Source organism: Cupriavidus numazuensis (assembly GCF_905397435.1).
Taxonomy (GTDB): Bacteria; Pseudomonadota; Gammaproteobacteria; order Burkholderiales; family Burkholderiaceae; genus Cupriavidus; species Cupriavidus numazuensis.
Genome location: NZ_CAJPVI010000015.1, coordinates 115,343 through 156,741 on the forward strand (window position 1 = coordinate 115,343; position 41,399 = coordinate 156,741).

At 65.6% G+C, this 41,399-nt stretch carries 37 protein-coding genes and 1 pseudogene; 15 read left to right on the forward strand and 23 right to left on the reverse strand.

Annotated elements, in window-relative coordinates; translation table 11 throughout:
- Positions 1-69: 69 nt before the first annotated feature.
- Positions 70-543, reverse strand: coding sequence for an Lrp/AsnC family transcriptional regulator (locus KHO41_RS14050; RefSeq protein ID WP_211953888.1), 474 nt, complete (start codon positions 541-543; stop codon positions 70-72).
- Positions 544-953: 410 nt separating this feature from the next.
- Between KHO41_RS14050 and hppD the strand changes: the two genes are divergently transcribed.
- From hppD to KHO41_RS14090, 8 genes are all read left to right on the forward strand, one after another.
- Positions 954-2,033: a 4-hydroxyphenylpyruvate dioxygenase gene (gene hppD, locus KHO41_RS14055; protein ID WP_211953889.1), complete on the forward strand. Its 1,080-nt coding sequence runs from the start codon at positions 954-956 to the stop codon at positions 2,031-2,033.
- Positions 2,034-2,173: 140 nt separating this feature from the next.
- Positions 2,174-3,559: an amino acid permease gene (locus KHO41_RS14060; RefSeq protein ID WP_211953890.1), complete on the forward strand. Its 1,386-nt coding sequence runs from the start codon at positions 2,174-2,176 to the stop codon at positions 3,557-3,559.
- 111 nt (positions 3,560-3,670) lie between these two features.
- On the forward strand, positions 3,671-4,870 hold the full coding sequence (locus tag KHO41_RS14065) for an amino acid aminotransferase (protein WP_211953891.1): 1,200 nt from the start codon (positions 3,671-3,673) through the stop codon (positions 4,868-4,870).
- A gap of 231 nt (positions 4,871-5,101) precedes the next feature.
- The gene (locus tag KHO41_RS14070) at positions 5,102-5,896 is read left to right on the forward strand and encodes an SDR family NAD(P)-dependent oxidoreductase (protein ID WP_211953892.1); all 795 of its coding nucleotides are present in this window, start codon (positions 5,102-5,104) and stop codon (positions 5,894-5,896) included.
- A gap of 163 nt (positions 5,897-6,059) precedes the next feature.
- Entirely contained in the window at positions 6,060-6,734 is a 675-nt protein-coding gene (locus KHO41_RS14075; protein ID WP_244873840.1) for a (2Fe-2S)-binding protein, read from the forward strand.
- Positions 6,735-6,743: 9 nt separating this feature from the next.
- Positions 6,744-7,733 (forward strand): FAD binding domain-containing protein, encoded by a 990-nt coding sequence (locus KHO41_RS14080; RefSeq protein ID WP_211953893.1) that lies wholly within the window; start codon positions 6,744-6,746, stop codon positions 7,731-7,733.
- Positions 7,730-9,943: a xanthine dehydrogenase family protein molybdopterin-binding subunit gene (locus tag KHO41_RS14085; protein WP_211953894.1), complete on the forward strand. Its 2,214-nt coding sequence runs from the start codon at positions 7,730-7,732 to the stop codon at positions 9,941-9,943. The genes KHO41_RS14080 and KHO41_RS14085 overlap by 4 nt, the downstream gene beginning before the upstream one ends.
- Before the next feature lie 89 nt (positions 9,944-10,032).
- Positions 10,033-10,872, forward strand: a complete 840-nt coding sequence (locus tag KHO41_RS14090; RefSeq protein WP_376989439.1) for a MipA/OmpV family protein — start codon at positions 10,033-10,035, stop codon at positions 10,870-10,872.
- 1,002 nt (positions 10,873-11,874) lie between these two features.
- Here the strand turns inward: KHO41_RS14090 and KHO41_RS14095 are convergent.
- The gene (locus KHO41_RS14095; RefSeq protein WP_211953896.1) at positions 11,875-12,057 is read right to left on the reverse strand and encodes a hypothetical protein; all 183 of its coding nucleotides are present in this window, start codon (positions 12,055-12,057) and stop codon (positions 11,875-11,877) included.
- Positions 12,058-12,328: 271 nt separating this feature from the next.
- Between KHO41_RS14095 and KHO41_RS14100 the strand changes: the two genes are divergently transcribed.
- On the forward strand, positions 12,329-12,829 hold the full coding sequence (locus KHO41_RS14100) for a hypothetical protein (protein ID WP_211953897.1): 501 nt from the start codon (positions 12,329-12,331) through the stop codon (positions 12,827-12,829).
- 8 nt (positions 12,830-12,837) lie between these two features.
- Here KHO41_RS14100 and KHO41_RS14105 read toward each other — a convergent pair whose 3' ends face one another.
- From KHO41_RS14105 to KHO41_RS14115, 3 genes are all read right to left on the reverse strand, one after another.
- Positions 12,838-13,812 (reverse strand): Bug family tripartite tricarboxylate transporter substrate binding protein, encoded by a 975-nt coding sequence (locus KHO41_RS14105; RefSeq protein ID WP_211953898.1) that lies wholly within the window; start codon positions 13,810-13,812, stop codon positions 12,838-12,840.
- A 108-nt stretch (positions 13,813-13,920) separates the two neighbouring features.
- Positions 13,921-15,015 carry a hypothetical protein gene (locus tag KHO41_RS14110; protein WP_211953899.1) on the reverse strand — a complete coding sequence of 365 codons (1,095 nt, stop codon included), beginning with the start codon at positions 15,013-15,015 and terminating at the stop codon, positions 13,921-13,923.
- 91 nt (positions 15,016-15,106) lie between these two features.
- Complete coding sequence (locus tag KHO41_RS14115) at positions 15,107-15,769, reverse strand: TetR/AcrR family transcriptional regulator (RefSeq protein ID WP_211953900.1); 663 nt, start codon at positions 15,767-15,769, stop codon at positions 15,107-15,109.
- Positions 15,770-15,956: 187 nt separating this feature from the next.
- On the opposite strand from KHO41_RS14115, the gene KHO41_RS14120 reads away from it, so the two are divergent.
- Positions 15,957-17,165 (forward strand): acyl-CoA dehydrogenase family protein, encoded by a 1,209-nt coding sequence (locus KHO41_RS14120; RefSeq protein ID WP_211953901.1) that lies wholly within the window; start codon positions 15,957-15,959, stop codon positions 17,163-17,165.
- A 42-nt stretch (positions 17,166-17,207) separates the two neighbouring features.
- On the opposite strand, the gene KHO41_RS14125 is transcribed toward KHO41_RS14120, so the two are convergent.
- The 3 genes from KHO41_RS14125 to KHO41_RS14135 form a co-directional block, all read right to left on the reverse strand.
- Positions 17,208-18,338, reverse strand: a complete 1,131-nt coding sequence (locus KHO41_RS14125) for an acyl-CoA dehydrogenase family protein (protein WP_211953902.1) — start codon at positions 18,336-18,338, stop codon at positions 17,208-17,210.
- A 45-nt stretch (positions 18,339-18,383) separates the two neighbouring features.
- Positions 18,384-19,937: an AMP-binding protein gene (locus KHO41_RS14130; RefSeq protein WP_211953903.1), complete on the reverse strand. Its 1,554-nt coding sequence runs from the start codon at positions 19,935-19,937 to the stop codon at positions 18,384-18,386.
- Positions 19,938-20,042: 105 nt separating this feature from the next.
- The gene (locus KHO41_RS14135) at positions 20,043-20,861 is read right to left on the reverse strand and encodes an IclR family transcriptional regulator (protein WP_244873841.1); all 819 of its coding nucleotides are present in this window, start codon (positions 20,859-20,861) and stop codon (positions 20,043-20,045) included.
- Positions 20,862-20,951: 90 nt separating this feature from the next.
- Here KHO41_RS14135 and KHO41_RS14140 point away from each other — a divergent pair, with 90 nt between their 5' ends.
- The 5 genes from KHO41_RS14140 (at position 20,952) to KHO41_RS14160 (ending at position 27,112) form a co-directional block, all read left to right on the forward strand.
- Positions 20,952-22,163, forward strand: coding sequence for an acetyl-CoA C-acetyltransferase (locus tag KHO41_RS14140; protein WP_211953904.1), 1,212 nt, complete (start codon positions 20,952-20,954; stop codon positions 22,161-22,163).
- Positions 22,164-22,188: 25 nt separating this feature from the next.
- Positions 22,189-24,333 (forward strand): 3-hydroxyacyl-CoA dehydrogenase NAD-binding domain-containing protein, encoded by a 2,145-nt coding sequence (locus KHO41_RS14145; protein ID WP_211953905.1) that lies wholly within the window; start codon positions 22,189-22,191, stop codon positions 24,331-24,333.
- A 288-nt stretch (positions 24,334-24,621) separates the two neighbouring features.
- Positions 24,622-25,590, forward strand: a complete 969-nt coding sequence (locus KHO41_RS14150; protein WP_211953906.1) for a Bug family tripartite tricarboxylate transporter substrate binding protein — start codon at positions 24,622-24,624, stop codon at positions 25,588-25,590.
- A 141-nt stretch (positions 25,591-25,731) separates the two neighbouring features.
- On the forward strand, positions 25,732-26,061 hold the full coding sequence (locus KHO41_RS14155) for a DUF3175 domain-containing protein (RefSeq protein WP_211953907.1): 330 nt from the start codon (positions 25,732-25,734) through the stop codon (positions 26,059-26,061).
- Positions 26,062-26,080: 19 nt separating this feature from the next.
- The gene (locus KHO41_RS14160) at positions 26,081-27,112 is read left to right on the forward strand and encodes a class I fructose-bisphosphate aldolase (protein ID WP_211953908.1); all 1,032 of its coding nucleotides are present in this window, start codon (positions 26,081-26,083) and stop codon (positions 27,110-27,112) included.
- 19 nt (positions 27,113-27,131) lie between these two features.
- On the opposite strand, the gene KHO41_RS14165 is transcribed toward KHO41_RS14160, so the two are convergent.
- From KHO41_RS14165 to KHO41_RS14235, 15 genes and pseudogenes are all read right to left on the reverse strand, one after another.
- The gene (locus KHO41_RS14165) at positions 27,132-27,665 is read right to left on the reverse strand and encodes a cytochrome b/b6 domain-containing protein (RefSeq protein WP_211953909.1); all 534 of its coding nucleotides are present in this window, start codon (positions 27,663-27,665) and stop codon (positions 27,132-27,134) included.
- A 31-nt stretch (positions 27,666-27,696) separates the two neighbouring features.
- On the reverse strand, positions 27,697-27,972 hold the full coding sequence (locus KHO41_RS14170; RefSeq protein WP_211953910.1) for a PepSY domain-containing protein: 276 nt from the start codon (positions 27,970-27,972) through the stop codon (positions 27,697-27,699).
- A 149-nt stretch (positions 27,973-28,121) separates the two neighbouring features.
- Positions 28,122-28,601, reverse strand: a complete 480-nt coding sequence (locus KHO41_RS14175) for a nuclear transport factor 2 family protein (protein ID WP_211953911.1) — start codon at positions 28,599-28,601, stop codon at positions 28,122-28,124.
- Between the two features lie 9 nt (positions 28,602-28,610).
- Positions 28,611-29,204, reverse strand: a complete 594-nt coding sequence (locus tag KHO41_RS14180) for a TetR/AcrR family transcriptional regulator (protein WP_211953912.1) — start codon at positions 29,202-29,204, stop codon at positions 28,611-28,613.
- A gap of 143 nt (positions 29,205-29,347) precedes the next feature.
- Positions 29,348-30,115 (reverse strand): IclR family transcriptional regulator, encoded by a 768-nt coding sequence (locus KHO41_RS14185; protein WP_211953913.1) that lies wholly within the window; start codon positions 30,113-30,115, stop codon positions 29,348-29,350.
- Between the two features lie 44 nt (positions 30,116-30,159).
- Entirely contained in the window at positions 30,160-31,317 is a 1,158-nt protein-coding gene (locus tag KHO41_RS14190) for a CaiB/BaiF CoA transferase family protein (protein ID WP_211953914.1), read from the reverse strand.
- Between the two features lie 12 nt (positions 31,318-31,329).
- The gene (locus tag KHO41_RS14195) at positions 31,330-32,496 is read right to left on the reverse strand and encodes an acyl-CoA dehydrogenase family protein (RefSeq protein ID WP_211953915.1); all 1,167 of its coding nucleotides are present in this window, start codon (positions 32,494-32,496) and stop codon (positions 31,330-31,332) included.
- 31 nt (positions 32,497-32,527) lie between these two features.
- Positions 32,528-33,508: a Bug family tripartite tricarboxylate transporter substrate binding protein gene (locus KHO41_RS14200; RefSeq protein WP_211953916.1), complete on the reverse strand. Its 981-nt coding sequence runs from the start codon at positions 33,506-33,508 to the stop codon at positions 32,528-32,530.
- 82 nt (positions 33,509-33,590) lie between these two features.
- Entirely contained in the window at positions 33,591-33,980 is a 390-nt protein-coding gene (locus KHO41_RS14205) for a cupin domain-containing protein (protein WP_211949677.1), read from the reverse strand.
- 121 nt (positions 33,981-34,101) lie between these two features.
- On the reverse strand, positions 34,102-34,695 hold the full coding sequence (locus KHO41_RS14210) for a uracil-DNA glycosylase family protein (protein WP_211953917.1): 594 nt from the start codon (positions 34,693-34,695) through the stop codon (positions 34,102-34,104).
- Between the two features lie 84 nt (positions 34,696-34,779).
- Positions 34,780-36,126 (reverse strand): type II toxin-antitoxin system HipA family toxin, encoded by a 1,347-nt coding sequence (locus KHO41_RS14215; RefSeq protein WP_211953918.1) that lies wholly within the window; start codon positions 36,124-36,126, stop codon positions 34,780-34,782.
- Between the two features lie 2 nt (positions 36,127-36,128).
- Positions 36,129-36,389 carry a helix-turn-helix domain-containing protein gene (locus tag KHO41_RS14220; RefSeq protein WP_211953919.1) on the reverse strand — a complete coding sequence of 87 codons (261 nt, stop codon included), beginning with the start codon at positions 36,387-36,389 and terminating at the stop codon, positions 36,129-36,131.
- Between the two features lie 137 nt (positions 36,390-36,526).
- Positions 36,527-37,021: a DUF3016 domain-containing protein gene (locus KHO41_RS14225; RefSeq protein ID WP_211953920.1), complete on the reverse strand. Its 495-nt coding sequence runs from the start codon at positions 37,019-37,021 to the stop codon at positions 36,527-36,529.
- A 145-nt stretch (positions 37,022-37,166) separates the two neighbouring features.
- On the reverse strand, positions 37,167-40,502 hold the full coding sequence (locus tag KHO41_RS14230) for an error-prone DNA polymerase (RefSeq protein WP_211953921.1): 3,336 nt from the start codon (positions 40,500-40,502) through the stop codon (positions 37,167-37,169).
- Positions 40,499-41,399, reverse strand: a pseudogene (locus KHO41_RS14235) (Y-family DNA polymerase); the annotation flags it as partial. The gene KHO41_RS14230 and the pseudogene KHO41_RS14235, both read right to left, overlap by 4 nt.

A 41,399-nucleotide genomic window follows, 5' to 3' on the forward strand; every position in this document is an offset into this window, starting at 1 on the left:
CTTCAATGGCGGCCGCCGGGGCCGCGTGGGGGCTTTGCTTCCGAGTGTATTCCAGTACCGGCGATTGCCTTACATATCGAGCGGCACGGCGCTGGTGCACTTGATCTCGTCCAGGCACACGCTCGACTTCACGCCGCTCACGCCTGGAATGCGCATCAGCGTGTCGAGCAGGAAATCCGACAGCGACTTCAGGTCCTTGGCCACGACCTTGAGCACATAGTCGATATCGCCGGTCACCGAGAAGCACTCCTGGATCTGTGCGAGTTCCGCCACCAGGCTCTTGAAGTTCGACAGGTCACGGATATGGCCGCGCTCCATGGTCACGTGGATGAACGCCACGACGCCAAGGCCGAGCGCAGCGGCATCCAGCCGCGCCTCGTAGCGCTTGATGATGCCGTTCTCCTCCAGGCGGCGGTGACGCCGCAAAGTCTGTGCCGGTGACAGCGCAATCGCCTCGGCCAGTTCCAGGTTGGAAGCCCTGCCTTGCTCCTGCAAAACGCCCAGCAGGCGGCGATCTGTACGGTCCAGCTCGATGGCTTGCACTTTTGTTTCCCCTATCCGCGATTTCGCACAATCAGATTTCGTAATTCAGGGTTTCCCTGCGTCATTAATGAAATCCAATTTTGTCGGCCAGAATATACACTGCATCCCAGATTGGCAATGCCGATGAGGAGCCGCAGAGACTTCCACGCACTGCCAAGGCGCGTCGCAGGTCAGGATCGCGGCGCAACGTTCGCAATATTATTTCCCGGCCACCCGGCCGGTACTGCAAGCGCCCCATGCCCTTCTGCCTGCCGTCCCCGCTGCCTGCCGTTCGCCAAAGCGACGTCCGCCGACATGACGCCCGGCCGCTGATTCCGGCGCTTGCCCGCCTTCCCTGATTCCACGCCGCCACGCGGCACTCCGCGCGGCGCGTGAGATCGAAATACTTACCTTCCCCTGTGAGACACACCATGGCCGACCTCTTTGACAACCCGATGCAACTGATGGGCTTCGAATTCGTCGAATTCGCCTCGCCCACCCCCAATGTGCTCGAGCCGCTGTTCGAACGGATGGGCTTCACGCTGGTGGCCCGCCACCGTTCCAAGGACGTGCTGCTGTATCGCCAGGGCGAGGTCAACTTCATCGTCAACCGCGAGCCGCACAGCCACGCCGCCTACTTCGCCGCCGAGCACGGCCCGAGCGCCTGCGGCATGGCGTTCCGCGTGAAGGATTCGCACAAGGCCTATGCCCGCGCGCTGGAACTGGGCGCGCAGCCGGTGGAAATCCCGACCGGCCCGATGGAACTGCGCTTGCCCGCGATCAAGGGCATCGGCGGCGCGCCGCTGTACCTGATCGACCGCTTCGAGGAAGGCAAGTCGATCTATGACATCGACTTCGAGTTCATCGAAGGCGTGGACCGCCACCCCGTGGGCCACGGCCTGAAGCTGGTCGACCACCTGACGCACAATGTCTACCGTGGCCGCATGGCCTACTGGGCCAACTTCTACGAGAAGCTGTTCAACTTCCGCGAAATCCGCTACTTCGACATCAAGGGCGAATACACCGGCCTGACCTCCAAGGCCATGACCGCGCCGGACGGCAAGATCCGCATTCCACTGAACGAAGAGTCGTCGAAGGGCGCTGGCCAGATCGAGGAATTCCTGATGGCCTTCAACGGCGAGGGCATCCAGCACATCGCCTTCCTGACGGACAACCTGCTCGAAGTCATCGACAACCTGCAGCTCGCCGGCGTCGAACTGATGACCGCGCCGAACGACTACTACTACCAGGCGCTGGAAAACCGCTTGCCGGGCCATGGCCAGCCGGTGGACCAGCTCAAGGCGCGCGGCATCCTGCTCGACGGCACCACCGAAGGCGGCAAGCCGCGCCTGCTGCTGCAGATCTTCTCGAAGACCGTGCTTGGCCCGGTGTTCTTCGAATACATCCAGCGCAGCGGCGACGACGGCTTCGGCGAAGGCAACTTCAAGGCGCTGTTCGAATCGCTGGAACGCGACCAGATCGCGCGCGGCACCCTCAAGGTCGAAGCCTGATCAGGCTCTGACTGTCACTGTCGCCGGGCGCGGTACCCCGTTCCCGGCGGCCTTCAAGGCCCAGGCGTCCCACCCTCCTCACAGCAAGAGACGCCAGGCCCCGCATGCCATTCCATAAGAGTGGGTAGAGGAAACAATTCATGGTTGAAAGCAACAATGACGGCACGCTAAAGCGTGGCCTCAAGAACCGGCACATCCAGCTGATCGCGCTCGGCGGCGCCATTGGCACCGGACTGTTCCTGGGCATCGCCCAGACCATCAAGATGGCCGGCCCCTCGGTCCTGCTTGGCTATGCCGTCGCTGGCATCGTGGCCTTCTTCATCATGCGCCAGCTTGGCGAGATGGTGGTGGACGAACCCGTGGCGGGCTCCTTCAGCTACTTCGCCAACAAGTATTGCGGCCATTTCGCCGGCTTCATGTCGGGCTGGAACTACTGGGTGCTGTACATCCTGGTCAGCATGGCCGAGCTGTCGGCGGTCGGCATCTACGTGCAGTACTGGTGGCCCGGCATCCCGACCTGGATCTCGGCGCTGGCGTTCTTCCTGATCATCAACGCGATCAACCTGTCGAGCGTGAAGTCCTTCGGCGAGATGGAGTTCTGGTTCTCGATCGTCAAGGTCGCGGCCATCATCGGCATGATCGGCTTCGGCGGCTACCTGCTGGTGTCGGGCAATGCCGGTCCGCAGGCCAGCATCACGAACCTGTGGCAGCACGGCGGCTTCTTCCCGAACGGCCTGGGCGGACTCGTCATGGCAATGGCCGTGATCATGTTCTCGTTCGGCGGGCTGGAACTGGTCGGCATCACGGCGGCGGAAGCGGATCAGCCGGAAAAGAGCATCCCGAAGGCAACCAACCAGGTCATCTACCGAATCCTGATCTTCTACGTTGGCGCGCTGGCTGTGCTGCTGTCGCTGTACCCGTGGGAAAACGTCGTGACCGGCGGCAGCCCGTTCGTGCTGATCTTCCATGCGCTGAACAGCAACTGGGTCGCCAATGTGCTGAACGTCGTCGTGCTGACGGCCGCGCTGTCGGTCTACAACAGCGGTGTGTACTGCAACAGCCGCATGCTGTTCGGTCTGGCCCAGCAGGGCAATGCGCCGAAGTCGCTGGCCAAGGTCAGCAAGCGCGGCATTCCGCTGACGGCGCTGGGCGTGTCGGCCGCGGCCACCGGCCTGTGCGTGCTGATCAACTACTTCATGCCCGGCAAGGCGTTTGAACTGCTGATGGGCCTGGTGGTCTCGGCCCTGATCATCAACTGGGCCATGATCAGCATCATCCACCTGAAGTTCCGCGCCGATAAGCGCAAGGCCCGCCAGGAAACGCGCTTCAAGAGCTTCGGCTACCCGCTCACGAACTACCTGTGCCTGGTGTTCCTGGCCGGCATCCTGTACGTGATGTACCTGACCGACGGCCTGCGCATCTCGGTGTACCTGATCCCGGTGTGGCTGGTCGTGCTGGGCATCGCCTACCGCCTGCGCCAGAAGAACGCGGCGCCGGCCCTGCAAGGCAGCGTCTCGGCCCAGTAAGCCCCCCCCGGCGGCGCGTCACAGCGCCGCCGGTTACACTTCAGCCTGTGCGCCCGATGCAAGCCCTGCGGCGCACACTCCCAGCCCCGACTCCAGAATCCTGAGAATCCCATGTTTGCACATATCGAGGCCTTTCCCGGCGACCCGATCCTTTCGCTCAACGAGGACTTCCAGCAAGACCCGCGCACCGAAAAGGTCAACCTGAGCATCGGCATCTACTTCGACGACGACGGCCGCCTGCCGGTCATGGAAGCCGTCGAAAAGGCCGAGGCCGCATTGCTGGCCGACATGGGCCCGCGCCCCTACCTGCCGATGTCGGGCCTGCTGGCCTACCGCAACGCCGTGCAGGCGCTGGTGTTCGGCGAAGACAGCGCGGCCCGCGCGACCGGCCGCGTCGCCACGCTGCAGACGCTGGGCGGCTCGGGCGCGCTGCGCGTCGGTGCCGATTTCCTGAAGCGCTACTTCCCGCAGTCGCAAGTGTGGATCAGCGACCCGAGCTGGGAAAACCACCGCGTGGTGTTCGAGCGCGCGGGCTTCACCGTCAACACGTATCCGTACTACGACGATGCCACCGGCGGCCTGAAGTTCGACGCCATGGTGGACGCGATCAGCAAGCTGCCCAAGCAGAGCATCGTCCTGCTGCACGCGTGCTGCCACAACCCCACCGGCGTGGACCTGAACCAGGACCAGTGGCGCCAGCTGATCGGCGTGCTGAAGGCCAAGGAACTGCTGCCGTTCGTCGACATGGCCTACCAGGGCTTTGGCGAGGGCCTGGACGAAGACGCCTTCGCGATCCGCGAACTGGACCGCCAGGGCGTGCCGTGCCTCGTCGCGAACTCGTTCTCGAAGAACTTCTCGCTGTATGGCGAGCGTTGCGGCGGCCTGAGCGTGGTGTGCAACAGCGCGGCCGAAGCGGCCAACGTGCTGGGCCAGCTGACCGGTGCCGTGCGCGCCAACTACAGCAACCCGCCGACGCACGGCGCGCGCGTCGTGGCCAAGGTGCTGACCACGCCCGAGCTGCGCACGCTGTGGCAGCAGGAACTGGCCGCGATGTGCAACCGCATCGCGCGCATGCGCGAGACCATCCACCACAACCTGCGCGACCACGTCAGCGGTGAAGCGCTGTCGCGCTACCTGACCCAGCGCGGCATGTTCACGTACACCGGCCTGACCGCCGACCAGGCCGACCGCCTGCGCGAAGACCACGGCGTGTACCTGCTGCGTTCGGGCCGCATGTGCGTGGCCGGTCTCAATGAACGCAATGTGACGGTGGTGGCCAAGGCCATCGCCGCAGTGCTCGGCGGCAAGTAAGCCAGGCGCCACAACGCAGTCCGGGCACTGCCCTGGACTGCGCTTTCCCACGCCCCTCCTTTCCCCTCCCCTGCGCAGTTCCGCGCATTCCCTTCGCCTCCGCTTCTGCACACGTCGCCCGTTCGTAGTACAAACGCAGGGTCGGCGGGCAGTGGCACGTCGCGTGCCGGCTACGCCATTCCGTGAAGTTCCTGCCCCTGATGCGGGCAAACCATCCTGAAGGGTATCGCCATGAACATTGATCTGTCGGGCAAAACCGCCCTGGTTTCGGGCTCCACTGCAGGTATCGGCTTCGCCACGGCGCGCGGCCTCGCGCAGGCCGGCGCGCGTGTCGTCCTCAACGGCCGCAAGGCGGATGCGCTGGCGAAGGCAGCGGACACGCTGCGCGCAGAGGCGCTGGACGCGGACCTGATCCCCTTCGCGGGCGATCTGGCCACACAGCAAGGCGTGGAGGCGCTGCTCGCGCAGGTACCGGCAGTCGATATCCTGGTCAACAACCTCGGCATCTTCAATCCGCAGGACTTCTTCGAAACGCCCGACAGCGAATGGACGCGGTTCTTCGAGACCAATGTGATGTCCGGTGTGCGTTTGTCGCGCGCCTATGCGCCCGGCATGGTGCAGCGCAAGTGGGGACGCATCGTGTTTATCTCGTCCGAGTCGGGGGTCAATATCCCGGTCGAGATGATCCACTATGGCTTCTCGAAGACCGCTCAACTCGCCGTGTCGCGCGGCCTGGCAAAACGGCTGGCCGGCACGGGCGTGACGGTGAACGCCGTCCTCCCCGGGCCGACGCTGTCCGAAGGCGTCGAGGAAATGCTTGCCGAAGAAGTCAGGCGCACCGGCAAGCCCGTGGAGGAAGTGGCCGCCGATTTCGTCAAGACGCATCGCAGCACCTCCATCATCCAGCGTGCGGCGACTGTCGATGAGGTGGCCAATATGGTCGTCTACGTCTGCTCGAAGCAGGCTTCCGCGACCACGGGTGCCGCGCTGCTTGTCGATGGCGGCGTGGTCGACACCATCGTGTGAACGAAGCTGCCGTAATTTCTACACGTGTGCTGAAAATTTGAAGCACTTAACGTAGCATGCGCGTGGCCTGGGGGCTCCCGGGCCACCGGCACCGATCTTGCTGGCTCTGGCGCAACAGCGCAGGCGCAAGCCGTCGTGGCAGCGCGCCGCGAAAGGACCGCGCATGCCCCACAGCCATCCAGACGGCCCGGACCGCCCGACCCGGCGCCGCTTCCTCCAATCCGCCGCGCTGACAGCGTCGGCGGCGGCGCTGCCGACCGCCTATGCAGCCGGGCAGCCCGCGTCGCCGGCGCCGACCCAGGCGCCGCCGTCCGTGCCCGCCCGGCCAGTACGGTTGCATATCAATGGCAAGGAATACGCACTGTCGCTGGAACCGCGCGTCACGCTGCTCGACGCGCTGCGCGAGGTGATCGGGCTCACCGGCGCCAAGAAGGGTTGTGACCGCGGCCAGTGCGGCGCTTGCACAGTGCTCAGCGACGGGCGGCGCATCAACGCCTGCCTGACGCTTGCGGTCATGCAGGAAGGCCGCCGCATCACCACGATCGAAGGCCTGGCCGATGGCGAGACCCTGCATCCGATGCAGGCCGCCTTTGTCGCGCGCGATGCGCTGCAGTGCGGATTCTGCACGCCGGGCCAGATCTGCTCGGCGGTGGGCATGCTCGCGGAAGCGCGGGCCGGCGCGGCCAGCACCGTGCAGCCGCCGCCCGCCGCATTGCCCCAGTCGCTCAGCGACGCGGAGATCCGCGAGCGCATGAGCGGCAATATCTGCCGCTGCGGCGCCTACCAGAACATCGTGGCCGCCGTGCGCGATGCCACTGGCGCCACGCGCCGCTCATGAGGCGCAACCATGACCCCGTTCACCTACCACCGCGCGACTACCGTGGATGAAGCGCTGCAGCTGGGCCGCCAGCCCGGCACGCGCTACATCGGCGGCGGCACCAACCTGCTCGACCTCGCCAAGGCGGGCGTAGAGCAGCCCATCCATCTCGTCGATGTCGGATGGCTGCCGCTCGGCACGATCGAATCGCTTCCCGACGGCGGTGCGCGCATCGGCGCCACGGCGAGCAATGCCGACACTGCCAACCACGCGCTGATCCGCGAGCGCTACCCGCTGTTGTCGCAGGCGCTGCTTGCCGGTGCTTCCGGCCAGCTGCGCAATATGGCCACCGTGGGCGGCAACCTGATGCAGCGCACGCGCTGCCACTATTTCTACGACACCGGCTTCAGCGCGTGCAACAAGCGTGCGCCGGGGTCCGGGTGCGGGGCGCTGCAGGGCGTGCATCGCATGCATGCCATCCTTGGCGCTAGCGAGCATTGCATCGCCGTCAACCCGTCCGACATGAGCGTGGCACTGGCCGCGCTGGAAGCCGTGGTCGTGGTGCGCGGCGATGGCGGCGAACGCCGCATCGCGATCGCCGACTTCCACCGCTTGCCGGGCAACACGCCGCAGTTCGACACGGTGCTGCGGCCCGGCGAAATGATTGTCGCGGTAGACCTGCCGCCGTCGCGGCTGGCCGGGCATTGCCATTACCTCAAGGTCCGTGACCGCGCGAGCTATGCGTTCGCACTGGTGTCCGTGGCGGCGGCCCTGGAACTCGATGGCAGGAACGTACGCAGCGCAAGACTGGCGCTGGGCGGTGTCGCGCACAAACCATGGCGCGTGCCGGCGGCCGAGCAGGTCCTGGTGGGACGCCCGCTCAGCACCCCTGCCGCCAGCGAAGCGGCACGCCTGCTGCTGGACGGCGCGCGGCCGCTTCCCAATAACGCCTACAAGCTCGCCCTGGCGCAACACGCCGTAGTGCGCGCGCTGGGCATCGCAGCAGGAGGCATGGCATGAACGTGATCGGCGCCCCGCTAGACCGCACCGACGGTGCCCTCAAGGTCACCGGCCGCGCACGCTATGCCGCGGACAATCCGCTGCCAGGACTGCTGCACGCGGTACTGGTGACGAGCACCGTTGCCAGCGGTGACATCGCGTCCATGGATATCGCCGTTGCCGAGCGCATGCCCGGTGTACGCAAGGTAATGACGCCGTTCAACGCGCCGCGGCTGCCACAGGCCGGCAAGGCCGCGGCGGGCACGCCACCGGCCGGGCGCGTACTGAACCTGCTGCAGGACACTGAAGTGCACTACAACAACCAGCCGTTGGCCGTTGTCGTTGCCGACACGCTGGAGCAGGCGCGCGACGCCGCCGCGCATATCGTCATCCGCTACAGGACGAAGACGCCGGTGCTCGACTTCGCCGCGGCCCGCGCGAGCGCGTACAAGCCCAAGGAAGCCAAGGACGAGCCGGCCGACAGCTCGCGCGGCGACATGTCGTCCACCGACGGCGCGGCAGCGCGCATCGACACCACCTACTCCACGCCGCTTGAAACCCACAACCCCATGGAGCCGCACGCCACGGTGGCGGCCTGGCAGGGCGACATGCTCACGCTGTACGATGCCACGCAGTACGTGAGCGGCGTGCGCAAGACCGTCGCGCAAACCCTGGGCCTGCAGCCGTCGCAAGTGCGCGTGGTCTGCCCGTTCGTGGGCGGCGGCTTCGGTTGCAAGGGATCGACGTGGTCGCACGTGGTGCTCGCCGCCATGGCCGCGCGCGAAGCCGGGCATCCGGTCAAGCTGGTGCTGGAGCGCCCGCAGATGTTCGGTCCCGTGGGCGGACGGCCCCGCACCGAGCAGCACGTCGTGCTGGCCGCGCGCGCCGACGGCACGCTCACCAGCATGCGCCACGAGGTGACGGCCTGCACCTCGTTCATGGAAGACTGGCTCGAACCGTGTGCGCTGCTCACGCGCATGCTGTATGCCGTACCGAACCAGCAGACCAGCCACCGCCTGCTCAAGCTGAACATCGGTACGCCGACCTTCATGCGCGCGCCAGGCGAGGCATCGGGCAGCTTTGCGCTCGAATGCGCGCTCGATGAACTGGCGTACAAGCTTGGCATGGACCCCGTTGCGCTGCGGCTGCGCAACTATGCCGACACGGATCCCGGCAAGGGATTGCCGTTCTCGAGCAAGTCGTTGCGCGAGTGTTATCGCGACGCTGCAGCGCGCTTTGGCTGGGCGCAGCGCAATCCGGCACCGCGCTCCATGCGGACCAGCGACGGGCGGCTCGTCGGCATGGGCATGGCTACCACGACCTACCCGGCCAATCGCTCGGCCGCCAGCGCACTGGCGCGCATCCTGCCTGACGGCACGGCGCTGGTGCAATCGGGTTCGCAAGACCTCGGAACCGGTACGTTCACCGTCATGACGCAGGTCGCTGCCGATGCCCTGGGCCTGCCGCCAGACAAGGTCCGATTCGAACTTGGCGACACGAACTTCCCCGAAGCCCCGGTATCGGGTGGATCGCAATCGGTCACCAGCGTCGCCCCCGCGGTGCAGGCCGCTTCCATGGCGGCGCGGCTGGCACTGGTAAAGCTGGCCGTTACGGATGCGGCCTCACCGTTGTCCGGTGCGCCGCCCGAAGATGTCGATGTCGTCGATGGCTGGCTGCAGCGGCGGTCCGACCCATCGCGCCGCGAACCCGTGGCGGCGCCCATTGCCCGGCGCGGCGGCCAGCCTGTCGAAGCGCGCATGAGCGCGCGGCCTGGCGACGAGCGCAAGAAATTCTCGATGCACAGCTTTGGCGCCGTATTCGCGGAAGTCCATGTCGATCCGGACCTCGGCGAGATCCGCATGCAGCGCATCGTGGCCAGCTACGGCGTGGGGCGGCTGCTGAACCGCAAGACGGCCCACAGCCAGCTCATGGGAGGGATCGTGTGGGGCCTGAGCATGGCGCTGCACGAGCAGGCCGAACTGGATCTGGTCAGCGGCCGTATCGCCAATGGCAACCTGGCCGAATATCATGTGCCGGTCAATGCCGACGTCGGCGCTATCGACATTGTGGTGCTGGACGAGGATGATCCGCATATCAACGCGCTTGGGACCAAGGGCATCGGCGAGATCGGCATTGTCGGCGTGGCCGCGGCGCTGGCCAACGCGGTGTATCACGCGACGGGAAAGCGCATCCGCGATTTGCCCCTGACGGTTGACAAGCTGCTCGCCTGAAGCGCAGTAGCCCGCAGTCGTCGAGACGAACAACGAAGAAACGGGAGAACCCATTGTCAGAGCCGGAAACCTTCAGTCCCACGGGCCGCTTGCGCGCGCACCGCGCAAAGCCATGGCTGTTCGGGCTATGCGCGCTCGCCGCAGCACCGGCCTGGGCGCAAACGCCGGCGCCGCTGGCCGAATGGCAGTTTTCGGCCGGCATACCGCTCGAAAAGCTGTTCGAGGACACCATTCCGGACTGGGAAGTCAGACTCGGCGGCGCGGCCATGGTGCGCCCGCGCTACGACGGCTCGTCGGACTACATCGTGGTCGGCGGCCCCAGCATCGATATCCGCTATCGCGACATCGCGTTTGCCTCGATCGGCGAAGGCCTCGGCGTCAATGTGCTGCGCGGCAAGAACTGGCGCGCAGGCATTGCGCTTTCCTACAACCTGGGCCGCCGCGCCAAGGAGACCTCGCCGCTGCTGGATGGCATGGAGAACATCAATCCGGCCCCCGAAGCAAAGCTGTTCGCCGAATATGCGGTGTCGAAGGAATTCCCGCTGGTGATGCGTGTGGACGCGCGCCGCAGCCTGGGCGGCTCCGACGGCTGGATCGGCGACATCGGCGCCTACATGCCCTTGCCGGGCAGTTCCGAGAAATTCTTCTGGTTCGCGGGCCCGACCATGACGCTCGCCGACTCGCGGTACATGAATACCTGGTACGGCGTGAGCGCGTCACAGGCGCGGCCTGGACGCCCGCAATTCAGCCCGTCCGGCGGCATACGCTCATACGGCTTCGGCGTCAGCGCGGTCTGGTTCTTCGACAAGCACTGGTTTGCCACGACCGACGTGGCCGTCATGCAACTGGTTGGTGACGCGAAGCGCAGCCCGCTCACGCAGAGCGCGACAAACGGCGTGTTCGACCTGTCGATCAACTACCAGTTCTGAGCTATGGGGTTAGAGGAGAGATGTTCTTTGCCGATTTGCGGGGGGGCGCTCTTGGCAGGCGCTGCTGTTTCGCCGGCGTAGCCGGCGGGGGCTTTTCGGTTCGGGGTAGAGCTATCGTTCTTGGCATGCGCCGCTGTTTCGCCGGCGTAGCCGGCGAGTCACTTTTGTCCGAGCGACAAAAGTAACCAAAAACGCGTTTTGGTTGCCCCAAAGGGGCGAATTTTTATCGTAGTGGGCCAAGAGTGTTGTACGGGTATGGGCTTCAGAGGGGATTTCCGCTGCCTACCGCGTGGTGCACGACCGAGAGAGGAATTACCGCGCTGATTGAACGAGCCCTGCAAGCGTTCGTGGCCCCTGCTACCACCCATATCGTATGAACGCCTTCGGCTGCGCTACGCGCAGAGCTCTAGTCTGAACACGCAGGCCCAGGGCAAACCACGCCTCGGTGACGAGGCCCGCGCATTGCATGCGCGAAGTAGAGAAAGGATCTCGGACGAACCTAGGCGCCAGCGACGTTGATGAGCTCGCATCCCGACGACGACGTGCGCGCAGCGCAGCCGAAGGCGTCCCACCACTGACCTGGTTGAAACGCTGTACCCGAGTCCGTCTTGGGGATCGTCCAAAAGTCGTGCCGCGCGAGGCACAGGTTCTGACTCACATGGCGTAGCAGGGTGGAACGGCCGACCACCATCGCAGGCGTCCAAAGCCGTTTGAACCCCTGCCGCCGTGGAATTGATGGCCAGCGGCAACGACGCGCTTTTCTGCCTACTCTTTTGTCGCTCGGACAAAAGAGTAGGTCGCCGGCTACGCCGGCGAAACAGCAGCGCATGCCAAGAGCGATAACCGGGCCTTAACCGCAATCTACCCGCCGGCTACGCCGGCGAAACAGCGGCGCCCGCCAAGAACGATAACCCTTCCAGTTCGTCGGAGGGAACCCACCAAAAAAACGCAGCACAACCTCCCTTCGAAGCCGCGCTGCGCGATAGCCCATCCAAGCGACGCTTACTGTGCTGCAGCCTTGTCAGGCGTTGCCTTCTTGGTGTGCTTCTGGGCGTGCGTCTTGTCCTTGTGGGCGCTCTTCTGTACCTTGGCGGGTTCCTTCGACTCTGGCGCGGCGGCAGGCGCTTGCGCATACGCTCCAGCGGCGAACAGGCCCAGGGTCAGGATGGCAAGTACTTTCTTCATTGTCGGTCTCCGGCAGGACGCGCGATATTGCGCGTTGCCTGTAAAAACGTCGGGCGCACGCGCGCTGTTGACGTGTCCGGCATCGGACTGTGTAACCGATTATTTCCGCGAAACCGCAACGATTGCGATGCCGCAAGACCTCGTCGATGTGATTTAACGTTCGCAGCATCCTGCCGATAAAGAAGGCACCCCTAATATTCATGAATCGTACGAACGTGGCCCCCCGTGACGTGCGGCAATCCGCAATGAATCCGTCAACTGGAGAACCACCATGAGTACGATTGAAGCCACCGCGGCAAGCCCGCTTGTCCCACTCACCCAGGATGCCGCCCTCCCGGCGAGCGCCGACGACGTGGCCGCAGCCACCAGCAGCGATGCCACCGATATGCCGGGCATCGTCGTCGCGCGGCCAAGCACCGACGTCCATATCTCGATGTCGGGCAGCGCGCTGTCTGCCACGCGCAGCACCAAAGAGGCAGCCTCCAAGGACAGCGATATCGACAACAGCAACCTGCCCGACAACGTCAAGAAGCTGATCAAGCGCATGCGCGAGTTGCGCGAGAAGCTGGAGCAGAAAGCCCAGGAACTGCAGGAACTCAGCCACAGCACGGCCGGCAGTCCCGAGCAGCGCCGCATGCGGATCGAAGCGCTGCGCGCTGAAGTCGGCGCACTGACTGCCGCCATGAGCAAGGTCGGCGCCGACCTTGCTCAGGCCACGCGCCAGTTCACCAGCGACGAGCAGAAGCTGGTGGGCAGCCTGGTGATGGGCTGAAGCCTGTCCTAGTTGGGCTCTACGCGGGCCCGTTTCATGACATCGAGCCACTTGGCGCTTTCGGTCGCACTGAAGCGCGCGAATTCTTCCGCCGTCAGGTGGCTCGGCACCACGCCGTAGGACTGCATGCGCTGTTGCACCGCCGGCAAGGCGGAGGCATCGCGCATTGCCTGGTTGAGGCGGCTGACCGTCGCGGCCGGCGTGCCCTTTGGCGCCCACAGCGCGTACCACGACGACACATCGAAATCCGGGATCGCAGTCTCGGCAATGGTCGGCACTTCCGGCAACAACTCGAGACGCTTCTTCGATGTCACGGCCAGGGCACGCAGCTTGCCCGCCTTGATCAGCGGCAACGCGCTGGCGACCGACGCATAGAGGATGTCGACGTGACCACCGGCCACATCGGTCATGGCCTGCCCGGTGCCGTTGTACGGCACATGCGCGATATTGACGTTGGTGCGCAGGTTGACCAGTTCGCCCACAAGATGCGGCAGTGACCCCAGCCCGCCCGATGCGAACGACAGCTTGCCGGGCTTCTCGCGCGCCTGCTCGAGCATGCCCTTGAAGCTCGTGATGCCCGATTCCGGCGACACGACCACCACCATCGGCGCAAAGCCGAACACACCGACCGGCGCAAAGTCCTTGAGCGGATCGAACGGCAGCGTGCGGAACATGCCCGGGTACATCACCTGGATCGACGCGTTCATCAGGCCCGTATAGCCGTCCGGCTTGCTGCGCGCCACTTCGCGCGCACCGGTCGTGCCCGCCGCGCCGGGCTTGGATTCGATCACCAGCGGCTGCCCGAGCAGCTCGCCCATCTCGGTCGACAGCATGCGGCCGAAGGTCTCGGTCGAAGACCCAGCGTTGTACGGCGAGATGATGCGGATGGGCCGGCTTGGAAACGCGTCGGCGGCATGGACGAGCTGCGGGCCGAGCATGGCAAGCGCCGCGGCGGAAATCAGGCGGAAGGACTTCAGGGTCATGCGTGTCTCCTTGGTGATCTGCGGCGCCGTCTTGCGCGGGCCGTGCTGTCTTTCACGGAATACCCTGCCCCCGGATTCAGGGGCGCTTCGATCAGGCTGTACTACGCGTCATTGCGCTTCCTCCGCACGCGTGCCGCGCAGCCGTGGCGCGATACGCCATTCGAAGCAGTCGTCGCCAAGGTCGAAGCGGCGCGTGACGGTCAGCGCAAGGCGCCGGTTGTGTGTGGACAACGCGCCTTCCAGCAACTCGTTCCACGCTTCGAAGGCTGCATGGTGCAGCGACGGCACGCCTGCCATCAGCTTCCAGCCGAACTGGCGTACCGCGATGGCGCCGTCTTCTTCCGCCAGCACAGCCTCGTCACCCTGCGCGCGCGCCAGCGCCACCATGAAGCGGCCGAAATCGCGCGCATCGCCCTGGTCAGGCATGCCCAGCGCGGCGGCCGTTTCGCTATAGAACTGCATGCCGATCAGTCGTCCGGTCATGCCGCCGAGGTAGATCGCGTCCTGCGGACCGAACAGCGCGATCAGCTCGGGCAGCGCGGTGCGCATGTATTCCATCGCGTAGTTGCGGCGGGCCTTCTGCACGCGTTCCTCGGGCCAGTCGGCGGTCAGCAGGCGTGGCGCGAGCGCCGGATCAAAGTCCGGTGCCTCCTCTCCGCGCGCAAAGCGCAGACGTTCTTCGGGTTCGAGCGCGTGGTCGTATTCGCAGTAGTAGCCTTCCAGCCCTGGCTGCCCGTCCATGGTCTGCTTGGTGCAGACAAAGCCGAGCTTCGGCTCACCGAGCGACACGCCGTTATGCGCATGCCAGCCGCGCAGCACCGCGCGCGACACTTCGCCGGGGATCGCGCAGATCGCCGTGCCGTGCCACGCCCAGCGCGGGGGCGGATAGCGGACCCATACCTTGCGCGGCGATTCCTCGATGTACTCCACGCGCACGCCGCCGATCGCATTCGACAGGTAGTGGTAACGCGCGGCCGCCACGGCCGGCGGCAACCCGGTCAGCCCAAGCTTTTCGAGCCCCGGCAGGAAGCGCTCGTGATGCTGGCGGCGGAAGATATTGAAGACCAGATCCGCCGCCTCGCGCGTGCTGCGTCGGGTCACGGTAGTCATGACAAGCCCGGTGAAATACGCGTGGTACCAGTTGGCCACGGCGGACCAGCGCGCGGCGTCGGTGACGGGGACAGCTTGGACTTGCTCGGACATGAACACTCCCGGTAGGAAGGGGGATGGACGCGCGGTGCAGCAGCCTCCGCGCGCAAGACTAAAACGGAAAGGGATTGCAGGCGCTTGCGGATCAGCCGGCTGGATCCGGATGGAATGGCTGGCGCAGGCCGCCCACCACGAACGACGCGAGATGCGTGGCAATGCGCTCGCGGTCCTCGGCAGTTTCGCCGGGGCGCGGCTGGTACCACATGGTGGTCCAGTTGATCGCGCCGAACAGCGGCTTGACCGCTAGCCGCGGGTTCTGCTGCGGCAGGTCGCCTGCTTCGACCGCCTGCGTGATCATGCGCACGAACAGCTTTTCGTAGCGGTCGCGCAACTGGATCACATCGTTGAGGCGCGCGCGCTGTTCTTCGTTGACGCGGCCCATCAACTGCGCTTCCAGCCCCTGCACCGCCACGCGCTGGTAGGACAGATGCTTCATCACCTGCAGCGAGTGCGCATGCGCCATGCGGTAGAGGCGTTCCACTGCCGGCACGTTCTTCTGCGCGGCAATCGGCTCGACCGTCTCGATGTTCATTTCCATCACGCGGCGGTACACGGCGACGAACAGGTCGGCCTTGCTGCGGTAGTGATAGTAGATGCTGCCCTTGGTGACACCGAGCACATCGCCGATGTAGTCGAGCGAGGTGGCGTCGTACCCCTGCTGGTTGAAGGCGTCGGCGGCGGCGTCGAGGATCTCGGAGACCCGGCTCGGGGCTTCGCGCGACGGCGCGGCGGTCGATGGTTTGGACATCGGCAAATGCGTTCCTGGCTCGTTGTTCAGATCAACATACTACCCAGTAGGTTATGGATCGAAGGCATACCAGTCAAGGTATTCAGGGTATCCACCTAGCTATCAACAGGCATCGTCCCGGCTTTACATACTACCCAGTAGGTTGTAGCCTTTCTTCGCAGAATTCCAACATCAGGAGGAGGCACACATGCGACATAGCTTCACCCCGCTCGGCCAGCGAGACAGTCTCGACTGGCCGTTCTTCGACGCGGAGCACGGCGCGTTCATGCAGACCGTGGATGCCTTTGCAGACTCCGGCGTGCTCGACAACGTCGATCACCGCGACGTCGATGCATCGTGCCGAAAGCTGGTAGCCGAGCTGGGCCGGGCCGGTCTGTTGCGTGCCTGCGTCGAGGGTGGATACGGCGGCTTCGGGCCATCGATCGAATCGCGTCGGCTTACGCTGGCGCGCGAAGGCCTCGCCTATCGCGATGGCCTCGCGGATTTCGCGCTCGCCATGCAGGGGCTCGGCAGTGGGCCGATTGCGCTTGCGGGTAGCCCTGAACTGAAGCGCGAGGTGTTGCCACGCGTGGTGCGCGGCGAACTCATTCCTGCCTTTGCGTTGTCGGAAGCCGGCGCCGGCTCGGATGCCGGCGCGATGACCTGCGCTGCCGTGCGTGACGGCGACAGCTTCGTGGTCAATGGCGAAAAGACGTGGATCTCCAACGGTGGCATTGCCGACCTGTACGTGCTGTTCGCGCGCACCGGCGAGGCACCGGGCACGCGCGGCATCTCGGCCTTTGTCGTGTATCCGGATGACCCCGGTTTTTCGATTTCCGAGCGCATCGACGTGATGGCGCCTCACCCACTCGCCACGCTGCGCTTCACGGATATGCGCATTCCCGCGTCCCGACTGCTCGGCGCGCCGGGCGAAGGCTTCAAGCTGGCAATGCGCACGCTAGACATCTTCCGCGTGTCGGTCGCCGGCGCGGCGCTCGGCTTTGCGCGACGCGCGATGGACGAGGCCGTGGCCCACTCGCAGTCGCGGGAGATGTTCGGCGCGCCACTGGCCGACAAGCAGCTCACGCAGGCGCGGCTGGGCGAAATGGCTACGCTGATCGATGCGGCCGCGCTGCTGACCTATCGCGCGGCATGGCGCCGCGACGTGCAAGGGCTGTCCACCACGCGCGAAGCCGCCATGGCGAAGATGGCTGCCACGGAGAACGCGCAGGCTGTGGTCGACAGCGCGGTGCAGCTGTTCGGCGCGCGCGGCGTGAAGGTGGGCGGCATCATGGAAAGCCTGTACCGCGAGATCCGCGCGCTGCGTATCTATGAAGGTGCGACCGAGGTGCAGAAACTGATCATCGCGCGCGAGACGTTGAAGGCCGGTGCAGCCCTGGGCGTGCGCCACGCATGACAGGAAGCTGACGCCCGCACGCTGCCGTGCGGGCGTTGTGTATTACAGGCTGCGCGAAATGATCTCCTTCATGATCTCCGACGTGCCGCCGTAGATGCGTTGCACCCGGCTGTCGACGAACGCACGCGCGACAGGATACTCGCGCATGAAGCCGTAGCCGCCATGCAGCTGCAGCAGTTCATCGACCGCCTGCCCTTGCGCTTCGGTCGCATAGAGCTTCGCCATGGCCGCCATGTCCGGCGACAGCTTCTTCTCGAAATGCAAGGCGATGCAGTGATCCACGAACACGCGGCACGCCACGGTCTTGGCCTTGATCTCGGCAAGCTTGAAACGCGTGTTCTGCAGGTCGAACACCGGCTGTCCGAACGCCTTGCGGCTCTTGGTATAGGCGATAGTTTCTTCGAGCATCGCTTCCATGACCGTCGGGCTACGCACAGCGATCATCAGCCGTTCCTGCGCGAGCTGGTGCATCAGGTAGCCGAAGCCCTTGCCCTCCTCGCCAAGCAGATTTGCCGCAGGTACGCGCACGTCGTCGAAGAACAGTTCGCAGGTGTCCTGCGCCTTCAGGCCGATCTTCTCCAGCAACGGCCCCTTCGTAAATCCCGGCGTGCCGGCTTCGACCACGATCAGGCTGATGCCGCGCGTGCCGGCCGACGGATCGGTCTTGCACACCACGATCACCACGTCCGAGTTGGCGCCGTTGGTGATGAAGGTCTTCTGTCCGCTCAGAACGTAGCTGTCGCCGTCGCGGCGCGCGGTGGTGCGCACGGATTTCAGGTCCGAACCGATGCCGGGCTCGGTCATCGCAATCGCGCCGATCTTCTCGCCGCGCGCCATCGCGGGCAGCCAGCGCTGCCTCTGTTCCTCGGTGCCGTAAGCGAGGATGTACGGGGCGACGATATCCGAATGCAGCGGGAAGCCAGGGCCGGAGGCCAGCACGCGCATCAGCTCCTCGATCACGACGATGGAATGGCCGAAGTCGCCGCCACCGCCGCCGTACTCTTCGGGAATCGCGCACAGCAGCAGCCCTTCGCGGCCGGCCTTGAGCCAGGTCTCGCGCGGGACTTGGCCGGTCTTCTCCCAGGCGTGGTGATGGGGCGCGATTTCGCGCTGGACGAACTTGCGAACCTGGTCGCGGAATTGTTCATGGTCTTCGCGGAGTGCGGTGCGCATGGGTCTTGTCTCTTGGTGTCTGGTTGATGTCTGGGTTCGAAAGGATCAGCGGGCGGCGCGCGCGTATTGCTCCAGCAGCACGCGCTTGTAGAGCTTGCCGTTCTCGAGCCGCGGCAGCGCCCGCACGAAATCGACGCTGCGCGGGCACTTGACGTGCGACAGACGCTGGCGGCAGAAATCGAGCAGCGCAGCACCGAACTCTGGCGAACCCTGCTGCGCAGGCTGCAGTTCGATCACGGCCTTGACCTCTTCGCCGAACTCGGGATGCGGCACGCCGATCACGGCGACGTCCGCCACGCCCGGATAGGTCGCGAGCAGGTTCTCGATTTCCTGCGGATAGATGTTCACGCCACCGGACAAGATCAGGTCGGTGCGGCGGCCCGACATGAACAGCCAGCCGTCTTCGTCGACGTGGCCGATGTCACCAAAGGTCGCGCAGCCCTCGGCGTCATACGCCGCCGCGGTCTTGGCCACGTCGTTGTGATAGGCGAAGCGCGGCGTGCCCGAGAACCAGATGCGGCCCTGCTCGCCCGGCGGCAGTTCGCGGCCTTTGTCGTCCTTGATATGGATGCGGCCAAGCAACGCGGGGCCAACCGTGCCGGGCTTGCTCAGCCATGCCTTGCTGTCGGCAGCGGTCAGGCCGATGCCTTCGGAGCCACCGTAGTACTCGTACCAGACCGGTCCCCACCAGTCGATCATGCGTTGCTTGACGTCCGGCGGGCACGGCGCTGCGGCGTGGATGGCCACGCGCATGCTCGACAGGTCGGCGCCTGCGCGCACATCGTCGGGCAGCGCGAGCATGCGGATCATCATGGTCGGCACCCACTGGCTGTGGGTCACGCGGTATTGCGCGACGAGTTCCAGTGCGCGCGCCGCGTCGAAGCGGCTCGATACGATGTTCTCGCCGCCCCAGTCGATATTGCGCATCACGCTGCGCAGCGGCGCGGCGTGGTACAGCGGCGCCATGGTCAGGTAAACGGTATCGCGGCCGAACAGGAAGAACTCGCGCCAGATCGATGCATCGTAGGCATCGCGGAAACGGTCGGCATACGGCACCAGCGCACGGCGGATGCCCTTGGGCTTGCCCGTCGTCCCCGATGAGTACAGGAAATCTCGCCCCACCACGCGCTCGGGCAGCGTGGCCCCAGCGTTGTAGCCGGCAATGGCCTGTTCGAAGCAAAGAAAACCGGCGGTCTCTCCATCGAGCAGGTACTTCGCGCCTGACCAGTCGGCCACAGCACCGGCCAGCGCCGCAGTCTTGCGCGTCGCCACCAGCAGGCGCGCGCCGCAGTCACGCAGGATGTAATCGACTTCGGCGGGGTTCAGGTGCGTGCTGACGGGCGTGTAGTACAGCCCCGCGCGGCGCGCGCCCCAGGCCAGCGCGAACAGGTCGGGATGGTTTTCCATCAGCAGCGCAATGCCGTCGCCAGGCTGCAGCCCGGTGTCGACGAGCCATTGCGCCACGATGTTCGCGCGCGCATCGAGTTCGGCATAGGTCAGCGTCGTGGCGCTATCGCCATCGACGAGGCGCACGGCGGCCTTGCCGGGCTGGACGTCGGCCCAATGGGCGAGCCGGTCCACGGTGTGCAGTGTCTCCATGTCTGCGTTGTCTCTCTCTACTTGTGTACTCGGTGGAATGCGGACCGCGCTGCGTTGGCGCGGATCTCGGCGGAATGGGTGAGTCAGTGACGGGTGCCGCGCTCCTCAGGCGTAGGTGGCGCCGGGGCGGCCGAGGCCCGCTTCGATGCTGCGCGCGAGCGCGAGCAGCCGTGGGCCAACCTCGTCCAGCAACTGGCCCGGCCGCAACTCGAAGCTGGGCACCGTGCAGGCAAACACGTAGATCTCGTCCGGCGCAGGCGAGCGCACCGGCACCGCGACTGTCTCGAGCTGTCGGTGCAGATCGCCATGGCTTACGCAGAAGCCGCGCTCGGCCAGGTCATGCTGCGCCTCCGCCAGGCGGTCGGACAACCATGCACCGTGCTCGGCATCGTCGGCACGCGTCGCTTCCAGGAAGCGCTGGCACGGCTCGGGCGGCAGCATGGCCAGGTAGGCGCGGCCCGATGCCGTGCGCGACAGCGAGATATGGCTGCCCATTGGCGGGCGCACGGTTTCGCATTCTTTGGCTTGCGCGAGCTCGATGAACACGAGATCCATCCCCGCCCCCAGTCCCAGCGTCACCTGCGCGCGCATGCGGTCGGCCAGCGCCTGCATGGGCGCAAACGCGAGCTGGCGGATATGCGCCCGCGCAAGCAGCGGCGACGCCAGGCGCGCCAGGCCCGGCGCCGGCTGGAACCGGCTTGTCATCTCGTCATAGCGCAGCAAGCCCGCCTCGCACAGCGTCGTCGCCAGGCGGAACAGCGTGGGCTTGGGCAGGCCAGTGATGGCCATCAGCTCCCGCGCGCTCAGTTCCGGCGACGCGGCACTGAAGGCCTGCAGGATGAGAATGCCCCGGGCCAGCGCGCTACCGCTGCCGGACATGCCGGCATCCGGCGCATCATCCACATTTTGAGATACGAGTTTCATTTTTGGCTCCATGAAGTCGATTATGCGTAAATCGTTTGACGATCTCAACCATTTTCGAGACACTTGTCTCAATTATTACGAGGAGACACGATGACGGAAGCGTTCATCTATGACGCCGTGCGCACCCCGCGCGGCAAGGGCAAGCCCGGCGCGGGCGCGTTGTACGAGGTCAAGCCGATCGACCTGGTGGTCACGCTGCTGGAAGCCCTGCGCGAACGGCTGCAGCTTGATCCGGCCCGCGTCGACGACCTGATCATGGGCATCAGTTCCGCCGTCGGCGACCAGGGCTCGTGCCTGCCGCGCATTGCCGCCTTGTGTGGCCCGGACGGCTGGGCTCAGGTGCCGGGCATGGCGTTGCAGCGCTTCTGCGGCGCCGGACTGGAGGCCGTGAACATGGCGGCCGAAAAAGTGCGCTCGGGCTGGTATGACCTGATCGCCGCTGGCGGCGTGGAATCGATGTCGCGCCTGGGCCTTGGCGCGTCGGGCGGCGCGTGGATCTATGACCCCGCCACCAGCCTGAAGATCGCCTATGTCCCGCAGGGATTCAGCGCCGACATGGTGGCCGCGCTCAGCGGCTTCACGCGCGACGAGCTCGACGGTTACGCGCTGCGTTCGCAGGAACTGGCGTCGCGCGCCCGGCGCGAGGGCTGGTTCGCGCGCTCGCTGGTGCCGGTACGCGATGGCAGCGGCCTGACCGTGCTCGACCACGACGAGTACATCCGCGAAGAGACCACGGCAGCCTCGCTGGCCGCGCTCAAGCCGGCATTCGGCGGCGCGTCGGCCGTGGCCAATGCGGCCGTGGCGCGCCAGCGCTATCCGGAACTCGACCGCATCGATGCCGTGCACACCGCAGGCAATTCGTCGGGCATCGTCGATGGCGCGGCGCTGGTACTCGTGGGCAGTCAACGCATGGGACAGGAACTGGGCCTGCGTCCGCGCGCGCGCATTCTCGGCACCGGACTGGCGACCGTCGATTCGACGCTGATGCTCACTGGACCCGTCCCTGCCGCGCAGAAAGCGCTGGCCAAGGCCGGGCTCTCTGCCAGCCAGATCGACCTGTTCGAGGTCAACGAAGCCTTTGCCGCGGTGCCGCTGCATTTCTCGAAGACCCTTGGCGTGCCGCTCGAAAAGATCAACGTCAACGGCGGCTCCATCGCCATGGGCCATCCGATCGGCGCGACCGGCGCCATCATCCTCGGCACCCTGCTTGATGAACTGGAACGCCGCCAGCAGCGCTATGGCGTGGCCACGCTGTGCGTGGCCGGTGGCATGGGCGTGGCCACGGTCATCGAACGCCTGTAACCGACTGCCGGAGAGAACCAGAAAGATGCAAGCCCCGATTCAGTACCAGAAGTCCGCCGACGGCATTGTCACCCTGACCTTCGATGCGCCGGACCAGAGCGTCAACACCATGACCGACGCCATGCGCCAATGCCTGGCCGAGGTGTCGGACCGACTTGTCGCCGAGAAAGACAGCATTGCCGGCGTCATCCTGACTTCGGCGAAGGACACCTTCTTCGCCGGCGGCAACCTGAACCGCATCTACGGCATGCAGCCGAAAGATGCCGACACGCTGTTTGCCGCCACCGAGGCCGGCAAACGCGCGCTGCGCCAGATCGAAACGCTGGGCAAGCCCGTGGTGGCCGCGCTCAATGGCACCGCGCTCGGCGGCGGCTTCGAGATTGCGCTGGCCTGCCACCACCGCATCGCGCTGGACAAACCCAAGGCGCAGTTCGGCCTGCCTGAAGCCACGCTCGGCCTGATGCCCGGCGCCGGCGGCGTGGTGCGCATGACGCGCCTGCTCGGCCTGGCCGCGAGCCAGCCGTACCTGCAGGACAGCAAGCTGATGTCGCCTGCGCAGGCCGTCGAAGTCGGGCTGATCCATGCGCTCGCCCCTACGCAGGAAGCCCTGCTCGAACAGGCCCGCGCCTGGATCGCGGCGCATCCCGCCAGTGCGCAGCCTTGGGACGCGAAGGGCTACGTACCGCCCGGCGGATGGAACGACAGCGACGGTGCCAAGCGCTGGATCTCGACCGCCGCCGCGCAGGTGCGCGCCAAGACCAAGGGCTGCTACCCGGCGCCCGAAGCGATCCTGTGCGCATCCGTCGAAGGCATGCAGGTCGATTTCGATACCGCGAGCCGCATCGAGACGCGCTACTTCGTGCAGATCGTCACGGGCAAGGTGTCGAAGAACATTCTCGGCACGTTCTGGTTCCGCGCCAACGAGATCAAGTCCGGGGCGCAGCGCCCGGCTGGTGTGGAGAAAGGCAAAGTCGGCAAGCTCGCCGTGCTCGGCGCCGGCATGATGGGCAAGGGCATCGCGTATGTGGCGGCGACGCGCGGCATCGATGTGTGGGTCAAGGATGCAACCGTGGAGCAGGCAGCAGGTGCACGCGACAACGCGGACAAGCTGCTCGCCAAGCGCGAGGAGAAAGGCGAGATCGACGCCGCGCAGCGCCGACAGGTCGTGGATCGCATCCATCCGGTCGCCAGCTATGACGAACTCGCGCAGGTCGATCTCGTGATCGAGGCCGTGCCGGAGAACCCGGCGCTGAAGGCCGAGATCACAGGTACCGCCGAGCCGCTGCTGTCCGACCGCGCGATCTGGGCGTCGAACACATCCACGCTGCCGATCACCGGGCTGGCGAAGGCATCGGGCCGCCCCGCCCACTTTATCGGTCTGCACTTCTTCTCGCCGGTGCACCGCATGCAGCTCGTGGAAGTCATCAAGGGCAAGGAGACCTCGAAGGAAACGCTCGCGCATGCGCTGGACTTTGTCATGCAGCTTGGCAAGACGCCGATCGTCGTCAACGACAGCCGCGGCTTCTTCACCAGCCGCGTGTTCAGCACGTTCACGCGCGAAGGCGTGGCCATGCTCGGCGAGGGCCAGGACCCCGCGGCCATCGAAGCGGCAGCGGCCTTTGCCGGCTTCCCGGTGGGGCCGCTCGCCGTGCTCGACGAAGTCAGCCTGAGCCTGTCGTACAACAACCGCCTCGAAACGCTCAAGGCGCACGCTGCCGAAGGCAATCCGCTGCCCGCGCATCCGGCTGACGCGGTCATGGAACGCATGCTCGATGAGTTCGGCCGCAAGGGCCGCGCTGCGGGCGGTGGCTTCTATGACTATCCCGCCGATGGCGCCAAGACGTTCTGGAGCGGACTCGCCCGTCATTTCGTACGGCCGGACGAACAGATGCCGCAGCAGGACAAGATGGACCGGCTGCTGTTCTGCATGGCGCTGGAATCGGTGCGCATCCTGCAGGAAGGCGTGCTGGACAGCGCGGGCGACGGCAACATCGGTTCGGTGCTCGGCATCGGCTTCCCGCGCTGGACCGGCGGCGTGTTCCAGTACCTGAACCAGTACGGCCTGAAGGAAGCCGTGGCGCGCGCCGAATACCTGGCGGAGCACTACGGCGAGCGCTTCGCGCCGCCGCGACTGCTGAAGGAGAAGGCGGCCAGCGGCGAACTGTTCTGATGAAACGGGCCGGGTTTCCGGCTCCTGACTGCTGACACCTCCCCTCCGAATACCAACTGTTTGCTCCCCTCCCCCGCCTGCGGGAGAGGGGCTGGGGGAGAGGGCAGGCGCATGCCAAGTACGATAGCGCCTCACTTCGTGGTGACTCCTGCCCTCTCCCCCGCCCCTCTCCCATTTATGGGAGAGGGGAGCAAACACATGAAGCTCTTTCTTCATTAGCAGTCAGACCGGCGTTCCCGGCCCAGCGAAATCGAACATAGACAACCGGACATACCGGAGGAGACATCGATGAAGCCATTCAAGACCTGGGGCCTCGCCCTGGCCACGCTCGCTTTCACCGCTTCGGCCAGCGCGGCAGACTACCCTTCCCGCCCGATCCGGCTCGTGGTGCCGTACGCCGCTGGCGGCACCATCGACCTGATGGCGCGCATGATCGGTCCCAAGCTCCATGCCGCGCTGGGCCAGCCCGTCGTGGTGGAAAACCGCCCGGGCGCGGGCACCATGATCGGCGCCGATGCCGTCGCGCGCGCGGAACCCGACGGCTACACGCTGTTCCTGGGTTCCAATGCGGCGTTCACCATCAGCCCGCAGGTGATGCCCAATGTTCCGTATGACCCGCTGCGCAGCTTTGCGGCAATCGGCACGCTCGCTTCGTTCCCCAACCTGATCCTCGTGCCGCCGCAGTCGCCGTACAAGACCATCGCGGACGTGGTGCAGGCCGCGCAGAAGGCACCGGGCAAGATCAGCTATGCCTCGTTCGGCGTGGGCAGCACCGCGCAATTGTCGGGCGAGGCGATCAAGGTGGCATCGGGTGCCGATATCGTCGAAGTGCCGTACAAGAGCGGCGCGCAGTGCGTGCAGGCGGTGCTGTCCGGCGAGGTCACCTTTGCCTTTGACACCGCGATCGGATCAGTGCAGCGCGTGAAGTCCGGCCAGTTGCGCGCGCTGGCCGCAACCTCAAATGGACGCCTGCCTGACCTGCCGCAGGTGCCGGGCATCACGGAAGCCGGCTATCCCGGCGCGGAAGTGATTGCATGGGTCGGCATGTTCGCGCCAGCCGCGACGCCGCCGGCCACGCGCACAGTGTTGAGCAATGCCGTGCGCAAGCTGATGAATGATCCCGACGTGAAGCGCCAGTTCGCCAATCTCGGCGTACAGGCCAGCTTTGTCGACAGCGACACGACCATGCAGATGATGCGCAGCGAGTATGTGCGATTCGGCAAGCTGGTCGAACAGGCAAAGATCCGCGTGAACTGAAGGCGCCACGTGCGGGCACCAACCCGGGGCCCGCCGCGCAGTTCCCGGATGTGACCGCCGCTTGGCAAAGGGGCGCCTCTCTCCGCCACGGCTCCGGAAATCGCCTAGTCTGGAAATTGGGCATCATCCCGGGGACATACCGTGGCAGCAGCCAGATCCACCCGACAAACCAGCAAGCACCGCCGCCACGGCCGCCATGCGCGCCGCTGGTCCAAACAGGTGAGCGAACGCAGTGACGCGCTCGACCTCGAACCCGACATCTTCAAGCACACCGACCCGAAAGAGATTGCCGCTTCGCTGAAGCGCTCGGCCGAACACAGCCGCCGGCGCAAGGGCACGGCGTACCAGTCGGCGATGTCGATGCTCAATTTCTACATCAACCGCGCAGGCCGCAATCTGACCAAGACGCAGCGCGCCACGTTGCAACGTGCCAAGGGCAAGCTGCGCGAGGCCTTCGGCCGCACGGCGTGACCGCAGAGCAGGAGAATCCATGGATACCGCAAGCGAATTGCAGGCCACGGTGAAGGCGATGGTGCAGCCGGGCAAGGGACTGCTCGCGGCCGATGAAAGCGGCCCGACCATTGCCAAGCGCTTCACCACGATCGGCGTGGAATCGAACGAAGAGAACCGCCGCGCGTGGCGCAGTTTGCTGCTGTCCACGCCGGGACTTGGCGCACATATCAGCGGCGTGATCCTGTACGAGGAAACGCTCGGCCAGCGCGCCGACGACGGCACGCCGCTGCCCGAGCTTTGCGCGCGCCAGGGCATCGTGCCCGGCATCAAGGTAGACAAGGGCAAGGTGCCACTCGTGAACGCGCCCGGCGACGAGATCACCGAAGGGCTGGATGGACTGCCAAAGCGACTGGAGGCCTACCGCCAGCAAGGCGCGCGCTTTGCAAAGTGGCGCGCAGTGTTCAACGTGTCGGACACCCTGCCGAGCGCGCTGGCAGTACAGGCCAATGCGCAGGTGCTCGCCGCGTATGCGGCAATCTGCCAGGCGTCGGGTATCGTGCCGATCGTGGAACCCGAGGTGCTGATGGATGGCGATCATGGGATGGCGCGCTCCGCAGCGGTGACGGAGCGCGTGCTCCATGCGGTGTTCCACGCGTTGCATCGCTATGGGGTCGTGCTCGAACACATGGTGCTCAAGCCGAGCATGGTCATCGCGGGCAAGAAATGCGCGCAGCAGTCATCCGTGCAAGACGTGGCAACCGAAACGGTGCGTGTGCTGAAGCGCACGGTCCCCGGTGCAGTAGCTGGCATCTTCTTTCTGTCTGGCGGACAGACACCAGAACAGGCGACGGCGAACCTGGACGCCATGAACCGGCTCGGTCCGCTGCCGTGGCCGCTGAGCTTCTCCTACGGCCGCGCGCTGCAGGAGCCGCCGCTGGCGGCATGGCGCGGACAGGCGTCGAACGTCGGCCAGGCACAGCAGGCGCTGCTGCGCAGGTCGCTGCTGAACGGCAAGGCTTGTCAGGGACAGTACGAGGCAGCGCAGGAGACGATGGAAAAAGTGGGGTAAAGCCACGGGGCGGCCAGGGCTAGGCGCCAGGCCCCCGCCGCTTGCGCCCGGTCACCATGGCCAGCACCAGATTCTCTTTCCCGGCCACGCTGAACACGATGGCGGCCACCACGTGCAGGAAGATCAGCGCCATCAGCATATCGGCAAGCACCGCGTGGATATCGACTGGCCAGTCTTCGCCCCAGAGCGCATCGAGCCGCGACATCCAGCCCGTGACGGCCAGCGCGAGGATCAGTGCCCACATCAGCAGCATCATGACGGCGCCGAGCGGTGTGTGGCTCAGGAAGCGTGGTGCGCGGCGCCGCACCAGCGCCCTCGTGTAGGCGAGCACGCCGGCCGGGCGCGGCACCCACGCGCGGAAGCGCGCATGTTCGCTGCCGACAAACCCCCACAGGATGCGCAACAGCACGAGACCGGCAGCCACATAACCGAGCACGCGGTGCAGGCGGCCGCCGGAATCGTCGATCAGGTCCCAGAACACGATAGCCGCCACGCTCCAGTGCGTGACGCGCACGACCACGTCCCAGACGCGGACCGGTTCGTGGTCCTGCATGGCGGTACTGGAAACGATGAAGCCGCTACTGTTACTTCTCGATCTCCGACTTCACGATCTCCAGGCTCTTGGTATCGAAGTAGATCTCTGCCTTCTTGCCTTCCTTGGTGGTGCCGTAGATCTCGTAGCAGTTGCCATCCACCTTGAACTTCTTGATGACATAGCCCTGCGCCTCGATCTTGGCGCGCGCGTCAGCTTCCTTCATCCATTCGGCCTTGGGGTGGGCCACGCATTTGGCGCTGGCGAGCGCACCGGTGGAGACCGTGGAGACCGCGGCGGCCACGGCGAAGGCGAGGATCTTGAGCATGGAAATCTCCGGCAGAGCACCCGGCATGGGCGACGGAATGATCGTAGGCTTAAACAGGAACTATTCTCAATACCGGGTTTCCCTATGTTGCCTTCAACCGATTTCTTTCCGCCGCACCCTGCCCGCCTGGTGACCTGGTCGATACCGCCTCAGAGCCCCAGATCCGACAGCCCCGGATGATCATCCGGACGGCGGCCGAGCGGCCAGCGGAACTTGCGCTCCGACTCCTTGATCGGCATGTCGTTGATGCTGGCGTAACGGTTGACCATCAGGCCGTCCTCCCCGAATTCCCAGTTCTCGTTGCCGTACGAACGGAACCAGTTGCCCGAGTCATCGTGCCATTCATAGGCATAGCGCACGGCGATACGGTTGCCGCCGAAGGCCCACAACTCCTTGATGAGCCGGTAGTCGAGTTCCTTTTTCCACTTGCGCTCCAGGAAGCCACGCGCCTCGTCGCGGCCGTTGGCGAATTCGGCGCGGTTGCGCCAGCGCGTGTCGAGGCTGTAGGCGAGAGACACCTTCGCGGCATCGCGCGTGTTCCAGCCATCTTCGGCAAGACGGACTTTCTCGATGGCGGTTTCGCGCGTGAACGGCGGAAGTGGCGGACGGGTTTCGGCGTTGGAAGACATGGGAGCACCTCAGTGGTGGGAGGAAGATGGCCCGTTGGCGGACCGGGAAGCTTCAAGCAGCAGGGCCGCAGCCCTGCCCGCACTGTCGGCGGCGTCGGCATCGCCGCTGACCAGCGCGACGGCGGTGGCGCCGTCGATCAGGACAAGCAGTTGCCGTGCGGCTTCCTTCGGATCGGGCAGGCCGCACGCCTGTGTGAGTTCGTTCAGGTAGTCGAGCAGTCGCTGCTTGTGGAAGCGCGACACCGCGCGGATCTCGCTGTCCGGGTCTTCCGTCTCGCCTGCCGCGTTGATGAAGGCGCAGCCGTGGAAGCCCTCCGACTCGAACCATTGGCGCAGTGTCGGGAAGATCGACATCACGCGATCAAACGGATCGTCCGTTGGCGGCGTCGAACGGATGAACCACGCCATCCAGCGCCCATCGCGATTCAGCAACGCTGCCGCGACCAGCGCTTCCTTGGTGGGATAGAGCCGGTAGATGCTCTTGCGGGCCACGCCGGATGCTTTGACGATGGCGTCCATACCGGTGGCGTGGATGCCGCCGGAATAGACGAGTTGCTCGGTGGCTTCGAGCAGTCGGGTTTCGATGGAGGAGTCGTCGGACATGGTGTAATCCCCGGGGAGAATGATCGTTCTCCGATAGGATCCATGGTAGAACGATCATTCTCCGGAGTCAACGGGAAATTACCGACAAACCAAGCGCGGCGGCGTCACCGCCTCTCAGCAGGAATATTCAGGAATACGGTGAGCTATGTCCGCAAGGCGTCTTGCCCGCGCAGCAAGGCCGCGACAATGGGGTCCACACTGGACTCCACCCGGTGAATCGGCCCGGCCACCGACATCCCGTACACAGCGCCCCCGATTTCAACAGGCACCGCAATCGCCCCCAGGTCCGGGAATGATTCACCGAAGTTCGGATACCAGCCCTGCTGCTGCCACTGAGCGATCTCGCGCTCCAGCGCCTCGCGTGAGGTCACGGTACGTTCGGTGCGGGGCTGGAACGAGACCTTCGCCAACGCGGCGTCGCGCACCGCGTCCGGCATGGCGCCCAGGATCGCGCGGCCGATCGAATTGATATGCACGTCGCGCAGTTCACCCGGCGTGGCGGTATAGCGCACAGGATTCTGTGACTCGCGCACTTCCAGGTACAGTACACGCCCGTCATCCTGCAGCTTGCCGAAGATGACGGTTTCGCCAGTTGCGTCGCGCAGCGTTTCGAGCACGGGCTGCACGCGCTCGAGCAACGGGTCGTTGCGCGAGATACGCTGCGCGATATTGAGCAACCGGCTGGTCGGATAGTAGCCCTGCCGGCGCCCGGTTTCGTAGAGATAGCCGAGCGATGCAAGCGTGCGGATGAGCCCGAGGCAGCTCGACATCGGCGCGCCGAGCAGCTTCGCGAGTTCCGTCAGCGTGAGCGAACGCCCTTCGCGCGCGTAGATCTCCATGATCTCGATCACGCGCAGCGCCGTCTTCACGCTGGCCTGCCCTGCCTTTTCGCCCGTCTCGGATTCCGCCATCTCCTGTTCCTGTCAGCCTTGCCGTGCGCGGATTGTACGCGTCTTCAGGCCTCGTCCGACGTCGGCAGTCCTTGTGCCCAAGATCGGATATTGCCCGGCGTGCGCGAGAAACGCGTCGGGATGCCGATGCCGCGCAGTTGTCCTTCGGTCGGATGCTCGTACTCGAACACCATGCCGGTCGCGCGCAGGTGCGGGTCCTGCACCACGTCTTCGAAGGCCGGCACCTCGCTGTGCGGGATATCGGCGTCGGCCAGCAGCGCGAGCCATTCCGCGGTGGTCTTGCGGCTGACAATGTCGGCCAGCGTTGCGTACAGCTCGTTGATATTGGCGCTGCGCGCGGCCGGGTCGATGTAGCGTGGATCCTCCGCGAGTTCCGGGTGGCCGGACAGTGCGAAGAAACGCGCCCACTGCGGTGTGGTGTACGGCAGCAGCGCGATATGGCCGTCCAGCGTGCGATAGGGCTTGCGGTGCGGCGACATTACGCGCGGATACCCGCATGAACCTTGCTCCGGCACGAACGTGTGCCCGGCAAGCTGTTCCGCGGCGAGGAACGACACCAGCGTCTCGAACATCGGCACCTCGATGGCCTGCCCTTGTCCCGACCGCTCGCGTTCATACAGCGCCATCGGAATCGCATAGGCCACGGTCAGGCCGGCGACCTTGTCGGCCAGGATCGTGTTGACGTATTGCGGGCCTTCAGCGCTGTTCGCGCCCTGGAACTGCGCCAGACCACTGCGTGCCTGGATGATGTCGTCGAACGCGGGCATGCCGGCGTAAGGACCCGTTTCCGAGTAGCCGTACGCACCGCAATAGATCAACCGCGGATTCGATGCGCGCAGCGATTCATAATTCAGCCCGAGCTTGCGCAGCGATTGCGGCCGCACGTTCGAGATGAACACGTCCGCGCCAGCAATCAGGTCCTTGAGCCGGGCCAGGTCCTCGGCACGCTTCACGTCGAGTACCACGAACTGCTTGTTGCGGTTCAGGTTCAGGAACGTGGCGCCCATGCCGGGATGCAGCGCAGGTTCGGCGTGACGGAAGACATCACCGGCCGGCGCCTCCACCTTGATGACCTCGGCACCCATATCGCCAAGGATCTGCGTCGCGTACGGCCCCATGCCTACCGAGGTCATGTCGACCACGCGCACCCCTGCGAGCGGTCCGGTGGCCTTGGGCGTAGCGCCTGCGTTCTGCATCGTCATGGCTGTCTCCGCTCAGTACGACTTCGGCAAGCCCAGCACGCGCTCGGCGATGAAGCACATGATGAGTTGCGGACTCACCGGCGCGATGCGCGGGATGTACGACTCGCGCAGCAGGCGCTCCACGCGGTACTCGCGCGAATAGCCCATGCCGCCGAGCGTCAGGATGGCGGTCTGGCAGGCGTTGTGGCCGGCTTCGGCCGCGAGGTACTTGGCGGTGTTGGCCTCGGCCCCGCAGGACTCGCCCGCGTCGTAGCGCGCGGCAGCCTTCAGCATCATCAGGTTGGCCGCTTCAAGCTGCATCCAGGCCTGTGCGAGCGGATGCTGCACGCCCTGGTTCATGCCGATCGGCCGACCGAACACCACGCGCTCCTTCGCATACTGCGTGGCAATGGCCAGCGCCGCGCGGCCCAGGCCGATGGCCTCGGCCGCGATCAGGATGCGCTCGGGGTTCAGGCCGTGCAGGATGTACTCGAAGCCGCGCCCTTCCTCGCCGATACGATCTTCCTCGGGAATGAACAGGTCGTCGATGAACAGCATATTGGTATCGACGGCCGAACGGCCCATCTTGTCGATCTCGCGGATCTCGATCTTGCTGCGGTCGACCCTGGTGTAGAACAGCGACAGGCCATCAGTGGGCTTCTTCGCCGATTCGAGCGGCGTGGTGCGCGCCAGCAGCAGCATGCGGTCGGCCACCTGAGCGGTGGAGATCCAGATCTTGCGGCCGGTCACCGAATAGCCGCCCTCCACCTTGCGCGCGAAGGTCTTGAGCTTGGTGGTGTCGAGGCCCGCGTCGGGCTCGGTCACGCCAAAGCAGGCCTTCTCCTTGCCGGCAATCAGGGGCGGCAGGAAGCGCGCCTTCTGCTCGTCGGTGCCGAACACCACGACCGGGTTCAGGCCGAACACGTTCATATGCACCGCCGATGCGCCGCTCATGCCAGCGCCGGACTCGGAGATAGTCTGCATGACCAGCGCCGCTTCCAGGATGCCCAGACCCGCACCGCCGAATTTCTCGGGCATGGCAACGCCGAGCCAGCCGCCTTCACACAGCGTCTTGTAGAACTCGTGCGGATAGGTGCCGGAGACATCCAGCTTGTTCCAGTATTCCATGTCGAACTGGCCGCAGACCTGCTGCACGGCTTCGACGATCGACTGCTGTTCGGCGGAGAGATCGAAATTCATGTCGGTGTTCCTTGTCCTGTCTTGTACTGTCTTATTCAGCCTGGATGCCGGCATCTTTCACCAGCCGCGACCACTTCTGCAGTTCTGCGACAACGAACTGGCCCAGCTCGGCCGGCGTGCTGCCGAACGGCTCGAAGCCGAACGCGTGGAACTGCGGCGCGTATTGCTTGTTGGAGGCAATGGCAACCAGCTCATGGTTCAAGCGCTCGACCACCGGCGCCGGGGTGCCTGCGGGCGCGAACACGCCGTTCCAGGACGTGATATCGAAGCCCTTGAATTCAGGCTCGCTCGCCAGCGGCGGCAGGTCCGGCAACAGCGCGCTGCGCTGGGCGGTGGTCACGGCGAGCGCGCGCAGCTTGCCGGCCTTGACGTTGGCGATGCCGGCCGCGAAGTCGACGAACATCACCTGCACCTGGCCGCCGATCACGTCGGTCATCGCCGGCGGCGTGCTCTTGTACGGCACGTGCAGCATCTTGAGGCCCGCCATTTTCGACATCGTCGCGCCAGCCACGATGCCGGTGCTGTTGCCGCTCGCATAGGACATGCCCGGGTGCGCCTTGGCGTAGGCGACGAATTCCGACAGCGTCTTGACCGGCAGCGTCGGGCTGACCACCAGCATGAACGGCAGGTTGCCCATGCGCGAGACCGGCGTGAAGTCCTTCACCGGGTCATAGCGCAGTTGCTTCATCAGCGAGGGATTGGCCGAATGCGTGGTGTTGGTGGTCATGAAAATCGTGTAGCCATCGGCCGGCGCCTTGGCGACGAACTCGGCGGCAATGGTGCCGTTGGCGCCGGGGCGGTTGTCGACCACCACCGTCTGCTTGAGCCCTTCCCCGAGATACCGGGCGGTCAACCGTGCCACGGCGTCGGTGCCGCTGCCCGCGGCGAACGGCACCACAAGGCGGATCGGCTTGGACGGATACGGATCCGCTGCGCCTGCCGGGGAAATCATGGCCATCACGGCACCACAGCCCACCGCCACGGTGAGCAAAGCCTGTTTTGCGAACTTCACGATGCTGGTCTCCAGTTTCAGCGTGTCATTGCCGGTCTGCGGCGCCGGCTGTCTTGACGGGGTCGGAAGCGGTACGGCCGCGTTATGCGGGCCGCACGACACGTTCCGGCGATTCTTCGTAAGGCGGGGAATAGATGACGAGGATCTTGGCCGGCTCGTCGCTCACGACGGTGAACACGTGCATGGTGTCCGGCGGGAAAAAGCAGCAATCGCCCGGGCCGAGTTCCTTGCTCTGCCCACCTACCTCGGCGATCGCACGGCCTTCGAGCACGTAGCAGACCTGCTCGATGCCCGGATGCGCGTGCGGCAGCGCGCCCTTGCCCTTCTCGATCGTGCCGTGCAGCACTTCCAGGTGGCGCGCGCCGACGGTTTCGGGGGAAATCAGTCGGCGGTTCAGCGTGCCGGTGTGGTTGGCCGGGTGATAGCCCGGCGTGTCTTCGGTGGAAACGAAATAGACAGGGGATTGGGGCATGTCTGGTACGGCCGAATTGGCTCTCTAATTCATGTCTGTGAATTTAAGTTTATCATCATGAATTATGGAAGCAAGGCCGACGAACCGGATTGCGGGTTAACACCGGTGCCGGATGCGCCGCTCAGCCCGTCAGCGCCATGGCTACGTGCTGCCGCAACAGCGGCACGACATCGGCCTCGAACCACGGATTGCGGCGCAGCCAGAGGCGGTTGCGCGGGCTGGGATGGGGCAGCGGCAGGAATTGCGGCAGGTAGTCCGCATAGGCAGCAACGGTGTCAGTCAGCGTCGGCCTGGTCCTCCCGCGCAGGTAGTACGACTGGGCGTAGCGGCCCACAAGGAGGGTCAGGCGAATGTGCGGCATGGTGGCCAGCAGTTGTGCGTGCCACAACGGCGCACACTCGGGGCGCGGCGGCAGATCGCCACTCTGACCCTTGCCGGGGTAGCAAAACCCCATCGGCACGATGGCCACCCGGCTGGAGTCGTAGAACTCGTCCGGCGTTAACTGCAGCCAGGTGCGCAGCAGATCGCCGGACGGGTCATTCCACGGGATGCCGGTGTCATGCACGCGCCGGCCCGGCGCCTGTCCGATGATCAGCAGGCGGGCACTCGCAGCGGCCCGGACGACCGGCCGCGGCCCGTAAGGCAGGTCGCAGGTGCGGCAGGCGGTGATGTCGTTGAGGAGGATGTCGAGCGGGGAACGGGGTTTGGCGGGCAATGTGGTGCGAGAGGGATCAGTACCAGGGTCAGTGTAGCCCTGTGCCCCACTACGGGCCGACGGCGCTGGGGCGCCGTCGCCCGCCTATCCCGCAAGCTTGTCCGCTGCAGCCTCCAAACCGTCCAGGATGGCGTTGGCCAGCGTCTGTGGAAAGGTTTCTGGCAGCGAGGCACGGACCGCGCGGACCACCTCTCGCGTCCGCGATACCAGATCATCGACAACGAATTCCACATCCCGGCCATCGGCCGCGATGATGCCGTATCGCCGGCCCAGTTCCAGCCAGTGGCGACGGCGGATATCCCGCACCCTCCAGTGGGCGTTACGCGATCTGACCGCCATTGCCAGCCGTATCCGATGTGGCGAAATCCTGCCTGCGCCCTCCCCCAGCAACGGATAAGCGGACATCACGTCATAGAGCGGCGTCAGCGCATAAGCCCCACCCGGCCGCAACGCGAGACTGAAGTTCTTGGCATGGCCATCGGGCGCGCACAGCATCCAGAACAGAACCTGTGACTGGAAGAACCTGAGCCGATCCGCCTCCCGCTGCATGGAGCCGTTGAGCAAATCCATGATGCGGTCGATGCCCGGGCCGCCATCGGCCTCGTACTTGAGGTAGGGCGGCGTTGCGGTAGCCTGGCACATGTCTTCTTGTGGCAGACGAATCAGCCACCCGCCATTGCCATGCCACCACATGCGGTCAAAGCGCTCCACGCTGAGCACTTTCTGGTCCTCGAAGACGAGCGGCTCGCAATTGGCCACAGGCAGTCCATAGGCTTTGAGTACAAGCGAGCACAGCCACTCGTTCTCCACCGATTCCCGCAAGTCCAGCCTCATGTTTCCGACCAGCCCCATGGGCAACTTGAAGATGTGGGTGGTCGGCGTAGAGCCCTTTGGCAAGTGCCAGCGATCGTCGAGCCGCAGGAACGCGGTCTTTTCCTGGGCGCCGGCAATGGAAATGCGGAAGTGCTCGTCCTCGCCGGAGACCCCGGCCAACGGTGAAGGCATGACCGTTTCGCGCAGGATCCGGGCGATGTCGGTGTCCGTCAGCGGCTCCGCATCGATGACCTGGATATCGGCCGGCGTGGCATCCGCAGGCAGCAGTTGCAAGGCGCCGGCACAGTCGCGGCCGATCTGCGCAAGCAAGTCGAAGGCATCGGTCGAACTGGCGCGGAACCGGCGCGCAATGCGTTCGCGGATCTCTCGGCTGTCCGGGAGCAGGTTCTCGAAATAGGCACGGACGGTGTCGCCCTTGTGCGGGGCATTGTCCGGCGTGAAAGGCAAGGACAGCGACAGCGGGCGGCCCTGCGGCGCGGCGACCCAGGTATCCGCGTAGATGAGCACGTCGCCGACATGCGGCTGCAACTCCCAGCGCCCGACATGGACGCCGTTCATCCACAAGCCGAGCGCACGCGTATGGGAACGGCGCCCCATGCCTACCACATTGGCTTGTCGGATGCCTTCCCCTGAACAGGAGAATCCGGCTTTCGCAGCACCAGCTCGACACCGAGCACAGCCAGCAGCCGCATCAGGCGCCCCGCGCTGACTGCTTCCGCATTGCGCTCAAGGGCGGACAGGGTTTGCTGGCTCACGCCCATGCGAACCGCCAGTTCAGCCTGGGTCAGGCCGGCCTGTTTTCTGAACCCCTTCAGCATGGCCGGGAGTTGCTCCGGGGTGCGGACAGTGAAATCGCGCATACAAGAATCAGGCTGTATTTCTGATTTACGTATGCTAGGTTGTTTTTTCAAAATACTCAAGATAGGCTGTATTTATGAAATACAGCCTATTCATTGTATTCTTCGAAAAACGGAGAAGGGCCGGCACGCGCCGGCTCTCACCCCAACCGCTTCACAATGGTCCGATCAAACCAGTCATCCAGCATGGCCTTCTCATAGCGCAGCCGGTCGGAGCCGTCGTACAGGTTCACGCCCCAGTGGAAGTTCATGTTGTTGAGCCGGTCCTGCGCATCGGCCACCACCTGATCGCCATGGCGCAGCACATAGTGCAGCGTCATCCGGGGCCACGTGGCGTCCCGCACGATGCGCACGCGCGACGGCGACCGCCAGTCCACGTAGCCTGCCAGGTCGATATCGAGCACTTCGACACTCAGCGTGTAGCCCTCCGGCAGTTGCCGCGCGGCCAGCTTCTGCAGGTGCCGGCTGATGGCATCGAGCACATCGCGGTCGCTGCCATAGTTGTCGTGGTACGAGGCATCGGTATAGGACTCCGGATGCACGAAGGTCACCGACAGCGTGCCGGGCGCGGCAATAGCCGCCATGGGAAAGCCCAGTGCCAGCATGGCAAGGGCGGGAAGGGTGTACCGGGACATGGCGGCACGCCTCCAGCGCAACGGAAACACGGCCGGGAGATGCGCAGGGAATGCGCGAACGGACAGGAATTGCCCATGGATAACTCGGACCTGGCCGGCGGTCCGGGCTGACTTCAGCTTAGTGCATGAGTCGCGGACCGGCGGCTCAGTGGAAATCGCGGCTGCCGACCATCAGGCGGCCCATCATCGGACTCAGGTCGATCAGTTCCTGCGCCACGAGGTGGCGGACCTCGCCCTGCCGCTGCCAGGTGCCGATCACGCCCAGCAGCGTCGCGCCGAGCACTTCCTTGCGCTGCCGCTCGATCAGGTCGGGCCAGAAGATCAGGTTGACGGTGCCGGTTTCATCCTCGATGGTCGCGAAGATGGTGCCGCTCGCGGTGGCGGGCCGCTGCCGTACGGTGACGATGCCGCAGGTGCGCACGCGCCGGCCATTGCGGCAATGGGAAAGCTGTTCGGCGGTGGCGTAGTCCATCGCTTCGAGTTTCGTGCGCAGCAGCGCGAGCGGATGGGACTTGAGCGACAACCCCGTGCTGGCGTAGTCGGCCGCCACCTCTTCGCCGAGGCGCGGTGCCGGCAGCGACAACTGGCGCTCGATGAGCGGCGCTTCATGAAGCAGGTCCCGGTGCGCAACCTGCAGCGCGGCGGCGCTGGCCTGCCAGCGCGCCTGGCGCCGGTTGCCGGCGAGTGCCACCAGCGCGTCGGCGGCGGCCAGCACATCGATATCGTGCCGGTCCAGGCTGGCGCGCAAGGCCAGGTCTTCCACGCTGTCGAACGGACGCTGCGCACGCGCGGCTTCGATGCGCAGCGCGGCGGTTTCGCGCATCCCCTTGACGCGGCCCAGCCCCAGCCGCACCGGGGGCTTGCCGGCGCCAGTCTGGCCCGGCGCAGGCTCCAGCGTGCTGTCCCAGTTGCTGACCGTCACATCGACCGGCAACACCACCACGCCATGGCGCTGCGCGTCCTGCACGAGTTGCGACGGCGAATAGAAGCCCATCGGCTGGCTGTTCAGCAGCCCGCACAGGAATGCCGACGGATGGTGGCACTTGAGCCAGGCGCTGATATAGACCAGCTTGGCAAAGCTGGCCGCGTGGCTTTCCGGAAAGCCATATTCGCCGAAGCCTTCGATCTGCTTGCAGATGTCCAGTGCGAACGATCTCGGATATCCGCGCCTGGTCAGCCCCTTGATCAACGCATCCTGATGTTGGCTCAGGTCGCCCCGGCGGCGCCACGCTGCCATCGAACGGCGCAGTTTATCGGCCTCTCCCGGCGTGAAATCGGCGCCGTCGATCGCCAGTTGCATCACCTGCTCCTGGAAGATCGGGATGCCAAGCGTGCGGCCCAGTACTTTTTCGATCACCGCGTCGTAGTAGACCGGTGGCTTCTTCGTGCGCCGGAACGCTTCCCGCCGCTTCAGGTAGGGATGCACCATGCCGCCCTGGATCGGCCCCGGCCTTACGATGGCCACTTCCACCACGAGGTCGTAATAGACGCGCGGCTGCAGGCGCGGCAGCATCGACTGCTGCGCGCGCGATTCAATCTGGAATACGCCGATGGTGTCGGCGCGGCAAATCATCTTGTAGGTTTCGTCGTTCTCCTTCGGGATGTCCTCCATGCGCGCCGGCACGCCAGCCGCGGCAAGGTTCTCGTCCGGATTCGGGATCATCGCGAGCGCGCGGCGGATGGCCGACAGCATGCCCAGCGCCAGCACGTCCACCTTGAGCAGGCCCAGCGACTCCAGATCGTCCTTGTCCCACTGGATCACGCTGCGGTCGGCCATGGCCGCGTTCTCGATCGGCACCAGCCGCGACAGCTTGCCGCGCGCCATCACGAAGCCGCCGACGTGCTGCGACAAGTGGCGCGGAAAGCCATGCAGCTGTGTCGTGAGGCTGGCCCACTGCTGCACTGCCGGCGATTCGCGGTCCAGTCCGTAGCGGCCGATACGATCCAGGAAGCCCTGCCCGCTCTCCCACCACGCCTGGCCCTTCACCACCTGCTCCACCACGCTCGCGTCGATACCGAGCGCACGGCCCACGTCGCGCAGCGCGCTGCGCGAGCGGTAGGTGATCAGCGACGCGGCCAGCGCGGTGCGGTCGCGGCCGTATTTGTCGTAGATGTACTGGATGATTTCCTCGCGCCGCTGGTGCTCGAAGTCGACATCGATATCGGGCGGCTCGTCGCGCTCGCGCGAGAGGAAGCGGCCAAACAGCAGGTTGGCCTGCTCGGGACTGACCTCGGTGACGTAAAGGCAATAGCAGACCAGGGAATTGGCCGCGGAGCCACGGCCCTGGCAAAGGATGCCCCGCTTGCGCGCCTCGCGCACGATGTCATGCACCGTCAGAAAAAAATGCTCGTACTGCTTTTCCTCGATCAGGTCCAGCTCGTCTTCGAGTTGCTTCTCCCATTCCGGCTTCAGCCCGTTGGGAAACCGCACGCGCTTGCCGGCCTCCACTTCCTTGCGCAGGTAGCTGATCGGCGTCTCGCCCTTGGGCACGAGTTCCTCGGGATACTCGTAGCGCAGCGTATCGAGCGAGAAATCGCACAGTTCAACAACCTTCAAGGTCTGCGCGAGCGCCTCGCGCGGATACAGGCGCGACAGCACCTGGCGCATGCGCAGATGCTGCTCGGCATTGGGCGCGAGCGCCATGCCGCATTCGGGCAGCGGCTTGCCCAGCCGGATCGCGGTCAGCACATCGGACAGCGGCTTGCGCGAGCGCACATGCATGTTCACCGCACCCGAAGCCACCAGCGGCACGCCGGCCTGCGCCGATACGCTTTCGAGCCGCGCGCGGTGCAGCGCATCCGCATGGCCCTGCAACTGCTCCAGCGCGATCCACACGCGTTCGCCGAAGACTTCGCGGCACCATTGCGCCTGCTCCAGCAATTGCGCCGGATCGGGACAGTAATCGGGCAGCAGCAGCGCCAGGCAGCCCGGCATGCCGCGCAGGTGCTTCTGCTTTTCCCCGGGTGCGGACAGGTCTTCGGGATGCAACTGGTAGCTGCCCTTCTGCGCGCGCATGCGGCCCAGCGTGATCAGCTCGCACAGGTTGCCGAAGCCTTCACGGTGCTGCGCGATCAGGATCAGCCGCAGCGGCGGCCGCTCATCCGTGCCCGATGGTGCGGTCAGGCTAAAGCGGCTGCCGATCAGCAGCCTGAAGGCGTCGGCAGCTGCGGCGTGGGCCTTCAGCACATTGAGTTCGCCTTCGTCCTGCGCCTCGCTGGCGTCCGCCTCGCAGCGCTTCACCGCATCGGTCAGGCGCTGGCGCAGCGTCTTGATGGCATCGTGCGCGCGCGCGGTGCCGGCCACCGAGCATTCATCGGTCAGTGCAATGCCACGGTAGCCAAGCTGGAAGGCACGCTCGATCAGCTCGACCGGATGCGACGCGCCGGTCAGGAACGTGAAGTTGGAGATGCAGTGCAGCTCCGCGTAGTCGGGCAGCGTGGGCAGCCACGCGGACAGCCCGGACAGTTCGGTCTGGTTCATGCGAACAACCCATGCAGAAACCAGCGGTATTCGCCGTCGTCCTCGTGCCCGTCGCGCCCCGGATGGCCGGGGCGTTCACGGTAGACCCAGCAACGCAGGCCGTCGGCGCGTTCGGCGATGAAGTAATCGCGCGTGGCCAGCGCGCCGTCCCACCAGCCGGCCTCGATGCGTTCCGGCCGGGTCAGCATGCTCAGCGCGCCGCCGTGGTTCGGGCGATGGTTGCGCACCGCCAGAGCCAGCGGCTGCGGCAACAGCCACAGCGGGCGCTCGGGCATTGGCGGCAGCGGCACGCCGGACGCCTTGCCCGTGGCCTCGTCGAGCGGACACCAGCGGTTGGCACATTCGGGCCGGTGATCGGCCAGCGGCTGCGGCTGCAGCACGTTGTCGCGGCCCAGTCGGGCCACCAGCGTATCGAGCACGCGCCCCAGTTCGGCCGGCGTGCCACCGGGCTCGGGGAATAGCGCATCGCTGTGTGGCAGGTGTTCGGCCATGGCCTCCACGCGCAGCCCCAGACCGGTCACAGGGGCGTGGAAATTGAGCTTGTCGAGCTTCTCGCGCAGCAGCCGCGACAAATGCGCAGGATCACGGCTCGGCTGGGCCAGCGCCACAGTCACTGGCGTGCCCACGGTATCGACGCCGAGCCGGTAACGCTCATGTTCGAGCACGAGCACACAGCGCGTGACGCCGGCCTGCTGCACCGCCAGCCAGCCGGCCAGCGCCAGCAGCAGCCGCTGCGCACCGGCCAGCACGCCTTCGGCCGATTCGATGCGGCCCGGCAGGTCCATGCGCTGCGCGAACGCCGGCGGCGCGGCGAACCAGGTGAAGCTGGCCGGCGCATCGCCATAGGCTTGATCCAGCCGGGCCAGCAAGCCGGGGCCCAGCCGGCGCGCCAGGCCC

What these genes read in the sequence shown, in the direction of transcription:
- hppD (WP_211953889.1), top strand. Translation starts at nt 954, where the DNA reads ATGGCCGACCTCTTTGACAACCCGATGCAACTGATGGGCTTCGAATTC.
- KHO41_RS14060 (WP_211953890.1), top strand. Translation starts at nt 2,174, where the DNA reads ATGGTTGAAAGCAACAATGACGGCACGCTAAAGCGTGGCCTCAAGAAC.
- KHO41_RS14065 (WP_211953891.1), top strand. Translation starts at nt 3,671, where the DNA reads ATGTTTGCACATATCGAGGCCTTTCCCGGCGACCCGATCCTTTCGCTC.
- KHO41_RS14070 (WP_211953892.1), top strand. Translation starts at nt 5,102, where the DNA reads ATGAACATTGATCTGTCGGGCAAAACCGCCCTGGTTTCGGGCTCCACT.
- KHO41_RS14075 (WP_244873840.1), top strand. Translation starts at nt 6,060, where the DNA reads ATGCCCCACAGCCATCCAGACGGCCCGGACCGCCCGACCCGGCGCCGC.
- KHO41_RS14080 (WP_211953893.1), top strand. Translation starts at nt 6,744, where the DNA reads ATGACCCCGTTCACCTACCACCGCGCGACTACCGTGGATGAAGCGCTG.
- KHO41_RS14085 (WP_211953894.1), top strand. Translation starts at nt 7,730, where the DNA reads ATGAACGTGATCGGCGCCCCGCTAGACCGCACCGACGGTGCCCTCAAG.
- KHO41_RS14095 (WP_211953896.1), bottom strand. Translation starts at nt 12,057, where the DNA reads ATGAAGAAAGTACTTGCCATCCTGACCCTGGGCCTGTTCGCCGCTGGA.
- KHO41_RS14100 (WP_211953897.1), top strand. Translation starts at nt 12,329, where the DNA reads ATGAGTACGATTGAAGCCACCGCGGCAAGCCCGCTTGTCCCACTCACC.
- KHO41_RS14105 (WP_211953898.1), bottom strand. Translation starts at nt 13,812, where the DNA reads ATGACCCTGAAGTCCTTCCGCCTGATTTCCGCCGCGGCGCTTGCCATG.
- KHO41_RS14110 (WP_211953899.1), bottom strand. Translation starts at nt 15,015, where the DNA reads ATGTCCGAGCAAGTCCAAGCTGTCCCCGTCACCGACGCCGCGCGCTGG.
- KHO41_RS14115 (WP_211953900.1), bottom strand. Translation starts at nt 15,769, where the DNA reads ATGTCCAAACCATCGACCGCCGCGCCGTCGCGCGAAGCCCCGAGCCGG.
- KHO41_RS14120 (WP_211953901.1), top strand. Translation starts at nt 15,957, where the DNA reads ATGCGACATAGCTTCACCCCGCTCGGCCAGCGAGACAGTCTCGACTGG.
- KHO41_RS14125 (WP_211953902.1), bottom strand. Translation starts at nt 18,338, where the DNA reads ATGCGCACCGCACTCCGCGAAGACCATGAACAATTCCGCGACCAGGTT.
- KHO41_RS14130 (WP_211953903.1), bottom strand. Translation starts at nt 19,937, where the DNA reads ATGGAGACACTGCACACCGTGGACCGGCTCGCCCATTGGGCCGACGTC.
- KHO41_RS14135 (WP_244873841.1), bottom strand. Translation starts at nt 20,861, where the DNA reads ATGAAACTCGTATCTCAAAATGTGGATGATGCGCCGGATGCCGGCATG.
- KHO41_RS14140 (WP_211953904.1), top strand. Translation starts at nt 20,952, where the DNA reads ATGACGGAAGCGTTCATCTATGACGCCGTGCGCACCCCGCGCGGCAAG.
- KHO41_RS14145 (WP_211953905.1), top strand. Translation starts at nt 22,189, where the DNA reads ATGCAAGCCCCGATTCAGTACCAGAAGTCCGCCGACGGCATTGTCACC.
- KHO41_RS14150 (WP_211953906.1), top strand. Translation starts at nt 24,622, where the DNA reads ATGAAGCCATTCAAGACCTGGGGCCTCGCCCTGGCCACGCTCGCTTTC.
- KHO41_RS14160 (WP_211953908.1), top strand. Translation starts at nt 26,081, where the DNA reads ATGGATACCGCAAGCGAATTGCAGGCCACGGTGAAGGCGATGGTGCAG.
- KHO41_RS14165 (WP_211953909.1), bottom strand. Translation starts at nt 27,665, where the DNA reads ATGCAGGACCACGAACCGGTCCGCGTCTGGGACGTGGTCGTGCGCGTC.
- KHO41_RS14170 (WP_211953910.1), bottom strand. Translation starts at nt 27,972, where the DNA reads ATGCTCAAGATCCTCGCCTTCGCCGTGGCCGCCGCGGTCTCCACGGTC.
- KHO41_RS14175 (WP_211953911.1), bottom strand. Translation starts at nt 28,601, where the DNA reads ATGTCTTCCAACGCCGAAACCCGTCCGCCACTTCCGCCGTTCACGCGC.
- KHO41_RS14180 (WP_211953912.1), bottom strand. Translation starts at nt 29,204, where the DNA reads ATGTCCGACGACTCCTCCATCGAAACCCGACTGCTCGAAGCCACCGAG.
- KHO41_RS14185 (WP_211953913.1), bottom strand. Translation starts at nt 30,115, where the DNA reads ATGGCGGAATCCGAGACGGGCGAAAAGGCAGGGCAGGCCAGCGTGAAG.
- KHO41_RS14190 (WP_211953914.1), bottom strand. Translation starts at nt 31,317, where the DNA reads ATGACGATGCAGAACGCAGGCGCTACGCCCAAGGCCACCGGACCGCTC.
- KHO41_RS14195 (WP_211953915.1), bottom strand. Translation starts at nt 32,496, where the DNA reads ATGAATTTCGATCTCTCCGCCGAACAGCAGTCGATCGTCGAAGCCGTG.
- KHO41_RS14205 (WP_211949677.1), bottom strand. Translation starts at nt 33,980, where the DNA reads ATGCCCCAATCCCCTGTCTATTTCGTTTCCACCGAAGACACGCCGGGC.
- KHO41_RS14215 (WP_211953918.1), bottom strand. Translation starts at nt 36,126, where the DNA reads ATGGGGCGCCGTTCCCATACGCGTGCGCTCGGCTTGTGGATGAACGGC.
- KHO41_RS14220 (WP_211953919.1), bottom strand. Translation starts at nt 36,389, where the DNA reads ATGCGCGATTTCACTGTCCGCACCCCGGAGCAACTCCCGGCCATGCTG.
- KHO41_RS14225 (WP_211953920.1), bottom strand. Translation starts at nt 37,021, where the DNA reads ATGTCCCGGTACACCCTTCCCGCCCTTGCCATGCTGGCACTGGGCTTT.
- KHO41_RS14230 (WP_211953921.1), bottom strand. Translation starts at nt 40,502, where the DNA reads ATGAACCAGACCGAACTGTCCGGGCTGTCCGCGTGGCTGCCCACGCTG.